The following is a 55,536-nucleotide window of genomic DNA, read 5'->3' on the forward strand; positions in this document are numbered from 1 at the left end:
TAACGAGCTCGCCGACGTAAATCGGTTCTTTAAAAGTAACTTTATCGACCGAAAGGGTTACGCAATAGTGGCCGCTATAACGGCTGGCGCAGGCGTAGGCAACTTGATCAAGCAGTTTGAGCAGGTCGCCACCGTGAACGTTGCCGCTGAAATTAGCCATATCGGGCGTCATCAGTACGGTCATTTGCAATTCGGGTTGCGGGGCTTGGGTTCGGGTTTCGGATGTCATGTGTGTGCTTCCTTTTCGGATATTAAGTTTTCAGACAGGCTTTAAGGGCGTGAAGAGCCGCTGCGGCAAAACTGAGGGTTTACGGTGTTAAATCCATTTGCGGCGGCGGAAAAAAATCAGCAGAGAAATCGTGATCAGGATAATCAGACCCCAAACCATGAAATAGCCGTAGCGCCAATGCAATTCGGGCATATTGTCGAAATTCATGCCGTAGATGCCTGTAATCAGGGTAAGAGGCATAAACAGGATGGTGATAACGGTTAAAACGCGCATTTGGATATTGAGGCGGTTTGATTGGAATGATAAATGGATGTCCATCATGCTCTGTATGGAATCGCGGGTGGCGTCGAGCGATTCGGATAGTTGGAGCAGATGATCGTAGGTGTCGAGCAAATAGTAATGGGCTTCGTTTTTAAACAAAGGAAAATCACCGCGTAAAAGCTGGCTCAATACGTCGCGCATCGGCGACAGGGTGCGTCGCAGGCGTACGGTATCGCGCTTAAGACGGTGAATTTTCGGTAATAAATCGTTGGTGTTGCCGCCGTTGTCGGCAAACAGGGTTTTGTCTAGGGATTCGACGCGGTGGTTGAATTGATCGAAAGTAATAAAATAATCGTCAACCAAACGATCGATAAAGGTATAGGCGAGAAAAGCGGGCGATTGGTCGCGCAGGCCGGTATGGTTGCCTATCAATTGTTTACGGATGCTGTCCATCAGGCCGAGCGGCCGGCGTTGGAAGGTCAGCACGAAATTTTTGCCCAAAATCAGGTAAACGGGATCGGAAACCAGTTTGTTGCTGTTGTATTGGAACACGCGCGATACGATAAACAGATAGGTGCCGTAATCTTCGGCTTTCGGGCGTTGGTTGCGGTTGAGCAGGTCTTCGATAACCAGATCATGAATGCCGTAAGGTGCAAGCAGGGTTTTAAGCGAGGCATCGTCGTTGATGCCTACGAAATGCAGCCAGTTGGTATCGTTTGAATCAAGATTATGGGGCGCGAGTTCTTCTGAATGTATGACGCCATCAACCGGTATCAGAGTGTGGCAGATACATTCGTCATGATTGTAGCGCATCTGATAAACGGCCTGTTTAGGGACGTTTTCAGTATTGTTGCGCTGCGGGGCGTCTTGGTTCATGGCAGATGCGCGTGATGAAAGGGAAAGTAAGGAAGTATAATGGAAATGCTTGCCTGAAACCAATTGATTGCCATTATGATGAGGATTACGCATTTCACTTGCCTGATTGCCGACGAACACAGCGCCGGCCGATACCAGCCGGATGGCTTGGACGAGCACGACCGCCGGCGTTTGCTCGATCACCCCGATTTGGCTCGTCGTGCGGATTGGCAAGTCAGCCGTTATTTGAAACAACAGGCACCGGCGCAGGTTAAATCATTGTCGCACAGCAAGGGCGCGGCCGCCGTGTTGTGCGGCGCAACGCCCATGCCGGCGGGAGTGGATATAGAAACCATTCGGGAGCGGGATTTTCAGGCTCTGGCAGAGTGGGTAGCAACGGAAGAAGAGCGGCAGGCATTGGCGCAGCGCGGCTGGCAAGCCGAAGATTTTTACGAACTGTGGACGTTGAAAGAAGCTTTGCTTAAAGCGGCTAATCTCAGTTTTCCCGATGATATGCAGCAGGTGGGCTGGCAAAAAAGTTTGGGCAACATGCGACAGCTGCATGTTAAAGGGCAGGTCGGTTGGAATGGTTTAACGGTAAAAATCGGCGAAAAACTGATGCTGGCTTGTGTGTGGCAGGGCGAGGCGTCGGTTGAGCTGTTGGGGGCGGACGCGCTAGGCGGACTGAGCGAGATGAAAAAATGGTAAGGTGGCTCTCGGAGCTTGCATCTTTTATTGTATTGCTATGGCAACAGAGAAAAAGCCTGTCTGAAAACTTCAGACAGGCTTTATAACAATCATTGGGGAAATCGACTTCTCAAATCAATAAACGTCTCGTTGATAACGTTTTTCTTCTCGCATTTCGTTCAGAAAATCTTCGGCGTCGTCGCGGCTCATTTTGCCTTCGGCGGCAATGATATCCAGCAGGGTGTTTTCCACATCGCGCGCCATGCGCAAGGCGTCGCCGCATACATAAATATGGGCGCCTTGTTGCAGCCATGCCCAAACTTCAGCCGAGGCGGCAGCGAGTTTGTGCTGTACGTAAACCTTTTCCTGCCCTTGTCTGCTCCAAGCCAGATCGGCGCGTGCCAGCAAGCCCGACTTGCGGTATTGCAGCCATTCGGCTTGATAGAGGAAATCATCGGTGAATTTCTGATTGCCGAAGACCAGCCAGTTTTTACCCGTATCGCCGTTGGCTTCCCGCTGCTGCATAAAGGCGCGGAAGGGGGCGATGCCTGTGCCGGCGCCGATCATGATGATGGGAGTTTCGCTGTTTTCAGGCAAACGGAAAAGCTTGTTCGGTTCGATGAATATGCGCAAACGCTCGCCTTCTTCCAAGCGGTTGCCCAGCCAGCCGGAAGCGGCTCCGGTGTAATGATTGCCGTGATGCTCGAAGCGCACCACACCTACGGTCAGATGCACTTCTTCGCCCACTTCTTCTTGAGACGACGCAATGGAATAGAGGCGCGGGGTTTGTGCACGGAACAGCCCGAATAGGGTTTGCGCATCGAATTTGTGCGGATGCGCTGCCAATACGCCGACCGGCGGCGTCAGTGCCAGATAGGCATTTAAGGCTTCGGCGTCTTCCACCGTGCGTTGAAGCTCTTCCGCTTTGCTCAGCGCGGCATATTGTTGTACGAATTGGGGGGTGTTTTGGGTGATGTCGAGATCTTGCGTGAGTGCGGTGCGGATGTCTGTTTCGCTGCCGTCGGCTTTTTGCACCGTTTCGCTGCCGTTCAAACCGGCATGTTGCAAAATTTCGGCCACGAGGTTGTCGTCGTTAATCGGCCAAACGCCCAGAGCGTCGCCCGCTTGATAATGGATGCCGGAGCCGGCAAGGTCGATTTCGATATGCTCAACATCTTTTTCAGCTTCACGGGCGGTAATTTTCTGCCGAACGGATAAAACGGCGGTAAACGGTTGCTCTTTAGAGTAGTGTTTGCCGCCTTCAGCCGGCAAATTGCTTGAAGCAGCCGTAGGCGGAGCGGCAGGACCTGCGGCCAGCCCGGCAACAACGGTCACTGCGGCTTCCACCCACGCATCGGCAGCGGCTTGATAATCAAGATCGCAAATGCCCAAATCGGCGATGCGCTTGCCGCCGAGTTTTTCCAAGGCGGCATCGAAGTCTTTGCCCGCTTGGCAGAAATCGGGATAGCTGCTGTCGCCCAAACCTAAAACGGCAAAACTGAGTTTGCCTAAATCCGGTGCTTTTTTGCCGGTCAGAAGTTTATAAAGCGGAACGGCTTCTTCCGGCGGCTCGCCTTCGCCTTGGGTTGAGGCGACAATCAGCAGGATATCTTCGCCGGAAATTTGCTTGGTTTTGTAATCTGCCGCGGCAACGAGTTTGGCTTGCACGCCCGCTCCGGCCAGTTTGGCCGACAGTCTTTCGGCCACTTTGCGGGCGTTGCCGGTTTGTGAGGCGGAAATGACGGTTACGCTGCGTGCAACGACAGGCTCTGCAGCGGGCAAACCTGTTGCCGCCGCAGCGCCGCTTTCCGCGCCTCCGCTTTTCGCCCATGCGTAGCCTGCCAGAAAAGCCAATTGCTGGGGAGTGAGCTGAGCCAGTTGGGCAAGCAGTTCGGGTGGTATTGGGTTCATGGTTGGTCCTTATTAATAGTATTTTTTGGCTTTTCCGCCCGTCTGATTTTTTCAGACAGGCATGGTGTGTCGGCTTTTAAATATCAAAGGCATCTTTCGTATCTTTTCCGCGTATCATGCCGGCGGCCACGGTATGGTTGGTGGCTTCGTCAATCAAAATGAATGCGCCGAGTGCGGCATTGTCGGCATAGTTGGCGGCGGCGAGGGCTTGCTGGCTTTTCAGGCTGACGCTGCCGATGTCGTTTAATTTCAACGCGTCGGCCGATTGAACGCGGCTGAGTGTGTGCACATCCCATATATAGGCGATTTCGCTGATTTTGACTGCGGTGGTGCGGGTACTGTGCTTGAGCAGATATTTCCGACGCAGGTTGAGCGGGGTTTCGTCAAACCAACACAGGGCGGCTTGGAATTCCTGCTGCGGCTCTATGGGGTTGTTGATGGCGACGATGCTGTCGCCGCGGGAAATGTCGATGTCGGTATCCAGCGTCACGGTCAGCACTTCGCCCGCCTCGGCTTGGTTGACTTTGCCTTTGGGGCTGTAGATTTCGGCGATTTTGGCAGTTTTGCCGCCGGGTAATACTTTGACTTCATCGCCGATTTTCAACCTCCCGGCTTCCAATCGGCCTTGATAGCCGCGGAAGTCGTCGCTGCTACTGCCGTCTTGACGTGCAACGCGTTGAACGGGAAAGTGGGCGGGCGAATCGGCGGCGTTTTTGCGGTCGACGGGCAGTTGCTCCAGTAAGCGAAGCAGTGGTAAATCTTGATACCACGGGGTGTTTTCGCTCGGGTTGACGATGTTGTCGCCGTTCAGGGCGCTAATCGGCAGGAAATAAATTTGCGCGTTAAGGCCGATTTGTTCGGCCAGTCGGCGATAGGCTTGGGTAATCGCTTGGTATCGGGTTTCGTCGAAACCGAGCAGGTCGAGCTTGTTAACCGCCACAATGACGTTGGGACAACCTAATAATTTGAGAATGGCACTGTGGCGCTTGGTTTGCGGCAATAATACGGGCTCGCTGCCGGAAAAATCGACACGCGTCGCGTCTATCAATACGATGGCCGCATCCGCGGTGGAGGCGCCGGTTACCATGTTGCGGGTGTATTGCTCGTGGCCGGGCGTGTCGGCAATGATGAATTTGCGCGCGGGCGTGGCAAAATAGCGGTAGGCCACGTCAATCGTGATGCCTTGCTCGCGCTCGGCGGCCAGGCCGTCGGTAAGGCTGGCGAAATCAGGTGTTTGGCCGTTTTGCGCGGCTTGGTCGAGCTTGGATAATTGGTCGGTAAGCAGGGTTTTGCTGTCGTACAGCAGGCGGCCGATGAGGGTGGATTTACCATCGTCAACGCTGCCGGCGGTAATGAATCTTAAAACGGGAGCAGAGGTTTGGGTCATACTGGGCATCCTTAGTTTGCTGGGCCGAAGGGCCGTTTTTATGGCGCATACTGTAAACAGGGCGCTTGAAAAAGGGAAAGAATGGTTTGTTTTAATTTAAGATGATTTCGTTATATCGGTTTGCTTGATAAGCAATGCCTGTCTGAAAGGTTTTTCAGACAGGCATTGTGTTTTGTAAAAAGCTCACTAGAAATAACCGGCTTTTTTACGCTCTTCCATAGCGGCTTCGGAAACGCGGTCGTCCATGCGGGTAGCGCTGCGTTCCGAAATGGTGGCGGCGGCGGTTTCCGCAATGATGTCTTCGGCGGTTGCGGCGGTGCTGGCTACGGGGCAGGTGCAGGAAATATCGCCTACCGTACGGAAGCGGACGCTGCGGATTTCGGAAACGTCGCCTTCGCGTTTGGGCGTGAGCGGGGTAACGGGTACGAGCAGGCCGCTGCGTTCCACTACTTCGCGTTGGTGGGCATAATAAATCGGCGGCAGGGCGAGGTTTTCGCGGGCAATGTATTGCCAGATGTCGAGCTCGGTCCAATTGGAAATGGGGAATACGCGCATATTCTCGCCCTGAAACAGGCGGGTGTTATACAGGCTCCATAGCTCCGGTCGCTGATTTTTCGGATCCCACTGGCCGAATTCGTCGCGGAAAGAAAAGATGCGCTCTTTGGCGCGGGCTTTTTCTTCGTCACGCCGCGCACCGCCCATTAGAGCGTCAAAGCCTTGTTCTTCGATGGTTTCCACCAAGGTAACGGCTTGTGCGGCATTGCGTGAATCGGTTTCTCTGCGCAAAACAACGCTGCCGCGCTTGATGGAATCTTCAACATGGCCGACAACCAATTGCACGCCTGTGCGCGCCACTGTTTGGTCGCGAAACTCAATCACTTCGGGATAATTGTGGCCGGTGTCGACGTGCAGCAGTTTGAACGGCAGTTTCAGCGGTCGGCCTTCAATTTGGAAGGCTTTAACGGCCAGCGCCAGCAAAACGACGGAATCTTTGCCGCCGGAAAACAGCAGCGCGGGATTTTTAGCTTCGGCGATAACCTCGCGGATGATGTAGATCGATTCGGCTTCAAGCCAATCGAGATGGTGGTTTTGGATAGAAGTTTGCATGATGGTGCCTTTTATTGATAATGCCTGTCTGAAAACGGTTGATATCGGGTTATTTGTGCAAACCGCATTCTTTGCTGTCTTTGCTTTCCCACCACCAGCGGCCGGCGCGGATTTCTTCGCCTGCGCGGATGGGACGGGTGCAGGGTTCGCAGCCGATGCTGGGATAGCCTTGCTCGTATAATGAATTGTAAGGAACGCTATGGCATCGGATATAAGCCCAAACGTCTTCTTCGCTCCAATCGTAAATCGGATTGTATTTGGCGATACCGCGCGCCGTATCTTGCTCGGCAAAGGCCAATTCGGTGCGGGTTACCGATTGCTCGCGCCGCTGGCCGGTAAGCCATGCGCCGGCATCGGCCAATGCGCGGTTCAACGGTTCGACTTTGCGGATGCGGCAGCATTCTTTGCGTAAATCAACGCTTTCGTAGAATGCGTTTAAACCTTTGTTAGATGTATATGCTTCTACGGCCTTTGCATCTGGTTTGTAGAGTTTGAATTTGAGCATCGGATAATGTTCGGCCAATATGTCGATTAACGACAAGGTCTCGGGATTGAGCCTGCCGGTTTCCAGCGTAAACACTTCGGCATCGGCCGCAATGTTTACCAACATATCAGTGATGACCATGTCTTCTACGGCCAAGCTGCTGGCCAGCTTAACTTTTTGATGCTGCGACAGAATAAAGCGTAAGCGTTTTTCTAATGCGGCGCTTTTTTCAGACAGGCTCCGGTTGGTCGCATCGGATATATTCGGAATCTGCCACAATTTCGGCTTGCTGAAAGAAACAACGGTTTCCATGCTTTTCCTTAACTTACCCGTTCCAACACTGGCGCCTCCGGCGTGCGCCACAAAGCATTGCGCGTATCGACGAATTGTTGCGGTGTTTTGCCGAACCAAGCCAAATCTTCGCGTAGCGCGGCGGTTTCACCGATAACCAGCAAAGCGGGAGAAGGCGCTTGCGCCGCCAGCCCGGCCAATTCTTTTAAGCTGCCTGAAAAAACTTGTTGCTCGGGCAAAGTGCCTTTGCTGATTACGGCCACCGGCGTATCAGGGTTTCTGCCGTGGCTGATCAGATTGTGCTGTAACTCGGCCGCTTTGATGGCACCCATATAAACCACTAGCGTCTGATTGCCTTGAGCCAACGTTTGCCACGACAGCTCGTTGCCTTCGCGACAATGGCCGGTAATAAACATGGCGCTTTGGGCATGGTTGCGATGGGTAAGCGGAATGCCGGCATAAGCGGTAGCGCCCAATGCAGCGGTGATTCCGGGCACCACTTCAAATGCGATTCCGGCCTCTTTCAAAGTTTCCAGCTCTTCGCCGCCGCGCCCGAACACAAAAGGATCGCCGCCTTTAAGCCGTACGACACGTTTGCCTTGGCCGGCATATTTCACCAAAAGCTGGTTGATTTCTTCCTGAATCAGATTATGTTTGCCCGCACGTTTGCCGACAAACACTTTCTCGGCATCACGCCTGACCAGTTCCAGCACTTGTTCTGAAACCAAAGCGTCATACAACACCACATCCGCCTGTTGGATGCGTTGCAAGCCTTTTAAAGTCAAAAGCCCCGCATCGCCCGGCCCCGCGCCGACCAAAGCCACTTCGCCTTTGCCTGTCTGCATGTTTTCGAGCTGTTGGCCGACCAAAATTTCAGCTTGCTCGGTTTGGCGGCTTTCGGTTAAACGTTGGAAAGAGGGATGGGTAAACAAGGTTTCCCAAAAATGGCGGCGTTGTGCGATGAAAGGAATTTTGGCTTTGACGCGATTACGCCAACGCGCGGCAATCGATGCCATGGCACCGAGGTTTTGCGGCAGCATCGCTTCCAGTTTTTCGCGCAACAAGCGTGCCAGCACAGGCGCGGTGCCGCCGCTGGAAATGGCAATCTGAATCGGACTTCGGTCGATGATGGAAGGAAAAATGAAAGAGCAGGCATCACGTTCGTCCACCACGTTGGCCCAACGTTGACGCTCTTCGGCTGCTTTGAATATGCGACTGTTGAGCTCGTGATCGTCGGTAGCGGCGATAACCAGCCAAACAGTGTCGAGTTGGTGCTCTGCGAAGACTTTGCCTAACCATTCGATGCGTTTTTGTTCGACCAAGTTTTGCAAAGCCGCATTGAGTTTGTCGGCAACCAGATTGACTTTGGCGCCCGTTTTCAACAGCGTTTCGACTTTTCGAGCTGCAACAGCTCCGCCGCCGACAATCAAAACGGCGCGGTTTTTCAAATCTGCAAATAGGGGGAGATAATCCATTTTTCTTTCCACTCTGAAACCGAGGCTTATCATAAGCGAGAGCTCGGGCGCAAAGGAAAGATTTATTTCTGCCTTAGATAGAATGAAAAATTATATGGAGGAAAAAGCGAAATGCCTGTCTGAAAACTTCGGTTTGGTTTTCAGACAGGCATTTGGGTTTAATGATGAAGACGGTTTATTTCCAATAACGCCACCAAGGGATATTATCGGCTTTCCAGTCTTGCTTCAAATAAGGACTTTGCGGGAAATTGGCTTGCAGCACGCGGGTGGCGTCTTCAGCCGATTGTTGTTGGTTCAGCCTCTTATAAGAAGTAATCATAATGGCCAGCGCTTCTTCTACGAAACGGGTGTTTTGATATTGAGAGATGACTTTTTGCGAGCGATTGATAGCGGCCAGATAGGCGCCGCGATTGATGTAATAGCGCGCAATGGCCATTTCGTTGCCCGCCAATGCGTCTACCAGTTTGGTCATGCGCTCGGTTGCATCCGCCGTATATTGGCTGTCGGGATAGCGCTTAACCAAGTCTGCGAATGCCTGATAGGCTTCGCGGTTGGCTTTGGGATCGCGGTCAGACCAGTCTTGCGAGGCCAGTTTGTTCAAAAACGATTGGTCTTCATGAAAAAGCACCAAGCCTTTTAGGTAAAGCGCGTAATCCATGTTGGGATGGTTGGGATAGAGACGCTGGAAACGCTGAATGGCAGCCAGTGCTTTTTCCGGCTCTTCGTCTTTATAGTAAGCATAAGCGGTATCCAGTTGCGCCTGTTGGGCGTAAGTGCCGTTTGGAAAACGCGATTGCAGCAGTTCATATAACTTGATGGCTCGCGTATAATTATGGCTGTTCAACTCGTCGTGCGCTTCGGCATAAAGCTTGTTGACAGTCCAATCTTGGGTAATCTGGGCATCTTTGTCTGCGGCGCCTGTTGCGGCGCAACCGGATAACGCCAAGCCTAACGAAACAATTAAAAGAATTTTTTTCATGCAAAATATTTCCGTGGATAACGACGCCGATTATAACGATGATTTGACGTTTTCGGCAGCCCCCAATGTAGAAAGTTTCATAAATTTAATGATTCCGGTTGATTTGGCGGGGATGCGCCTTGATGCCGCACTGGCAAAATTGCTGCCTGATTATTCCCGCAGCCGCTTGAGCGGGTGGATTAAAGAAGGCGGCGTTTTGGTTGACGGAAAGCCCGCCCAGCCTAAAGATAAGCTGATTGGCGGCGAGGCTTTAAGGGTTTGCGTGCGGCAAAGCGATGAGAATGTGGCGTTTACACCGGAAGAGATGCCGTTGGAGATTATTTACGAAGACGATGCGGTAATCGTGTTGAATAAACCGGCGGGATTAGTGGTGCATCCGGCGGCAGGCAATTGGTCTGGTACGCTGCTGAACGGCCTGTTGGCGCACTGCCCCGCATTGGCGCAAGTGCCGCGGGCGGGCATTGTTCATCGGTTGGATAAGGATACCAGCGGCCTGATGGTGGTGGCGAAAACCTTGCCGGCGCAAAACCATCTGGTCAAACAGCTTCAGGAGCGCAGCGTAAAGCGGATTTATCGTGCGGTGGCTAATGGCGTGGTGCCGTTTGACGGTAAGATTGAAACTTTAATCGGGCGCGATCCGCATAATCGTTTGAAAATGGCGGTGGTGAAGTTCGGCGGCAAGGAGGCGGTAACGCATGTTAAAGTTTTAGAGCGCTACGGGGCGCACAGCTATGTGGAGTGCTCGCTTGAAACGGGGCGTACCCATCAAATCCGCGTGCACATGCGCGAGGCCAACCATCCGCTCGCAGGTGATCCGGTGTACGGCAACCCCCGCCACGCATGTTCGCCCTCGGTGAAAGACGCTGTTAAGGCTTTGGGCAGACAAGCATTGCACGCGTACAGCCTGAGTTTCATTCACCCTGAAACAAATGAAACTGTATCGTTTCAAGCACCTTTGCCGGAGGATATTTATCATTTGTTATCCGTTTTACGTTTGGAGAGCGGTTTGGATTCATCTTTAGGGCACGAACCCGGTTGGCAGAATGATGCCAATGCGTCGGATGACGACGATTGGGATGAAGACGATTATGATGTGGAAGTGATTTATGTGAAAGAATGAAAAAAGCCTGTCTGAAATTTTCAGACAGGCTTTTTAATAAAGTTCTAAAGAAATCAGCGGTAAAATTCATCGCGCTTGATAGTGCGCAAAACTTTTGCCGGCACGCCTACCGCCAAAGAAGACGGCGGTATGTCTTTTACCACAACGGCATTGGCGCCGATAACGGAATCTGAGCCTACCTTCACGTCGCCTATCAATTTCACGCCGGTAGCCAGCATCACATTATCGCCGACGGTAGGATAAGTGTGATTGAAGGTACCGTCATCTCCTAAGGTAACCCCATTGAAAATCTTACAATTTTCACCCACTACCGCGTTATAGCCGATGGTAATATTATAATGGTGGGCAAAATGAGATCCTTTACCGATTTTAGCTGCCGGATGAATATCGCTCGAAAATATCATGCGGCCAAGCATATAAACCAAATAGCCCAAAGGTCGGGTCAATTTATTGCTATAAAGCTTGTGTGAAATACGGTAGGTCAACATCAAATGTGTTGCGGGCAGGAGTAAGCTTTTCATATGGGGGTCTCTAAAGTTGTATTTGAAAATTATGTAAATTCAAGCGGATAAAATTAACACTACTTTATTTTTATAAGCATTTGTTGAAACCTGGCAAAAAATTTACTCGGAAACACAAAATGGAAAATTTTAATTTTAAACAAGTAGCTAATATGAATTATATACCAAAAGCATTTTTTACCGCTACATGGCCTGCACCTAAAAATGTAAAGGTTTTTATGACTACGCGAAAGGGCGGTAAAAGCAACGGTTGTTTTAGTAGCCTGAACGTAGGTATGCATGTCGGAGATGACCCCGAAGCAGTAAAGCAAAATCGCGCTTTGGTACAAGAAAAGGTCGGGCTGCCCTTGGCCTTTCTTAATCAGACTCATAGTGCCACAGTAATACGGGCCGAAGATGCTGTTGAAAAATTGTGGGATGCAGATGCGAGTGTTGACGATACTGGGCGTGCGGCGTGCGTTGTCATGACTGCGGATTGTTTGCCCGTTTTATTCTGCGATAACGCCGGCACGGTTGTGGCGGCCGCTCATGCAGGTTGGCGCGGTTTGGCAAATGGTGTTTTGGAAAACACTGTGGCCGCGATGAAGGTAAACCCGATAGAAATTATGGCTTATTTCGGCCCGGCCATCGGCCCGGATGCGTTTGAAGTGGGTAATGAGGTGCGCGAAGCGTTTTGCCGTAAAATGCCAAAGGCTGAAAGCGCATTCCAAAGCATTTCCGATGATAAATATTTAGCGGATATCTATCAGCTTGCCCGTCTGGTTTTACAACAACAAGGCGTTACTCAGATTTATGGCGGAGAACATTGTACGGTATTGGAGCGAGACAATTTCTTTTCTTATCGTCGCGATGGGCAAACCGGCAGAATGGCCAGTATTATTTGGTTGGATAATGAGTAATTTTTTAGAATAAGTAACGTTTATTTGTTCAAGAATACGGTTTTTCAGACAGGCATATGCCTGTCTGAAAAGCTAATCTGTAAACCGAGAGAAAACGAATTTCAGCTATAATACGGCTTTCCGTTTTGCGTTCGATAAAGAAACAATATGAATGATTACAGCTATATAACTGCTTCTGACGATGAAGTAAGCGCCTTATCGTTACCTCCGCATTCGGTTGAGGCCGAGCAATCGGTATTGGGCGGCCTGATGCTGGAGAACCAAGCTTGGGATCGGATTGCCGATGTGGTAACGGGCGAAGACTTTTACCGTCACGAACACCGTCTGATTTTCCGTGCCATCGCATCTTTGGTCAACGAAAATAGGCCTGCCGATGTCATTACCGTGCAAGAAGTATTGGAACGCAGCGAAGAATTGGAACATGCGGGCGGGTTCAACTATCTGGTTACTTTGGCGCAGAATACACCTTCCGCAGCCAACATTCGCCGCTATGCCGAAATTGTGCGCGAGCGCTCGGTTATGCGCCAGCTTGCCGAAGTGGGCACCGAAATCGCCCGCAGCGCATACAATCCTCAGGGTAGAGATGCGGATAAATTGCTGGACGAAGCGGAAAACAAAGTCTTCCAGATTGCCGAAAGCACTGCCAAAGCTAAGCAAGGCTTTTTAAATATGCCGGACTTGCTCAAAGAAGTAGTAGAGCGGATTGATATGCTTTATTCACGGGATAACCCAGACGAAGTAACCGGAGTTGCAACCGGCTTTATCGATTTGGATAAGAAAACATCAGGCTTGCAGGGCGGCGACTTGATTATTGTAGCGGGCAGGCCTTCTATGGGAAAAACCGCATTTTCCATCAATATTGCAGAACATGTTGCCGTTGAAAACAAGCTGCCGGTTGCCGTTTTTTCCATGGAGATGGGCGGCGCTCAACTGGTAATGCGGATGTTGGGTTCCATCGGCCGGCTTGACCAAAGCGTGCTTAAAACCGGTGCCTTGAAAGACGAACATTGGGGGCGTTTAAATGACGCGGTGGTTAAACTTTCCGATGCACCTATGTTTATCGATGAAACACCGGGTTTAACCGCTTTGGAATTACGCGCGAGAGCAAGGCGGCTGGCCCGGCAGTTCGGCGGTAAACTAGGCTTGATTGTGATTGATTACCTGCAATTAATGTCCGGCTCGGGGCGCGGCGACAACCGTGCATCCGAATTGGGCGAAATTTCCCGTTCGCTCAAATCACTGGCTAAAGAATTGCAAGTTCCAGTCATTGCACTTTCCCAATTAAGCCGTACAGTCGAACAGCGTACGGACAAACGCCCTATGATGTCAGATTTGCGAGAGTCAGGTGCGATTGAGCAAGATGCTGATTTGATTATGTTTATGTATCGTGACGAATATTATAACGCCGAATCGCAGTTCAAAGGCCTGGCCGAATGTATTATCGGTAAAAATCGTAACGGGCCGGTCGGCAAAGTAGTATTGACTTGGACCGGCCAATTTACCAAATTCGACAATGCAGCATTTGTGCCGGAATTAGCCGCAATGGAAGATTAAAAAGCCTGATTTGTTGCAAAATTTCGGGCAGGCCGGATGAAAAAGGCCGATTTCAACATAAATCATTAGGCGGGTAGGCGGACTATCGTTTAAAATGGGGTAAATTTTTAACAACGATTACGCACATTACCAATAATAAACGTTAGGTGTTACTCATGCGTTCACAACAAAAAGGTTTTACCTTAGTCGAATTGATGGTGGTGGTTGCCATATTCGCCATCATATCCCTTATTGCCTATCCCAATATGACCGAATGGATTGCCGAGCGACGCATTGCCAATAAAGCGGAGCAAATGGCGAATATGTTCCGCCTCGCAAGAGGAGAAGCGGTACGGATTGGCGTGCCAGTTTATATCTGTCCCGTAAATCTTTCTGATGCCGGCAGCCCTAATTTTTATTGCCAAACTTCATCTCCTGAAGGTTATGCAGCGTTTGCAGATGTCAACAAGGATAATAAATTTACCAAAGATGTTGATCTTCCTTTAAGAACAGTAGTATTGAATACGCCTTCACGAGCAACTATGCGTTATCTATTTGATAATTTAAGCGCCAATTACAGTATTATCAGAAGCGGTAGTGAACAAGCACGTGCAGCAGGATATTTGCCTAACGGATCATTTCTAAGAGCTAACTATGCTACTGACGGTACGATTACTACAAATCCCGCAAACAGTATCATCAAAATTGTTTTGACAGATATAGAACCAAAGGACAAGGAAAAGAGCAGAGCACAAGTGATGTTGTTGGATAGTAGTGGCAGGGTTCAGTTTTGCAAAAAATCAGAAATTGCGGATGCTGCTAATAAAAAATGCACTTTCCAATAAATATAGAATTGAAAATTTAATCTATTATTCATAATTTGAATGAGAGAGTTTAAACAATGAAAAGAAAAATCAATCAATTAAAAACATATACGGGCAGATTCACCTTGATTCGCAAACAGCAAGGCTCAACTTTAATTGAGGTTCTGGTTTCCATGCTGATGTTGGGTCTCGGCGTGTTGGTTTTACTAGCAACTCAATTGAAAACTGTGGCAGGCGTAAGAGAAGCGGAAAATCAGACAATTGTTGCTCAGGCCACGCAAAATCTGATTGAAGGTATGTTGGCCAACCCTAAACTCAAGTTAACCAAATTGAACACAGCTAATATTAGTGGTGGAATTGAATGGAATAGTAAGAATTATGATATTTATAGCGGAAATATCAATAGCGTAAATCCTGATTCCTGCACTGGATTGACAAGTAAAAACGATCTTAATAAAACCAATTTGGCACTGGAGCAAATGTGTGACTTCAGAAAAGCTCTAAAGACAAATTTACCGGATGCAACCTTCCATATTAATATCTGCCGGGATAGTAGTAATCAAAAACCAACGGTCTCCTCAGGAGGAAATGTTGATTGGCATTGTGTGGCAACGACAAAAGATACACCCTATACTGTGGTAAAAATTTTATGGCAAATGGACACTGAAAACGAAGAAAATGCTAAAGGGGTTACGGTTGTCGATGGTAAAGCGGTTTACACTTATCAGGCGCGAGTTACGGATTAATGAGATGAAAAATAAAAAAATATATTTTAACCAATATACGGGAAAACCGAAGGGCTTCTCTATCATAGAATTTATGATTGCAAGCTTGCTTAGTGTCATCGTATTGATTGCCGTAGGTTCAGGTTATTTCGCAGCCAGAAAAGTTAACGATGTTGCGATTGCTCGTTTAAATGCACAACAAGACATCCGTAATCTATCCAATATGATTGTCCATGATGCCCGTATGGCCGGTGATTTTGGTTGTTTCAATTTAAGTAACTTAGGCGGGGCAAATATCGCTGTTGAAAACGAATTGGGGCAGGGGAATAGTATTCTTAATTTAAAAGATTTTTTATTTTCCGGTACCGCTGGCAATACCAATGCGATCAAGCTTTCCGAAGGTGTGAAAAGTATCGCCCAAAGTAAATTTTCACAAATAGTTACGGTAAATAATTTTACAGCACAATCCGATGCATTGGTGTTTCAATATGGAGATGGCTCGCCTGCTATTACGGGTCTGACCTCAAATAAAATTGAAATTGAGCCGGCGCAGGATTCTATCGCTCCAACATTAACGGCAAATGCTCCGATTGCAGTTAGTACCTGTAATACATTGAGTTTGCATAAAGTATCAGGTAGAAGTGGCAATTCCATCACATTAAACGGAGCCTTGCCTACTTCCATTTCAGCAAAAACAGCATTACCTGAAGTTTCTTTAACCAGATATATTGTAAATGTTTATGTAGTAGGAACATTAAACGGGCAACAAGGGCTTTATCGTATCCAATATGGCAATGGTTCTTGGGAAACGCCTCAATTATTGCTGCCTAACATTACAGGTATGACGATTTTATACGGTTATGTTAAGGGTTGTCCAAGCATAGATCCCGCAGCGGCGAGCTCAGCGGATGAGAACTTCAATTTTACTAACCAGCAACTGACCACCGATGCTATTCGCCCTCTGGCAAGCGTTCGTTTGGTATTGAATGGGAATAATTTGGCAGCAAGGGGAGAGCTTATGGCCAATTCGGCTTCGAAAGAAAGCGCGGGCGATGTCTATATCTATAATATTGATGCAAATATCCGCGGAGGCAACCGATGCGCAAACCGTTGATTATGGCTCTACCGAAAAAGCAGCAAGGATTCTCCCTTTTCATGGTGCTGGTAATGATGCTGGTTATTGCATTTTTAGTTATAGCAGCCACTCAATCCTATAATACCGAAATGCGGATTAGTAGTAATGACGCCGATAGAAAAAGTGCTTTTTCACTTGCCGAAGCAGCATTAAGGCAAGGGGAGTCTGAAATTGGTAAATTTTCAAATGAAACATTTAGCGCCAATTGCACCGACGGATTATGCGTTCAATCTGAACAGGAAACTAAAAGTGAAATCACTGCTGCAGGTAATTCTTTGAATCTTCAATTAGAAGCTTGCGGTGCAGGATGCAAGGGAATTAATGCATGGGAACGCTCCGGTGTTTTCCAAACTGTCGGTAAAGAATATAAAGTTCCAGATAATCTGTCTGCTAAACCTGCGCGTTATATTATCGAAGCTCTTGGCTCCAATACTGAATCAGATGGAACGATAAGGGTAATCTACCGTGTTACGGCTCGTGCATGGGGTGAAAATCCGAATACTACGGTAACCCTACAATCGTATGTTGAAGGCGTATATAACCAGTAAGCAGCTATAGGATTAAAAGAATATGAATATGAAAACAAAATCCCGTGGCTTTACCTTGATAGAGGTGCTTATTGCCGTTGCGATCTTGGGAATATTAGTTACTATTGCGTTACCTTCGTATACACGCTATGTCGAACGAGGGAACGTTACGAACGCAAAAGCTGCTTTAATTCAAATTCAGCATTATGTTAAGCAACAAACTATTACTCAGCCTACATTAAGTAAGGATTCTACTAAAATTGCAGAATGGGTAACGACTGCTCAAAAAAGTGTGGATAAAACTGTAAGCGATAAGTACGACATATCATATGATAATGTGAATAACTATATTATTGCAGTTCCCAAAGCTACCACTGGATATACTTTTGCCGCTCGAGTTGATAACTATGCCAACGCTGTTTTCTGTAAAAATGCAGAAGCTGCAAAAAGTAAAGATGGGAACTGCAAGCCAAATTTAAGCGATTTATAGTAGTTCGGATTCTTGAGAGGAAGTTGGCAAAACTTTAAAGCCTGTCTGAATTTTCAGACAGGCTTTCTGTATTTAATTTGTTTTGAATTCAATGGAAAAGCAAGCTATTTTCATAGCTTTTATATTGAATTACATGCTTTCTGATAATAAAGCCAGTACGATTTTATTCAAAGCGGCTTGCCAATCCGATACTTTCAAACCGTAAGATTTGATTTTATCGCAGCTCATCACGCTGTAAGGCGGGCGGGCGGCGGGAGTGGGGTATTCGCTGGTAGCGATGCCGTTGGTCGTGGGGGAACGAAAATCGTGTCCGCTTTGTGCAGCGGTTTGAAAGATAGCACGGGCGAAATCGCACCAGCTAACGGATTTGTCGCCACAATAATGGTAAAGACCGATCGGAAAGTTAGGCAGCTTTAAGGCATCGATGATGGCTTGTGCCAAATCGCCGGCATAAGTAGGGTTGCCGATTTGATCGTCGACAACGTTGAGTGTGTCGCGGTCTTTGGCCAGACGAAGCATAGTTTTGACGAAATTGTTACCGTATTCCGAGAATACCCATGCGGTTCGGATAACCATGCTGTTGGGATTGGCGGCCAGGGCCAGTAATTCGCCGGCGAGTTTTGATTTACCGTAAACGCCGGTGGGTTCGGGGGCATCGGTTTCCATGTATGGAGTTTTGGCATGGCCTGCAAAAACATAGTCGGTTGACACATGTACGAATTTAGCGCCTACAGCTTGGGCGGCCGCAGCCAGATTGTGGGTGCCGATTGCGTTGATTTGAAAGGCTTTGTCATGTTCGCTTTCGGCTTTGTCTACTGCGGTATAGGCGGCGGCGTTCACAACGGCATCAGGTTGAAAGTTTTTTACCATATTCATGACGCCTGCTGCATCGGTGATGTTTAAGGTTTGCGAATCGGTAGCGATTAATTCCCAGTTTTCCGGCAGCCTGTCTTTAAAACAGCGGCCCAGTTGTCCTTGTGCGCCGGTTAATAGAATTCTCATTGTGGTATCCTTTATGTATTGATTTATGTTTGGGCGATGATGCAGGCTTGGTAAGCAAGCCTAAATGGGTCAATCATACCTTAACTGTTTGGTTTTGTGTTCAATAAGCGGATAAAATCATACTTTTTATTGACAATGTGAAAAAGCGGTTCGGGCTGATAATGCCTGTCTGAAAGGATGATGATGGCGGTTGTGAAGATGCTGGCACTTTTCTGCATAACGGCGTTAATGGAAATTTTAGGCTGCTGGCTGCCTTATTATTGGTTGAGAAAGCAAGGCTCTGTTTGGCTGTTGCTGCCGGCTGTTTTGTGTTTGGCCGCGTTTTCTTGGCTGTTAACGCTTCATCCTGAAGCAAGCGGGCGAGTTTATGCGGCTTACGGCGGGGTATATGTGAGCGTGGCGCTGATCTGGCTTTGGCTTGTTGATGGCATTCGGCCGCAGTGGAGCGATTGGCTGGGCGTATTGCTTTGCTTATGTGGCATGTTGGTAATTATGCTTGGCTCAATCAAACAGAATTTGAATTAATGGCTGCTTATTTTTTAATCATTGTTTGAATTGCGATTCGTTTCAAATGGTAAGACAACTTATCCACATGCTTTGCACATGGCTGCCAACATTTATTGTGTGCTGAATAATGCTTGTCTGAACACTTATATCTGCTGTATTTATCATAACAAAATGGCTGTAAATTACACCAAGGAACCATTATGCAAACTTTATCTGCCCAAGTGCGCGCTGAAAGCGCCCGGGAGCGTTTGCGCCGAAGCAGGATACTGGCTACCGGATTGCTGTTGGCAGCCTGTATATTATTCGTTGCTTCGGTTTTATACATGGAGCGTTTTCCCGTTTTAGCTTATCTGAAGGCTTTTTCTGAAGCGGCTATGGTGGGGGCGTTGGCCGATTGGTTTGCCGTTACGGCGTTGTTTCGACAGCCTCTCGGATTGCCGATTCCGCACACGGCGATTCTGCCGCGCAATCAGCATCGTATAGCGGAGGAGCTGGGGCGCTTTATCGAACATAATTTCCTACAGGGCAAACCGATTGCGCTGCGGGTTTATCAGGCTGAGCCGAGTGAAAAGCTGTTGAATTGGCTGAATCTGAACCGCAGCCAATGGTTGCCACAGCTGGCTGCTCAACTCCCAGCTTTGCTGAAAACCGCCAAACCGGAACAAGTGGCGCGTTTCGGCAGCCAAATGTTGGCGCAGCAATACAATGGAGACAAAATCGGCAAAACGCTGGCGGATATTCTGGCTGTGTTCAAACGGCAAGGCTTGGATGATCTGTTGTTGTGTGCTTTGATAAAACAAATACGCCGCTGGCTGAAGCACCCTGAAACGCGCGCTTTGCTTGAGCAAAGCCTGAACGAATGGGCCGTAAAAATCGAGCACGAAGCACCGAGCGCGTGGGAGAAAATCAAAGCTTCGTTAAAAGGCAGTTTGTTGGAACGGGTTGACGGATGGGTATCGGAAAAGGCGCTTGATTGGGCCGACGGATATTTGGCCGCGGCGCTTGCCGACCCGCAGCACAGGTTGCGCCGTTCGGCTGCCGCACAGATCGACCGAATCGGCCGCGCTTTGGCTTATTCGCGCTTATGGCATAAGCGTCTGGAAGCGGGCAAACAAGAATTGGCTGCTTCTCCTGCGTTGCAGGAAGCCTTGGCCAGTTTGTGGCTGGGCTTGCAGCAATGGGCGCAAGAAGATGTGGAGCAGGCAGATTCTGTGGTGCGATTACAGCTGGAAAAATTGCTCGACCATATGCTGCGGCAGGCGGAAGAGTATCCTCAGTTTATGCGGCGGGCCAATGTGCGCATTTCTCTGATGGTGCGCGATTTTGTGCAACGCTACAAAGATCGTGCGGCGGCTTTTGTGGCCGATAAGGTAAAAAGCTGGAATAGCGACCAAATGGTGGAAAAACTGGAGCTGAGCGTGGGTAGGGATTTGCAATTTATCCGTATTAACGGCACGTTGGTCGGCGGTTTGGTGGGTTTGCTGATTTATTGCATATCGGAATGGCTGCTGAAATGAGGCAGCGGATTAACAAGCGAATGCCTGTCTGAAACTTTCAGACAGGCTTTTGTTTTGCCGGCACGGCTAATATAACCAATCCGTATTTAGATACAATTTAATATTCTTTCTCAAGCGACAGGCTTCTATTTAAGATGCGCCTCATCAGATTGGAATGGTGCCTGTTTGTCTTCGGTTTTCAGACAGGCATTCGAATTTTTAAGGTGAATAACTTATGCTGTTGCTGAAAACGCAAACCGTGCTGCCCGGTTTCAAGCTGACGCTGGGGCTGAGCGTGCTGACGCTCTCGCTTCTCGTGCTGCTGCCGTTTGCCATGCTGGCGCAAACCGTATCCGACATGGGGTGGGGCGGTTTTGCGCAAACCATCTCCGAACCGCGGACTTTGGCGGCGGTATGGTTGACCTTGAAAACGTCTTTTTTCGCCATGCTGGCCAATGTGATTTTCGGCACCTTGGTGGCTTGGGTTTTGGTGCGATATTCGTTTTGGGGCAAGGGATTGGTTAATGCTCTGGTTGATTTGCCTTTTGCTCTGCCTACAGCGGTAACCGGCGTCGCCTTAGCCACGCTTTACGCGCCTAACGGCTGGCTTGGCCGTTGGTTTGCACCTTTAGGTATTAAAATCGCTTTTACGCCATTGGGTATTTGGGTGGCTTTGGTGGTGGTCAGTTTGCCTTTTATCGTGCGGGCGGTGCAGCCGGTTTTGGAAGAATTATCCCCTGAATATGAAGAAGCGGCGGCTACATTGGGCGCCAACCGTTTGACCGTATTGTGCCGCGTATTATTGCCGGAAATTATGCCTGCTTTGGTTACTGGCGCGGGCATGGCATTTGCTCGTGCCACGGGGGAGTACGGCTCGGTTATTTTTATTGCCGGCAACATTCCGCTGGAATCGGAAATTTTGCCGCTGATTATCGCGGGCAAATTCGAAATGTTCGATATTCAGGGTGCTTCGGCCGTAGCGCTGTTTATGCTGATGATTTCATTTGCCATTTTGTTTATGCTGAACTTGTGGCAGTGGCACCTTAACCGCCGCATAAAAAGGAGAAGCTGATGAGTTCCGCCAAAACGAATCCTTTGCTAACCGAATCTAGATGGGTGCGTTGCCTGTTGATTACGCTGGCATTGGGCTTTTTATTGCTGATGCTGGTTATTCCTTTGGTATCCGTGTTCTGGCATGCGCTGAACAAAGGTTTGGCATTGTATGCCGAAGCCTTGGTTAATCCGGATGCGCTTTCCGCCATCAAGCTGACATTGTTGATCGCCGCTATTGTCGTGCCGTTGAATGCCGTGTTGGGTATCGCCATCGCTTGGCTGCTGACCCGTTTTGATTTCCGCGGCAAACAGCTTTTTACCACGTTGCTCGACCTTCCTTTTTCCGTATCGCCGGTGGTGGCGGGGCTGATGTTTGTTTTGCTGTTCGGCACCAACAGTCTGATGGGCGGCTGGCTCGAAGCACACGGCATTCAGATTATTTTTGCTTTGCCGGGTATGGTGCTCGCCACCTTATTTGTTACTTTTCCGTTTGTTGCCCGCGAATTGATTCCTCTGATGCAGGCGCAGGGCGACAGTGAAGAGCAGGCGGCGCTGATTCTAGGCGCCAGCGGTTGGCAGATGTTTCGCCGGATTACGCTGCCCAATATCAAATGGGCGCTGCTATACGGCATTATTTTGACCAATGCCCGGTCAATGGGCGAGTTCGGCGCCGTGAGCATGGTATCCGGCCATATACGCGGCGAAACCAACACTTTGCCTTTGCAGGTGGAAATTCTATACAACGAATATAACTTTACCGCGGCTTTCGCGCTTTCAAGCCTGCTGGCGGTGCTGGCATTGATGACCTTATTGCTGCAAAACCTTCTGACATGGTGGCAGCGCAAACAATTGGCGGCAGCCAAACGCCCAGATTGATATGGTTAAAATGCCTGTCTGAAAAAAGAAACTACCGGAAAAAACCATGACCATCCGTATTGAAAATCTTAATAAGCATTTTGGCAATTTTCATGCCTTGCAAAACATCAATCTCACGGTGCCTACGGGCAGCCTGACCGCTTTGCTCGGCCCTTCCGGCTGTGGCAAAACCACGTTGCTGCGCATTATTGCCGGCTTGGAACATGCCGATAGCGGCGCGATTTTTTTTGATGATGAAAACGTTACCGCCAAACATGTGCGCGAGCGCAAAGTGGGCTTTATGTTTCAGCATTACGCCTTGTTTCGGCATATGAATGTGTTTGACAATATCGCTTTCGGCTTGCAGATTTTACCACGTCGCGAGCGCCCGTCTAAAGCCGAGATTGAAGAAAAAGTTTTAACACTGCTCAAACTGGTGCAGCTCGAACAGCTTGCCAAAGCCTACCCTGATCAGCTCTCGGGTGGACAGCGGCAGCGTATCGCTTTGGCACGCGCATTGGCAACCGAGCCGAAATTGTTGCTTTTAGACGAACCTTTCGGTGCGTTGGATGCGAAGGTGCGCAAGGAATTACGACATTGGCTGCGCCAGATTCATCACGAGCTGGGCATTACCAGCATTCTGGTTACCCACGATCAGGAAGAAGCGTTGGAAATGGCAGATGAAATCGTAGTTATGAATCATGGCGTGATAGAGCAGGTCGGCAGTGGCGATAATCTTTACCATACGCCCGCTAATGTATTTGTTACCGAGTTTCTCGGCGAAGTAAACGCGTTTGACGATGCCCGCATCGAGCAAAATCATCTCTATATCGGCGGCTATCAGGAGCCTTTGTCGGGGCCGAGCAACGAGCGACAAAACGTAACCGCTTATGTGCGCCCTCATGAATTGGCCGTTTTTACCCGCCCTAAGGAAAACAGCATTGGCGAAGCAGAAATCGAAGCCATTCAAACCACCGGCCCGATGGTAAGGCTAACTTTACGGCAAGCCGACAGCCGCAAAACCTTACAAGCGCTGATGCCGCAATCACAATATCGCGCCGAACCGCTGGAGGTTTCTCAAACCGTATGGCTTTATCCGCAAGCGCGTACGGTATTCAAGCTGCCGCAAATGGTGGAATATGTGATTTAGCTGCTTGGTCTTGAAAAAAGCCTGTCTGAAAATGTTTTCAGACAGGCTTTGTTTTTGCTGGAAAGAGTTGAATGGATGCTCGGGCTAATATCGCCACGCGAAACGCAGAATAGTTTGAAAGCGGATTTTAAGGCCATACTTGAGTTCCCACTCCTTTAAACTTTATCGCCGTGTTGCTTTTCTTTGGCTTCCACTTCATCGCGTAACACGCGGCGCAAGATTTTTCCGACATTCGATTTTGGCAATTCTTCGCGGAATTCAATATCGCGCGGCACCTTATAGGCGGTAAGCTGAGTGCGGCAATAGGCGATTAAGTCTTCCTTCGTTAGCGAGTCGTCTTTCCTGACTACGAAAAGCTTGAGCGCTTCGCCGGTCTTTTCACTGTTCACGCCGATGCAGGCGGCTTCGCTGGCTTTCGGGTGACCAACCACCACGTCTTCCACTTCATTCGGGTAAACATTAAAGCCCGATACCACAATCAAATCTTTTTTGCGGTCAACCAATTTGAAGCGCCCTTCGTTATCCATCACGGCAATATCACCGGTTTCCAGAAAGCCACGCGCGTCGAGCACTTTGGCGGTTTCTTCCGGCCTATTCCAATAACCTTTCATCACTTGCGGCCCGCGTACCCACAATTCGCCCGCTTCGCCTTGTGCAACTTCGCTGCCATCGGCATTGCGCAATTCAATCTCTGTACTCGGTAAAGGAAAGCCGATGGTGCCGGTATATTCTTGGATGTTTAAAGGGTTGCAACACACGCCCGGGCTGGTTTCGGTCAGGCCGTAGGCATCGACGATGGCTTGGCCGGTAAGCGCTTTCCAGCGTTCGGCCACTGCTTTTTGCGTTGCCATGCCGCCGCCTAAGCATAAGTGCCACGTACTGAAATCCACCTCTTTCAATTCGGGTTTGTTTAAGAGGCCGTTATAAAGCGTATTGACGCCGATAAAAACGGAAACACGTTCTTTTTTAAGGGTTTTTATCATGCCTGTCAAATCGCGCGGATTGGCAATCAAAATGTTTTTCGAGCCGGCCTGGGTGAAAATCATCAGATTAACGGTAAAGGAAAAAATATGATAAAGCGGCAAAACGGTAACCACCGTTTCCTTACCGGCTTGCAGCTTGGGCTTAATCCACTCGGCTGCCTGCATCATGTTGGCACAAATATTGCCGTGCGTGAGCATTGCACCTTTGGCCACGCCGGTGGTGCCGCCGGTGTATTGCAATAAGGCTAAATCTTCGCGATTAAGCTCGACCGGTTGCAACGTATGCCGGCTGCCTTGTTGCAATGCCTGCTTGAAAGAAACGGTATTCGCAATATGGAAGGGCGGCACGATTTTTTTGATTTTGCGCGCGATGAAGTTGGCCACGGCGCCTTTGACTGTGCCCAGCATATCGCCAATGCTGGTAAGCATTACATGCTTGATATCTGTATGCGGCAAAACTTCGGCTAGCGTGTGGGCGAAATTTTCCAGCACGACGATGGTATTCGCGCCACTGTCGTTTAGCTGATGCGCCAATTCGCGAGGCGTGTACAACGGGTTAACATTAACCACGACCATACCCGCTTTGAGCGCTCCAAAAATAGCAACGGGATATTGCAACACATTCGGCATCATTACGGCAATCCGTTCGCCGCGCGGCAATTTCAAAACATTTTGCAGATACGAAGCGAATTGTTTTACCCGTTCCGACATTTCTCCGTAGCTGATGCCGCTGCCGAAACTAGTAAAAGCAATCTGGTCGCGAAATTTTTCAACGCTTTGTTCGAATACATCGAGAATGGATTGATAGCGCTGAACGTCGATTTCAGCGTCGATGCCGGGTTCGTAGTTTTTGAGCCAGATTTTTTCCATTTGTTATCCTTATTGGTGTCGTCTCATAATGCGGCTTCATCCATGAGGCTCGAGAAACCGGAAAGATTCGTTTTTTGTGGTTTAAATACAGAAAATGCCTGTCTGAACCTTTCAGACAGGCATTTTGATGCTTACGTTACGATAACCGGTTTATCCGTCGCAACAATAATCCCGCCGCCCAAACATATTTCGCCATCATACAATACGGCAGATTGTCCGGGGGTAACCGCCCATTGCGGTTCGTCAAACTGTAATTCGGCCGAGCCGTTGTCAAGATAATTCAACGTGCACGGTGCGTCGGTCATACGGTAACGGGTTTTGCAGGTATAACGGCCGGCTTGCGGGCGCTCGGGCAGGGTGAAGCTCAAATCGTTCATGATCAGGCTGCGGGTGTAGAGCAGGGGATGATCGTGGCCTTGCACAACCAATAGCTCATTTTTCGTTAGATCTTTGCCGACCACAAACCAAGGCTCGCCCGCGCCACCGATGCCCAAGCCTTTGCGCTGGCCTATGGTATAAAACATCAGCCCGAGATGTTCGCCCACGATTTTTCCTTCGGGCGTGACCATGTTGCCATTGTTGGTAGGCAGATATTTCTGCAAAAAATCACGAAACGGGCGTTCGCCGATAAAGCAAATGCCGGTGCTGTCTTTTTTTGCCGCGGTCGGCAATTCTGCCGCTGTGGCCAAGCGGCGGACTTCCGGTTTTTCCAAATGACCGAGCGGAAAAATAGATCGCTCGAGTTGATGCGGTTGCAGTCGATAAAGGAAATAGCTTTGGTCTTTGTTGGCATCAAGGCCTTTGAGCAGATAATGAATGTTATCGCGTACTTCTTTACGCGCGTAATGGCCGGTGGCGATAACATCGGCACCTTGTTCCATTGCATAATCCAGAAAGCATTTGAACTTGATTTCAGCGTTACAGAGCACATCGGGATTCGGTGTGCGGCCTGCTTGGTATTCCGTTAAAAAATAAGCGAATACTTTGTCTTTATATTGCGAAGCAAAGTTCACAATGTCGATATCAATGCCGAGAATATCGGCTACGGCAATCGCGTCAAATGAATCTTGCTTGATGCTGCAATATTCGTCGTTATCATCATCTTCCCAGTTTTGCATAAATACCCCGCGCACCCGATGGCCTTGCTGCTTGAGCAAGGCTGCAGTCACGGAAGAATCCACGCCGCCCGAAAGGCCGACGATAATATTTTGCGGGTGGTTGGAAAGGGTATTCATTTGAGAAATCAGAATAATACGGATAGAAAGGGCGGCATTCTAACATATTTTAAAACGGGCATCCGCAGGGTTTTTTTGACAATGCCTGTCTGAAAGTCTGTTTCAGACAGGCATTTCGCCCTATTTTTTGCCATTGCTTTTTTTTCGTTTGGCGCCCGACGGTTTGGCCGTTTTAGATTTGGTTTTGCTCGCTACCAGTGCGATTTTTCCATTCACCATTTTTAGCGAATTGGTGGTTTTTGCGGAACGTGCGGACGTTTTCGCTTTCGAAGTCTGAGCTTGCTTTTCTGTATTAACGGTTTTGCCGGCCGCTCTTTTCGGTTTTTCCGATGTTTTCGGCGCTGTTTGTTTACGGCGTTTTTTACCTTGAACGCCGCCCGCAATCAAAGTCAGGTCGATTTTGCTGGTATCCAAATCGGCACGTGCCACTTTAACGACAACTTTATCGCCCATCGAAAAACGCAAACCGCTGCGTTCGCCTTCGATGGCCATGATTTCAGGACGGTAATTGAAATAATCTTCGCCCAAATCGCTGATGTGTACCAAACCTTCAATATGGATATTATCCAGCGTAACAAATATGCCGAAATTGGTTATTCCGGAAATTTTGCCTTCAAACACTTCGCCGACTTTATCCTGCATATAATATGTTTTCAGCCAGTTTTCCACATCTCGGCTGGCCTCGTCTGCACGCCGTTCAGCAAAGGAAGTATGCACGCCGGCCGCTTCCCATGATTTGGGTTGATATCCCTCTTTTTGCAAAACCGCTTTAATGGCGCGGTGCACCATCAAATCGGGATAACGGCGGATGGGTGAGGTAAAGTGGGCATAATGCTCGTAGGCAAGGCCGAAGTGGCCTTCATTATGCGATTCGTATACTGCCTGCTGCATAGAACGCAGCAGCATAACTTGCAATAATTCCCGGTCGGGCCTGTCTGAAAACTGTTCGGCCAATTTTGCATAGTCGATGGGAGAAGGTTTTTCGCCTCCGCCTAGGCTTAACCCGAGCAAGCCGAGCTGCTCGCGCAGAGCGGTCAGTTTTTCCGGCGTAGGGCCCGAATGGTTGCGAAATAAAGCGGGATGTTTGTTTTCCAACAGAAAATCGGCCGCACAAACATTGGCCGCCAGCATACATTCTTCAATCAGTTTATGCGCATCATTACGGATAACGGGAACAATACGCTTGATTTTACCGTTATCGTCAAACAGCATTTGCGTTTCGGTGCTTTCAAACTCCACCGCGCCGCGCTGGCGGCGTTTTTTTTGCAGAATGCCGAAAAGCTTATATAGCGTGTCCAACTCTTTCTTATGAGGGTTGTCTTCACCGCTTTCCAACCATTGCCAGACTTGGTTGTAAGTCAGGCGGGCGTGCGACCGCATGACCGCAGGGTAAAAGGTGTAGGATTTAACATTGCCCATATAAGAAATCTGCATATCGCACACCATACACAGACGTTCGACATCAGGATTCAACGAACAGATACCGTTGGATAAATTTTCCGGCAGCATTGGAATCACACGGCGCGGGAAATAAACGCTGGTGCTCCGTTCGTAGGCATCTTTATCCAGTGCATCATCGGGGCGAACATAATGGCTTACATCGGCAATCGCCACCACCAACCGATAATTGCGGCCTTGTTTCTCCGCATACACGGCATCATCGAAATCACGCGCCGTTTCACCGTCGATGGTAACTAGCGGCAAGTCGCGTAAATCCACACGGTTTTTCAAATCTTTCTTTAAAACAGCCGTCGGAATCTTAGCTGCTGCTTTCAGACAGGCATCACTGAATTGGTGCGGCAAATGGTGTTTGCGCACGGCAATTTCGATTTCCATGCCGCTATCGGCATAGTCGCCCAACACTTCGATTAATTTTGCAACCGCCGGATGATGCCCTTCGGGATAGCTTTCGATTTTTGCCATCACCACCTGGCCGTCGGCCGGTTTAAGCGAAGCCACAGATTCCGGCTCCAGCAAAATAGGTTGGCTTAAACGTTTGTCTTCCGGCTCCAGCACGGCAACACCGCGTTCCAAATAAAAACGGCCGACCACGTCAATATTGGCTCGCTCCAAAATTTCCAGCACTTGGCCTTCGCGCCGCCCGCGCCTATCCACGCTACCCGGACGCACCATCACAATATCACCGTGCATCAAGCCGCGCATTTGGCGCTCATACAAAACAAAATCATTTTGCCCGCCGCTCAATGGCACGGCAAAGCCGAAACCGTCTTTATGCGCATCCACCCGGCATTTCACCAATGCCAGCTTATCCGCCGCACATACTGCACCGCGACGGTTGATCAATACTTGCCCGTCGCGCGCCATCGCTCTGATTCTGCGCTCGAAAAACTCATATTCTTCGGGCTGAATAGAAAGTTTTTCAGCCAAGTCATTAATTTTTAAGGGTACGCCTTCTTTATCAAGTAAATCGATAATCCATTCGCGGCTGGGTAAAGGGTGCTCGTAACGCTGTTTCTCGCGCTCCAGATAAGGGTCTTTTTCTCTTAGATTAAGTTTAACTTTTTTCTTCATTTTCTGATTGACATTTTTTTGTAAGGTTTTATAATGGCGAACTTCATTTTGGAAGCACTTTAACGTAAATTACAGATTAAAGCAAAGCCCAGATGGCGGAATTGGTAGACGCGCTAGCTTCAGGTGCTAGTGTCCTCACGGGCGTGGAAGTTCGAGTCTTCTTCTGGGCACCATTCGATTTCTTTAATTTGTAGCGTTATGCCCAGATGGCGGAATTGGTAGACGCGCTAGCTTCAGGTGCTAGTATCCTCACGGGTGTGGAAGTTCGAGTCTTCTTCTGGGCACCATAGATATAAACCCGGCTTATGAAACTGAAGTTGGGTTTTATCGCTTTCAGACAGGCATTCTTGCTAGGATGCTTTAAAGGCAGTATAATTTATTTCCCTCACAGAGAGGTGGATGAGTGGTTGAAGTCGCACGCCTGGAAAGCGTGTATACGTTTATAGCGTATCGAGGGTTCGAATCCCTTCCTCTCTGCCAGAATTCTTAAAGTAAGCAATTTAAAACGCTCCGCAATCATAATGATGCGGAGCGTTTTGTTTAATGACAACTCAACTAACTGGATTACGTATCCTATCTCAATATCAATCAAATGGGTTTTCATCATGCCGGTCTGAAACTTAAAGCATGGTTTTCAATGCCTGCCATGCTTGCGGCAACTCGGTAAAACCATTTTCAGCCAGAAAATGCCCGCCTTTCGGTATCCTGATAATGGCACTGCCAAGCTGCTTGGCCAGCTTGAGGCTTTCAGATGGCTCTACGATTGGATCGTCGGTGCTGATGATGCTGTAGATTTTGGGGCTCATAACACGAATGGCTGCAAAATCAATATGAGCATGCTCTACATAAGCATCAATATCGTAGCCGTTTATCATAGGAAGGGCTGGCAGTTTGGCGCCAAATCCCGCCACTAATATTAAGCCGCCGATGCGTGCAGGGTGAGTAGCTGAAAGATAATGTAACAGACTGATGGTGCCGAGGCTGTGGGCAATAAAAATATCATTTTCCTGCGGTTGACCTATATGCTCGGTCAAAACTGCTTGCCAGTGGTTGAAGTCCGGATTATGGCTATCGGGTAGTGCGATATTGTCTACCATTAAGCCTTCAGCTGCCAATCGAGCCGCTAGCCATGGAAACCAATGATCGTTCGGGGAGGCGCTGAAGCCATGAATGATATATGCTTTTTTAACGCTTGGTTTGGTTTTGTTTGCCGCATAAGCGGATGAAACGGCATGGGTGCCAACGGCAAGCATAGCCGTGGTTAGTAAGCAAAATTGCCGGCGATTCATCATCTTATTCCTCGGTGTCGTTTATAATGCGATAAGCTTAAAATATGACATAGTGTGAGGGTCAACCATGAAAATCAGTGAGGTTGCTAAAAAGTGTGAAACCAGCGTTCGGATGATTCGCTTTTATGAAACTTTAAATTTGATCCAACCTGTGCGCAACAACAGCGGCTACCGCGTTTATACCGAAAATGATGTCGAAATTATCAGAAAAATCATTCTGCTCAATCGAACAGGATTGCCATTGAAAGACATTGCGCTGATGCGCGATTGCATAAATGATGAACCGCAGGATTTTTGTAACGATTTACGGGCCAAATTAATGGCGAAGCAAAGCGATATAGACCGTCAGATTGCCTGTCTGAAAGCGTCGAAAGCCTTACTTGACGATTTATTGGCCCGTTGAGGGTTAAACATTCAATTGTTCGAACAGCAAACGTTTCAGCTCCAATTGTTGCTTAGGATTGGCCAAAGATGGGCTGTATAACGAAAAACTGTCTTCCACGCGCTCGTCCAGCGTATTGATTTTGGCGTAACGCAGGCTGATGTCGAGTGCAGCGAAGGCCTCCGTAATATTGGCCAAGAGGTAAGGACGGTTGGCCGTAACGATTTCCAATATAAACCAGCCGGGATAATCTTCTTCTTCGGTAAGCTGGATGGTCGGGGCGATGGGTTGATGACGGACGCGGCGGCTGCTGATGCCGCAGGTTTCGTCTCCTTCATCAAATTTTCCTTGGAGAAAATCGTTGAGCTCTGCTCCAAGTGCGCTTTGAATGAGGGGATAGTCTTCCGCCGTATAAATGGCGGGAAACTGCACCACAAAAGTATCCAAAATGTAATTGGTTTCGGTAATGAAGGCTCGTGCGGCGACAATATCCAGCCCTTGGTGGCTGAAGATGCGACATAAGCGGGTAAACAAACGAGGCGCATTGGGCATGTAGATCATCACTTGCAACGTTCCGCCTTCGTTTAATTGGCGGACGGCAATTTTTGATTCTTCCAGATGGTCGATTAATAAAGGCAGATGCCATAGGATTTCTTGCTCTTCATGGCGAACAAAATAAGCCGCGCCTAATGCCTGCCATAAACGACGCTGTTGTTTGGCATCAAATCCCTGTTGCGTAAGGGCTTCGGCCGCACTATTCTGACGATGACCGGTAATGGCGCTGCGGTTGTTTTCGCCTCCGGCAAGATGCCGGGAAGCGGCGTGAAACAGGCTTTCAAGAAGCCCGGCTTTCCAAGAGTTCCAGATTTTCGGATTGGTTCCCCTTATATCGGCTACGGTCAATAAATAAAGTGCGGTCAGCCGCTCCTGCGTTTGTACGCGTGCGCAAAAGCGCGAGATTACATCGGTATCGTAGATATCTTCTTTTTGAGCAACCATTGACATCAGCAGATGGTCTTCCACCAGCCAAGCCAGAAAATCATTTTCTTCTTGATTAAGAAAATGATCGGCCGCGAATTTACGGGCATCGGCAATGCCTTCCGTAGCATGATCTCCGCCTCTCCCTTTCGCAATATCGTGAAACATAGCCGCCAGATACAGAATGTATTTTTTCTCAAAGGAATGCATCAGGCTCGAAGCGAAGGGCAGTTCGTGCACGTGCGTATCCATGGCAAGACGACGCATATTGCGCAATACCATCAAGATATGGTCGTCCACCGGATAAATATGAAATAAATCATGCTGCAACAGGCCGGTAATTTTTTTCCAAGCGGGAAGGTATTGACCGAGTACGCCATATAGGTTGAGTAAGCGCATGGTATGGGTTAAGCCGTTGCCGGCCTTGAAAAAACCGACAAACCGTTCTCGGTTGACCGGATTTTTATAAAACTTTTTATTGATTCTCCGGGTAGCAGCCCACCAAGCACGCAGGGTTTGCGGAGCTATGGTTTTGATGTCGTTGCGCTTTTGTATGATTTCAATGATTTTGAAAATATGGGTAGGGCTTTTGTGGAAGATATTTTTATCTTTCACAGCAATCTGGTTGCCGATTTGATAATAATCATGGTCTATTTGGTGTACATGCCGCGGTAATAGCGAATAAACCCGACCGCGCAGCATGGGGATGATAATGCCGTTGAGCTGCTTAACGGTTTTGGTGGCTCGGTACAGCATATGCATCAGTTTTTCGCTTTTAATCCGCTTCTCATCATCTTGCAAGCCCATATTGGCAGCAACTTTACTTTGCAAATCGAACACCAAACGGTCTTCTTCCCGGCCTGCAGCAAGATGCAAATCAATGCGGATTCGTGCGAGCTGCTTATGGCTGTTGGTTAGCAGGCCGGCCTCTACGCGGGTTAAAACGCGGTTGTGCACCAAGGAATAGGCGGAAGTGGAAAGCCCTTGCGCTTTGCCCAGCCACATCATGGTATGGATGTCGCGCAAGCCGCCCGGACAGGTTTTGATATTGGGTTCGAGCAAAGCGCCGGAACCTTGCTGCTTGTCATGCCGCTGTTTCATTTCGACGAGCTTCTCTTCTATGAACAAAGCGGTTTTGCGCTCCAGACTTAATCTTTGCAGTATGGCGTTACCGATAATGTGGCTGCCGCAGATGAAGCGTGCTTCGAGAAAGGCGGTTTCGCCGGTTAAATCTTGGGCGATGCTGAGGCATAATTCTTCGATGCTACCGATTTTCACGGCGGGGGTAAGCTGCATGTCCCACAAGGTTTGCACGAACAGGGCGGCCGCTTCTTGTTGCGCCTCGGTAAGCGGCTCGGCGCAGACAAGAGCCAAGTCCAAATCGGAGTGGGGATACATTTCCCGCCGGCCAAAGCCGCCGACGGCCAAAAGGCACATCGGCATGCCGATAAACATTTCCTGCCACAACGCAGCCAGCATGTTATCCAATGCCTGCGTGTATTGCTCGAAAAACAATTGAGGCTGCCGTTTAGCCAGATAAATATCAACAGCTTGTTGTTTTTTTAAGGAGAGTTCTCGTTCTGCGGCTTGTTTAAAATTCTGCATGACAGGTTCCTGCAATAGTTTTCAGACAGGCATTAATGCTTGCGGTTTGGTTTGATGCGGCGATTATGCTCTTGATAACATGGGTTTACAATAGACGGATTTTTGTAAATTCGTTATAGTGCGCAACTGTTTCTTCCATATTTGTTAGGCAAAGAGTCAAAATGAGCGATTCACAATTAAGAAATAACCCTTATAAGGTGGCGATAGCCTCGATGATAGGCACCGCCATCGAATTTTATGATTATTATATTTATGCGGCAGCGGCGGTGCTGGTGTTTAACACGCAGTTTTTCGATAAAAGCGATCCTACCGTGGCGATTTTGCTTTCTCTTTCCACTTTGGCACTCGCTTTTTTTGCCCGTCCGATCGGCTCGGTTATCTTCGGCCATTTCGGCGATAAAATCGGCCGCAAGAAAACGCTGGTGGCTTCCTTGTTAACTATGGGGCTTTCTACCGTTCTCATCGGCCTTTTGCCAACTTATGAAAGCATCGGTTTATGGGCACCTTTGCTTTTATGCCTGTGCCGTATCGGGCAGGGTTTGGGCTTGGGCGGCGAATGGGGCGGAGCGGCTTTAGTGGCTACGGAAAATGCGCCGGAAGGCAAGCGCGCATGGTTCGGTACGTTTCCGCAATTGGGCGCCCCCATCGGTTTGTTTCTGGCTAACGGCGTGTTTTTCGTGATTAGCTCGCAAATCGGTCATGACGCATTGGTGGAATGGGGCTGGCGCATACCGTTTATCCTTTCGTTGGCTCTGGTGGCAGTGGGCTTGTGGATGCGGCTATCGTTGCATGAAAGCCATGTATACCGTGAGGCGGAAGCGGAAGGTAAAACGGTGAAAGCGCCGGTGAAAGCCGTTATCCGTGATTATTGGCGGCCGATTGTGCAGGGTACGTTCATCATGGTGGCGACTTATGTGCTGTTTTATATCATGACAGCGTTTGTGCAGGTTTATTCGAAAGGTAGCACCAATCTTTCTCCTGCGGGCCATCCGATGGGCTTGGGCATTCCGGCGAACACCTTTACCGGTTTCTTGCTGGTCGGCGCCGTTATTTTCGGAATTTTTACCAGCATTTCCGGTGTACTGGCCGATAGAATCGGACGCCGCCGCTTTTTAATCGGCACCACCTCCGCCATTATTTTGTTCGGCTTGAGCATGCATGCTTTTCTGTATCAGGGTTCGCCGGCCAACGTGATGGGCTTTCTTGCCGTCGGGTTTATCTTGATGGGCTTTACTTTCGGGCCGATGGCGGCTTTGTTGCCGGAATTGTTTCCCACGCATGTCCGTTATTCCGGTGCGTCGCTGGCTTACAATCTTTCCGCTATCGTTGGCGCTTCTCTGGCTACCATGCTCGCTATTGAATTGAATCTGCGATACGGTTTATACGGCGTAGGTATTTACTTGGCAATAAACGGTATTTTGACTTTGATTGCGCTCTTCAGCACCAAAGAAACCAAAGATATCGATTTAACAGAAGAGTGATATTTCATTCATAAACACAATGTCTGTCTGAATATGTTTTCAGACAGGCATTATTTTGTTTGAACTCAGAATGCAATAGCTTAATAACCTAAGCGCTGGCAAATCGTAGACACCAAACCGGCTTGGTTCAAAGTATAAAAATGGAGGCCGGGAGCGCCTTCGCGCAATAAACGGCCGCACATTTCCGTTACTACGTCGAGCGCAAGGGCTTTGATGGAGGCGGTGTCATCGGCATAAGACTGCAACCGCAAACGCAGCCAACGCGGGATTTCCGCTCCGCAAGTATCGGAAAAACGGGTCAGCTTGGAAAAGCTGGCAATCGGCATGATGCCGGGAATAATCGGAATATCTACGCCGCGGCCTTGTACGTCGTCGACAAAGCGAAAATAAGCGTCGGCATTATAAAAATATTGCGTGATGGCGGAATCGGCACCAGCATTGGCTTTGCGCACGAAATTGTTCAAGTCGTCTTCCGCGCTGCGCGCTTGCGGGTGGTATTCGGGATAAGCCGCTACTTCAACGTGGAAATGGTTGCTAAATTCGTTTTTAATCAATGAAACCAATTCGTTGGCATAAAACATGCCGTCCGTGCCGGCACCCATGCCGGAGGGAATATCGCCTCGAAGTGCCACAATATGGCGAACGCCGATGTTTTTGTATTCATTAAGCAAGGCTACTACTTCTTGCGGCTGCATGCCGATGCAGGGTAGGTGCGGTGCGGCCGCGGTGCCTTCGCTGATGATGTCTTTGATGGTTTGCATGGTGCCTTCGCGAGTGGAACCGCCGGCACCGGAGGTGCAGGAAAAAAAATCCGGCGAATATTGGCTGAGCTGCTTGCGGGTAAAGACTTGTTTGGCACGGCCTTCCGGCGTGCGGGTCGGGAAAAATTCAAAACTCAATTTGGGGAGGTTCATGGGGCAGCTTCCGTAAAATCTTTGTTGTTTTGTAACGAGTTGGGTTGCGAATGCCTGTCTGAAAGACAAACAGGCATCGGTTAAACTTTCAGACAGGCATTAAGTATAAAGATATAAAGAATGGTTGAAACCTTCAATCATCGCGCTGTTGCAGATGATAAATCTGCGCCACTGCATCTAATAAATCGTTATTATGGCCGCCTGCTTTGGAGAGGGTTTGGGTAGGAGAGTGCAGCAGTTTGTTGGTTAGCTGCACCGACAATCTTTCCAATACTTCTTCCGGCGATGCGCCCTTGGCAAGCTGTTTCATCGCGTTTTCCAATACATGACGCCGTGCCCGCTCACCTTCGTCGCGCAAGGCGCGAATAAGAGGCACATTCTGCCGGCTACGCTGCCAATCAATAAATTCGACTACTTTCTGCTCTACCATCGATTCCGCTTCTTCAGCGGCTTTCTGCCGCGATTCTTTGCCGCTTTCAATGATGCCGGTCATGTCGTCGACGGTGTAGAGGTAAATATCGTCCAGCTCGCTGACCTGAGCTTCAATATCGCGCGGCACGGCCAAATCCAGCATGAAGACGGGCATATGCTGCCGCTGCTTCAGCGCGGTTTCCACCATGCCTTTGCCGATTATGGGCAACTGACTGGCCGTGGAAGAAACCACCACATCATAATCTGACAGCACAGCAGGCAAATCGCTCAAGAGACAAGGATCGGCATTGACCCCGAGTTTATCGCACAATTCCTGCGCACGAGGCAATGTGCGGTTGGCAACCGTAATCAGATTCGGCTGTTTGGCGGCAAAATAAGTCGCCACCAATTCAATCATCTCGCCTGCGCCGACAAACAATACGTTTAAATCGCTTACAGAGGGAAAAATCTGCTCTGCCATCTTGACCGAAGCGGCCGCCATCGAAACCGAGCTTTCGCCTACAGCAGTAGAGGAACGAATGTCTTTCGCTACGGAAAAGGTTTTCTGAAACAAAGCGTTTAATGCCGTGCCAACCGTTTCTTCTTCCTGCGCCACCCGAACAGCGTCTTTAAGCTGGCCGAGGATTTGCGGCTCGCCCAAAACCATGCTGTCCAAACCGCAGGCAACCCGAAAAGCATGGCGAACGGCATCTCCGGTACAAAAAGCATATAAATAAGGGCGGATTTCTTCGATTTTGAGGCTTTGATAATCGGCCAACCACTGCATCACTGCTTCCGTATCGCCGACACAATACAATTCGGTTCGATTGCAGGTGGAAAGGATAACGGCTTCTTTTGCCGCTTGGCTTTGAACCAGCGCAGACACTGCTTTCGGCAACAATTCAGCCGCAAACGCAAGTTTTTCACGTATGCTTAGCGGGGCTGTTTGGTGATTTAGGCCGACGGCAGTCAGTTGCATGATGTTATTTTGAACGGGTAGTGTGTTTGGATGGGTGTGGGCGCTTTTGCAGGCGCGTTATTGTATCAAAAAATCGCTTCTTCAGTATGCTTGTTTAGGCTATCGGGCAGATTTAGCGGCAGAGTGTTGTGCGTTTGGAGATTTTTTATCTGCATCAGAATTATGAAACGAAGCCGTGTGCGGGCTTTTTAAACGGTGCAATTTTGCCCGCCTGCCTGATAAATCAGCCTGCCCAAATTTTTTATGATATAAATATAAAAAATTTTATTACACCGTCTTTAGGATAATGAATATGGGCAGATATACCCCCATTGTTTTAGCGCTATTGGTTGGGTGTGTGTTCGGTTTTATCGGCACCCAAATGCTTTTTTCCGCTTCTTCCGCCCAAGAGCCGCTGTTTGATGCGCCCGATGCCCCCAAGGTGAATTTCAAAATCTGGCATAATGGCAACTGGCAATTCAAACTTTCGGGCGACAATCCGGAAACTTCAGCCGAAATCGCTGTGTTGGAAAATAAAGTGCTGCCGTTTAAAATCATGACCAGCGGCTCCACCGAACCGAAATTCTTCCAAGTGGATGTGAGCAGCGTGCCGCATCAGCCTTTCAGCACGGTTACGTTGGTGGGCAATGAAAAAGAAGGGTTTATCAAAGAGGTGGAGCTTTGGTCGGATCACAAAATCTACCATATGAAGCGTAGCGAAGTAGGCGGTGCTTGGAGATTAGATGAAACCAATCTGAAAAAATAAACGGGCAGGAAAGCCTGTCTGAAAAAGGAGACGTCATGGATTTACATCATATAAGAGAAGACTATAGCAAGCGGGAATTATCTGAAAAAGAATGCGACACCAGCCCGATTGTGCAGTTTGAAAAATGGTTGGGCGAAGCGATGTCTGCGGCGGTTCACGAGCCGACTGCAGTCAACGTGGCCACCGTTAGGGAAGATGGCCGGCCGAGCAACAGGGTTGTTTTGCTAAAAGAAGTGAACCCGCAAGGTTTTGTATTTTTTACCAATTATCTAAGCCAAAAAGGGCGTGCAATCGCAGCGCACCCATTTGCCGCATTGACTTTTTTCTGGCCGGAACTGGAGCGGCAGGTAAGAGTGGAAGGACGTGTGGAAAAGCTGGCGGACAAAGATTCCGACGACTATTTCAATTCCCGCCCGTATACCAGCCGAATCGGCGCGTGGGCTAGCGAGCAAAGCAGCGTATTAGAAAGCAAGGCGATGCTGGTTGCCAAGGCGGCGGCGGTCGGCGCGCGGCATCCGCTGCATGTGCCGCGGCCACCGCATTGGGGCGGCTATCTGGTTATTCCCGATTCGGTTGAATTCTGGCAAGGCCGTCCGAGCCGTTTGCACGACCGTATTCGCTACCGCTTGGTAGACGGTGCATGGATTAAGGAGCGCTTGTCGCCTTAATCAAACAGATGCCTGTCTGAAAACCAGTTTTCAGACAGGCATTGTGCTATGTTTCTGTACTATTTTTATCGTTTCCGTTTTCGCCTAACAATTTTGAAAGCCGCAAGTTTATGCAAACATGGAAAGACGCCATAGGCGCCGAAAAAGAGCAGCCTTATTTCCAGAAAATTTTGAACACAGTCAAAGCCGAGCGCGCTACCGGACAAATTATTTATCCGCCCGCTGCCGATGTGTTCAATGCATTTAAAGCAACCGAATTCAAGCAAGTGAAAGTGGTGATTTTGGGGCAAGACCCTTATCACGGGGCAGGGCAGGCGCACGGTTTGGCTTTTTCCGTGAGGTCTGAAATACCAGTACCGCCTTCATTGATTAATATCTATAAAGAGCTGGCCGACGATATCGAAGGCTTCCGCATACCACAACACGGCTATCTGCAACACTGGGCGGAGCAGGGCGTGTTATTGCTGAATACCGTGCTGACCGTACGCGCCGGCCAAGCGCATTCTCATGCGACGCTAGGCTGGGAACGCTTTACCGATTGCGTTGTCAACCGGCTGAACGAACAACGTGAACATCTGGTATTTATGCTTTGGGGCAGCCATGCGCAGAAAAAAGGCAGTTTTATCGACCGCCATCGCCATTTGGTGCTGACAGCGCCGCATCCTTCGCCCCTTTCCGCCCATCGCGGTTTTTTCGGTTGTCGCCATTTCTCACAGGCCAACACCTATCTCCAAGCACACGGCCTTTCGCCCATTGATTGGCAGATTTAAGGTACAATAAGCAGCTTTCCATACAGATTGTTTTTTCAGACAGGCTTTATTCCTCACATGCCTGTCTGAAAAGAGAAAAAGGCCATAAACGAATGCTGAATAAAGACCAATTCGCCGATAACCATTTTATCCGAACCATCATCGAAGAAGACCTCAAAAACGGCAAACACACCGCCATCCATACCCGTTTCCCTCCCGAACCCAACGGCTACCTGCATATCGGTCATGCCAAATCGATTTGTTTGAATTTCGGCCTTGCCTATGTTTACGACGGCTCGTGCAACCTGCGTTTCGACGACACCAATCCCGAAAAAGAAAATCAAGAATATGTTGATTCCATTAAAGCCGACGTCGAATGGCTTGGCTTTCATTGGGCAGGCGAGCCGCATTACGCATCCGATTATTTCGACCGGCTGTTCGATTATGCCGTCGGCCTGATAAAAGACGGCAAAGCCTACGTTGACGATTTAACGCCCGAAGAAATGCGCGAATACCGCGGTACGTTAACCGAGCCGGGTAAAAACAGCCCTTATCGCGAACGCAGCCCGGAAGAGAATCTTGACTTGTTCATGCGCATGAAAAACGGCGAGTTTCCGGACGGCAGTAAAACTTTGCGCCTAAAAATCGATATGACTTCCGGCAACGTAAACATGCGCGATCCGGTGATTTACCGCATCCGCCGCGCCCATCATCACAATACCGGCGACAAATGGTGCATCTACCCGATGTACGACTACACCCATGCCATTTCCGATGCCATTGAAGGCATCACCCATTCGCTGTGCACCTTGGAATTCGAAGCGCACCGCCCGTTGTATGACTGGGTGCTCGACAACATTCCCGCGCCGCACCCAACTCGCCCGCGGCAGTACGAATTTTCACGGTTGGAGCTGCTTTATTCGATAACATCCAAGCGTAAATTGAACCAGTTGGTTACCGAAGGCCGCGTCAGCGGTTGGAACGATCCGCGCATGCCTACCATCTCGGGCATGCGCCGTCGGGGTTACACGCCCGAAGGTTTACGCTTGTTCGCCAAGCGTGTCGGCATTTCCAAATCGGAAAACGTCGTTGACATGAGCGTATTGGAAGGCGCCATCCGCGAAGAATTGGAAAACTCAGCCCCTCGCTTGATGGCCGTATTAAACCCGCTGAAAGTAACCTTAACCAATTTTGAAGCGGGTAAAACCCAAAGCCGCCGTGCGCCTTATCATCCGAATCATGAAGAGATGGGCGAACGGGAAATTCCTATCAGCCAAACCATTTATATCGAGGCCGATGATTTTGCCGAAGTGCCGCCCAAAGGCTGGAAGCGTTTAACGCCCGGCGGAGAAGTACGCCTGCGTCACGGCTATGTGGTGAAATGCGACGAAGTGGTTAAAAACGCAGAAGGGCATATCATCGAGCTGAAATGTTCGATAGACCATGATACGCTGGGTAAAAATCCGGAAGGCCGAAAAGTGAAAGGCGTCATCCACTGGGTGTCGGCAGAACATGCGGTGCCGGCAACCGTACGCTTGTACGACCGCCTGTTTACCGAAGCACGCCCCGATGCCGTACGCGGGGCAGACGGCGAATATCTGCCTTTTACCGACTTTCTCAACCCGAATTCAATAACCGAAGTAACCGCCTACATTGAACCGGCCGCAAGCGCATTACCTCCGGAAAGCCGCTGGCAGTTTGAGCGTTTGGGCTATTTTGTAACCGATCGTTACGACCACACGCCAAACAAACCGGTATTCAACCGCACGGTGGCCCTGAAAGATACTTGGCAGAAAGAAAGCTGAATAAATCGTTTGCTAATATAAAAAAGCCTGTCTGAAAATTTCAGACAGGCTTTTATTTCACAAAAATCATCAAATGCAATGAATTAAATTATTCTGCTAGATGAATCGCGTTATACTTATATTAATATTCAACAAACACAGAGGGTTAAACAATGAAACAGGCTAAATCCATTGGCAATCGGCTTCCTGAGCAATGGTTTCGGCGCGGTTTGTGGCTGATTGCTTTTATTTTCGCCTCGTTCCTTATCGGTTTGGGCGGGAAAATCATCGGCGATCTACCCACCGTTAGCGAGCCTTTAGATATTGAATACTATATGAGCGGCAAGGGAGCCGATCCTTTATTGAAAGAGCGCGACCGCCTTGAAAATGAAGAAAACCGCTTATCCGAAGCGCTGGAGCAAGCCTCTCTCGCTTTGGGGAAACAGAAAAATCAGACAGAAACCGAGCAAACAGGCCTGAACAATTGGCTGGCGGCCCGTTCGGCTACTGAGCAATCCGAGCAAAACCCCGAAGTTATCGCCCGCACACGTAAAATAGATGGTCTCAAAGCCAAAGAGCAGGAATTGCAACGGCGTTTAGACGCGCTTAAGCAGAATCAGTTGGACAACACGCAAAAAATCAATCAGAACAACCTCAAAATCGAAGCCATTCGATCTGAAGCGGAAAAGGTTAAAGAAGCTGACGATCGCCGCATCGAATTGAAGGTTTTCAGTTATCGGCTGGCTATAACCCTTCCTTTGCTATTGATAGGAGCTTATCTATTTGCCAAAAAACGCCACTCAAAATGGTGGCCGTTTGTTTGGGGATTCATTTATTTCGCTTTATTTGCCTTTTTCGTCGAACTCGTACCATATTTGCCGAGCTACGGCGGTTATGTGCGCTATGCAGTAGGCATTGTGGTGACGGCTTTGGTTGGCCGCTATGCTATTGGTGCAATGAACCGTTATTTGGAGCGCAAACAAAACGAAGAAACCTTGCCTGTTGATGAGCGCCAACATCAATTGGATTACGACCGTGCTCAACAGTGCTTGGCGAAAGGCATCTGCCCCGGCTGCGAAAGGCCTTTGGATTTTCAACAGCCCGATCTGGATTACTGCCCCCATTGCAGCATCAACCTGTTTAACCGTTGCGGTTGTTGCGAAACTCGCAAAAGTGCATTTAACCGTTATTGTTTCCATTGCGGTGCAGCAGCAAGCAGCAGCAAATAGTTTTTAACACATAATAAACAGGCTATCCGAGAACATTTGTTTTTCGAATAGCCTGTTTTAACGGCTTTTATTCAAGGGTAGGTTGCTACACACGGTTCAGATTACCCACGCTTTACTATTCATCGATATTCTCCCGTTACCACCCAAGAGCGGGCTAATGCCACTTCATCGCAATTATTGCCCGCTCCTATGCGGTCTACCACGATAAAATCCCCGCTATTGCCTATTTCGCTATGGGTGAGCAAAGGGTGGTGCCAAGTTCCGGCGTGATAATTCACGCCTTGGCCGTGTTCCGCATAAAATGCCCGCATCTGAGTTTCGTCCGGCTTGTCGTTTGCTCCATTAGGCGCAACTACCAATCGATTAAAACCTATCGTTTTTTCAATAACATTCCGCTTTCGATATGATTGGTAAATGGAAATTGGTCGAATAAAGCGAAGCGGGCAATTTGATGAGTTTTTTGTAATTTTAGAAGATTTTGGTGCAGGGTTGCAGGGTTGCAAGATATGTAGATGATATTGTCGAAGCTTGCCACCAAATCAAGCGTTTTGTTGTCAACGCCTGCACGCGGCGGATCGATAAAAATGGTGGAAAAGCGATAGTTTTTCAGTTCAATGCTTTGCTCTTTCAAGCGGCGGAATTCGCGGCTGCCTCGATAGGCTTCGGTAAATTCTTCGGCGGATAAACGGATGATGTCTATATTGTTGCGTTGATTGGCCTGAATATTCCATTGGGCGGCATTTACAGAGGTTTTGGAAACTTCGGTAGCGAGTACGCGATGAAAATGATGGGATAAGGGCAGGGTGAAGTTGCCGTTGCCGCAATAAAGTTCCAGTAAATCGCCGTCCAAACCTTGCGCGGCGCTGCACGCCCATTCCAGCATTTTGCCGCATACAACGGCATTGGGCTGGGTAAAACTGCCTTCAATCTGCCGATAGACAAAGGTTTGCTGGCCGATAATGAGCCTTTCGGTAACGAAGTCTTGAGTTAACACGATTTTCTGACCACGGCTGCGGCCAATGATGAAAATGCCTAATTTTTGCTGCAAGGATTCGGCGGCCGAGCGCCATGATTCGTCCAGTTTTTTATGATAAATCAAGCTGACCAGCATATCTCCGCTTAGCGTGTTGAGGAATTCGCATTGGTAGAGCCGGTTTTTCAATACCGGCTCGGCTTGAATTTGCTGCAGCAGGAGCGGCATCAAGTCGTTTATCGGCCGGGCAGCCGGCGGGAAATTTTCAAGCTTGATTAAAGAGGCCGTACCGGCTTTTTTCCCCGGTTCGAACATGGCATAGCAAAGCTGCTCACCTTCATGCCATATGCGAAATTCGGCGCGCATTCTGTAATGTTTTTCCGGAGAAGGCAGTATTTCCAGCTCGGGCGGGTTTAAATCGGCAAAGAGATTTTTCAGATAGGCAACTTTTTCAGCCAGTTGGGCGGAATAGTTGGGTGAAGGCATGACGGATTCCTTAGTTTATGTATAGGAAATAAAGTTATTCTCGAATGGGCGTGGAGGTGCTGTATTTACAGTCTCTCCATTTTACTCGATTCCCAAGGCTTTGATGCCTGTCTGAAATTTCAGGCAGGCATATTTTATTGTTTATTTTTTGTGCTGTCGGCATTCATCTGCATATTGGACACCCCAGCTGTGCATCGCTTCGATAACCGGTATCAGCGTACGGCCAAATTCGGTAAGCGAATATTCTACTTTGGGCGGCACTTGCGGATAAACTTCGCGGTGCACGATGCCGTCACTTTCCAGCTCGCGCAGTTGCAAGGTCAGCATGCGCTGGGTAACGGCAGGCATCAATCGTTGCAATTCATTAAAGCGGCAGGTATGGCCGTTTAAATGATAAAGAATCAAGACCTTCCATTTACCACCGATGATGCCTAGCGTGGTGCTGACGGGGCAACAGGCACTGTATTCGTTGCTCGAAATTTCCATACCAATGTTCTCACGGTTACAGTATAAAAAATGTGCGTACTTGTATAAAGATTTGTACTGCGTATAATACACCTAAACGAATCAAAAGCCCATTGAAAATTCCAAAAAGTTAATCATTTAGGCGGTTTGGAATCATTCAGACAGGCATTAGGCAAGAAAGGAGCGCATTATGCGTATCGCAGAATTAGACCGAATCAACGAGCTGGCCCGAAAAGCAAAAAACGAGGCTTTAAGCGAGGAGGAGCAAACAGAACGCGCCGCCCTGCGCCGGGCTTATTTGAGCCAAATACGCGGGCAGTTGGAGCATATGTTATCAGCCGTTACAGTTATTGATAGCGAGGGTAACGATGTTACTCCCGCCAAACTCAGGGCTGCTCAAGCATCGGGTATGAAAAAACATTAATGATTATTGGAAACACAACATATCGAAAGGATTTGAAAATGAGAAAAATACGCCAAATTTATCGTGCCAACAGCCAACATTGGGTAGGCGACGGCTTTCTGGTGCAACCTTTGTTTTCCCACATGGGAGAAGACCGCGGCACCGACCCTTTCCTGATGCTGGATTATGCGGCTCCTCGCGAATTCGAGCCGGGCAGAACGACCAGCCCGCGCGGCGTCGGCCAACATCCGCATAAAGGTTTTGAAACCGTTACCATCGCCTATCAAGGCGAGGTGGCACATCGCGATTCCAGCGGCGGCGGCGGTGTTATCCGCGAAGGCGATGTGCAATGGATGACGGCCGGCTCCGGCATCATTCATGAAGAGTTTCATTCCGAAGCATTCGGATTGCGCGGCGGCGTGTTTGAAATGGTGCAACTTTGGGTTAATCTGCCTGCAAAAGATAAAAATGCCTCGCCGCGTTACCAGCATTTGGCTCAAGAAAATATTCCTGTGGTGTCGTTGCCAGATAATGCCGGTCATGCGCGCTTGATTGCAGGAGAATATGAAGGCGTGAAAGGGGCGGCGGAAACCTTTACCGAGATGAATGTATGGGATATGGTGATTGAAGCGGGAAAAGAAGCGCGTATCCGCGTGCCGGAAAGCCATAATCTTTCGATGGTGGTATTGCGCGGCAATGCAACCTTCAACGGTAGCGATAAAGCCGCAGCGGGTCAGTTGGTGAGCTTTGAAAATGCCGGTGGGGAAGTGCGGATTGAAGCAGGAGAAGAAACGCTTAAAATCCTGCTGCTATCAGGCGTACCCATTGATGAGCCGATAGCGGGGTATGGCCCGTTTGTGATGAATACCACTGAAGAAATCCGCCAAGCCGTACAGGATTTCAATAGCGGTAAATTCGGCCGCATTAACTAGCCTTATAAAAAGCAACCGATAATCAGCGCTCTTCTGGCTGATTATCGGCTTTATTCATTTGCCTGTCTGAAAATAAGATTTTTATTTTTTCAGACAGGCATTGATTATCTGAAAGGTTGTTATTGAGGTGCCTAAATCAATTAAACAAGCTGATGATCCACATCACCGCCAAAGTAATCACAATCGCCGCCGCGCAGCCCACTTTGGCAACCACACCGAGGATAAAGCCAATAAAAGTGCCTATGCTGACCTTGCCCGCGGAGCGTATGTTTTTGCGGGCAATGATTTCCCCAGTCGCCGCACCGACTACTGGACCAAGCAACAAACCCGGAATGCTGAAAAAAGCACCGACGATACCGCCGATAAACGAGCCCCATATGGCTTCTTTACTCGCTCCAGTAAATTTGGCGCCGAGCATGCCAGCGATATAATCGGTAGCCGTGCCGGCAGCGGCAAAAATGCCGAGCGTGATTAATGTGCCGCTGCCGATAATCTGATAATCACCGGCATAAGCCAGCAGCCACGCGCCGCCGAACATTAAACCAAGCCCCGGAATGGCGGGATAAATGGTACCGAGTAAACCGATAACCAAGCAGATTAAACCGGCAAGAATAAGGATGATGGTCATATTTTTCCTAATGATGAGGGAGAAATGCCTGTCTAAAAACAATTTTCAGGCAGGCATTGAAGGTTAATCCGGAAGTTTGATTACCACGGTATCGGCCAGATAATCTTGTAAAGTCCGGCGATCACGTTTAATGCTGAAAAGCATAATAAAACAAATCAGGTAAGGTAGATTGCTAATGAGATTATTGAGTAACTCTTTTAACGGTTCTGGTGAATCGGGCATCGCCATATTGATGATGAATCCAATTAATGCAGTAACCAGCCCGACCAGAAAGCTAAAGGCAATTTCACGCATCAAGACTGTGCCGACAAAGCCCGCTTCTTCGCCATTGGTCTTAATCACTTTAATTTTAAGCAAGCGCTTACCTAGCGATTGGCCTCGTTTACTCATCATCACAATTTGCCAAATGCCGAAAGCCAAAAAGATGGCAACGCATAGTAAAAACGCCGGATGGGAGAAAACGCCACTCGGCATAGCAGTAGTAGATAATGCCGTTTCAAGATTGCTTGCATCACCGTTTTGACGATGAGGCATTTTATAAATAACCAACACAATCAAGGAGATTATCATTGGCACCATAGCTAAGATGAGAAATAAAATATTTAAGATATAAGCAGCAACCCGAGCACCGACGGAAGCGATTTTAACTTCAACCTGTTTGTCGGCAGGGAAAGCAGCATTTGGGAATTCATTCATAACATTTTCCTTTTATAATAGACTATTAACATTTAGGTTTGCTGGCCAGTATATTGATTACCGTTTTAGGCATGCTTATCTTGATTTCATCAGAATCCTCACTATGCCTGTCTGAAAAACTGTGTGGCATGGTTTCGCGGTCGAAAGCCAAATCACCACCATGTTTCAAGACTTGGCCGCGTTCTAAACCGGCAAAGTCGAATAAGCCGGTATCCGCCAGATGCGAGGGAACCACGTTTTGCAGCGCCGAAAACATCGATTCAATGCGGCCGGGAAAGCGTTTGTCCCAATCTTGCAGCATTTCTTTGATGACTTGGCGTTGCAAATTAGGCTGCGAGCCGCACAGATTACACGGAATAATCGGAAACTGCTTCAAATCAGCATAACGCTCCAAATCTTTTTCTTTTACATAAGCCAAAGGGCGGATAACAATGTGTTCGCCATTGTCGCTTACCAGTTTCGGCGGCATCGCTTTCAGCTTGCCGCCGTAAAACATATTAAGGAAGAGCGTTTGCAGAATATCGTCGCGGTGATGGCCGAGCGCGATTTTGGTGCAGCCCAATTCTTTGGCCACGCGATAAAGCACGCCACGGCGCAAACGGCTGCATAACGAGCAGGTGGTTTTGCCTTCTTCAATCACCCGTTTCACCACTGAATAGGTGTCTTCCTCAATGATTTTATAAGGCACGCCGATGCTTTCCAAATATTCGGGCAACACATGCCCGGGAAAACCGGGCTGCTTCTGATCAAGGTTGACCGCTATCAATTCAAACGAAACCGGTGCGCTGGCCTGCAGCTGGCGCAAGATGTCGAGCAGGGCATAGCTGTCTTTGCCTCCAGAGAGGCAGACCATGATTTTATCGCCGTTTTCAATCATATTGAAATCGTTGATGGCATCGCCCACGGCATGGCGCAGTCGTTTGTTTAATTTGTTGTTTTCGAGTTCGTGCTTGGTTTTTTTAGACATTTTTAGACGGATGTGGCAATGGCTGCTTCGGAAAATATGATTATACCCGAATCAAGTCTAGCGCACGGCTTTTTAGATTTTCAGACAGGCATTTATTGCGCAGAACGAACAAACCGATGCCTGCCTGAAACACCCAGCAGATGCCGTTTTAAATGTTCCAATGATATGATAAATAAATTTACAAACTAAATTCTCAAAAATATAAAAATTTGAACAAAATAAGGAGCGAGATGATGCAAAAAGATGAGGCACAAAAATTGAAACAAATTTCAAACAGCTGTAAAGGTTGCTTTTATAAAAAAATGATGACAACAAAAGTATTGTTGGCTTTTTGCTGCGCATGTTTATTCAGTGCATGCAATTACCATACAGAGGACTTGACAATCAACCCTTATGCTACTGGGTCTGCCGGCAAACAGGTTGATCCAAATTGTACGGACAATTATGAGAGACCAGAGGGCGGCGGTTATCTTTCCAGCCAGAGCATCGGATGGAGACACCATGTAGACGATTGCAAGTCAAGAGGCCAAGGGCAAAAATTATCGTATTAGTTGCTTTACTATAAAACATTAACGGGCATATCAACTATGCCCGTTAATTAGGTGAGTTTGGTTTAACTTGCTCCGTTTTGCTTGCTTTCCAACATTTCCCAGCGCTCCAGTTTTTCCAACAGCAACGTTTCGATGGTTTCTGCGCGTGCTTGCAAAGCGCCGGCTTTTTCATAATCTTTGAAAATTTCAGGTTCGGCAAGCTGCGCGTTCAAGCTACTTTGTTCTGCTTCCAATGCTGCGATTTCATCGGGTAGGGCATCTAGCTCGCGTTGCTCTTTATAGGAAAGCTTAACCGTACGGTTGGCTTTGGGTTTGCCTGTTTTATCCGATTCTGCGTCAATCGTTGTGGCTTTCACGGCGGTTGGCGTTTGCGCCGCTGTTTCGCGTGCTTTTGCATCCAAATAATCCTGATAGCCGCCGATGTACTCTTTCAATTTTCCTTCACCTTCAAAAACGATGCTTTGGGTGATAACGTTATCTAAAAACATACGGTCGTGGCTGACCAGAAATACCGTGCCGCTATAATCGCGCAGCAATTCTTCCAGCAATTCCTGCGTCTCGATATCCAAATCGTTGGTCGGTTCGTCCAGCACCAAAATATTGGCGGGGCGTGTAAATAATTTAGCCAACAACAGGCGGTTGCGCTCGCCACCAGAAAGTGAGGAAACAGGGCTTTGCGCACGAGCGGGGTGAAACAGGAAATCTTCCAGATAACCCATCACATGCCGTTTTTTACCGCCGATTTCCACATAATCGTTGCCTTGGCCCAGCGTGTAAAACACCGTGTCATTTTCGTTGAGCGCGCTGCGGAATTGGTCGAAATAGGCCACTTCCTGCTTGCTGCCGATACGGATGCGGCCGTAGGTGGGCTGTAATTCGCCCAGAATCAATTTGAGGAAAGTGGTTTTGCCGATGCCGTTCGGGCCGATAAGACCGATTTTATCGCCGCGTTGAATAACGGTGGAAAAAGGGTGCATGATTACTTTATCGCCGTAGCTAAAACCGGCATGTTCCAATTCCGCTACGATTTTGCCGCTTTTCTCGCCGCTGTCGAGCTTAAAATTGACCTGCCCTTGTCTTTCCCGACGCTCTGATCGAGCGCGCCTTAATGCTTCCAAGCGGCGTACTCGTCCTTCGTTTCGAGTACGTCGCGCTTCAATGCCTTTGCGTATCCACGCTTCTTCTTGTGCGTGAAATTTGTCGAATAAGCGGTTATGCTCCGCCTCCACCATCAGCTCTTGCGCTTTTTTCTCGCTGTATTTGCTGAAACTGCCTTCGTAAGAGCGCAATACGCCGCGATCCAATTCCACGATTCTGCCGGCGATATTATCTAAGAAACGGCGGTCGTGCGTAATAACGACCATACTGCCGCTAAATTGCTGCAATAGGTTTTCCAGCCAGATAATCGCGTCGATATCAAGGTGGTTAGTGGGCTCGTCGAGCAATAGGATATCGGGCTTTTGCACCCACGCCTGCGCTAAGGCCACCCGTTTTTTTTGCCCACCGGAAAGATTACCGATTTTTTCATTTTCAGGCAGGCCAAGTTCGCCGATAGCCTGCCGGATAGCTGCATCAAACTGCCAACCGTCAAGAGCTTCCAACTCGGTTTGCAGGACATTCAACGTTTTGAGCAATTCGTCTGACGATTCGCTCTCCAGGCGCAAGCTGGTTTGATGATAACGCCCGAGCAGTTCGCGCAAAGCACCCAAACCTTCGGCAACCGTATCAAATACGGTTGCCTCGTTATCAAAAAAATGCTCCTGAGGCACATAAACGGTTTTTAAGCCGTTTTGCACAATCAAACGGCCATCGTCAGGCTTTTGCACGCCGGCCAAAATTTTCAATAGAGAAGACTTACCCGCGCCGTTGCGTCCGATCAAACCGATTTTTTCTCCTGCATCAAGCTGGAAAGACGCATCGGCCAACAGAGCGACATGGCCGACAGCGAAAGAACAATTTTCTAATTGCAGGATATTCATGATGTTTATGCTATAAGATTGAGGGAGGGCGCTATTTTAACTGATTTTAGACGGCATCTACGAATAAGCCGCAGCAACGCTTCATCAAACCAAAAAAAGCTTTCAGACAGGCATAGCTGATTTTCGGGTATCATTAAGGCCTGAATCCGAACCGACATACACATTATGCTGCAAACCGATAACCTTACCGCCGCTCGCAACGAGCGCGTGATCACTCCGAAACCGCTTTCTGCTCAGGAAGAGCAGCTTGAGCGCGCACTGCGCCCGAAAGCATTGGCCGATTACATCGGGCAGGCCAAAGCGAAAGAACAATTGGAAATTTTTATTCAAGCCGCCAAAAAACGGGGCGAGGCGCTTGACCATACTTTATTGTTCGGCCCGCCGGGGCTGGGCAAAACCACATTGGCCCACATCATTGCGCGGGAATTAGGCGTGAATCTGCGGCAAACCAGCGGCCCTGTTTTAGAGCGGGCCGGCGATTTGGCCGCATTGCTGACCAATCTTGAGCCGCACGATGTTTTGTTTATCGATGAAATTCATCGTCTTAGTCCGGTAGTGGAAGAAATTCTTTATCCTGCGCTCGAAGACTATCAACTTGACATTATGATTGGTGAAGGGCCGGCAGCCCGTTCCGTAAAAATCGATTTGCCGCCGTTTACACTTGTTGGCGCCACCACTCGCGCCGGTATGTTGACCAACCCGCTGCGCGATCGTTTCGGCATTGTTTCACGCTTGGAGTTTTACCGTAATGAGGATTTAGCAATCATTGTCGGTCGCTCCGCCGCATTGCTGCAACTGGATATCGATGATACCGGCTCAATGGAAATCGCACGCCGCAGCCGCGGCACGCCCCGCATCGCCAACCGATTATTGCGCCGCGTACGCGATTACGCCGAAGTCAAAAGCAGCGGTAAAATTACTGCCGATATCGCCGACGCTGCGTTGAGTATGCTTGATGTGGATGCGGAAGGGCTGGATGTGATGGACCGGAAATTTCTCGACGCCATTCTGCACAAATTCAGCGGCGGCCCGGTCGGCTTGGAAAACGTGGCTGCTGCCATCGGAGAAAGTACGGATACTATTGAAGATGTGATTGAACCTTACTTAATCCAGCAAGGTTTTCTGCAGCGCACCCCGCGCGGCCGCATGGCTACCGAACGAAGTTATCAACATTTCGGTTTGAAATTTGAAAGAGGGTAGAGGGCTGAGAAATATAAGATGCCTGTCTGAAAATATTCAGGCAGGCACTTTTATGTTAACAATAATAAAATAATAGGTATGATTTTGATAGTGCCCAATAAAGTTTCGAGAAAACATTGATTTCAGGCAATCTGATAATCCAGTTCAAACCGCGCGCCTTCGTCTTGTTGCAAAAGGGATTTTAAAGTTGGCAAGCTGGCGGCAAGCTGCTGAGTAAGCAGATAGGGCGGATTGATGATAAACATACCGCTGCCGTGCATGCCAAAACCATCGGCACGCGGATGGTGCACGTGTAATTCCGCACATAGGTAATTTTCAGGTGAAAGCTTTTTCAGAGCAACGGGAAGCTTGCGACTTTCTTCTCGTGATAGGCAGGGATACCAAACTAAATAACAACCTTCGGCAAAGCGTTTTTTCGCATTTTTCAAGGTTTCTACCACACGTTCATAATCCTGCTTTTCTTCATAGGGCGGGTCAATCAATACCACAGCACGTCGGGTAGGGGGTGGCAGCAGGGCAATCAGGCCTTGATAACCGTTTTCTTGCTTAGCAATACAACGTTTGCTGATTTTCCATTCGGCAACATGGTTCTGTAAAAATGCGAAATCCGCCGGATGCAGCTCGAATAAACGCATTTTATCTTCCGATCGTAAAACTTGAGCAGCCAGAAAAGGGGAACCGCAATAGCTGTTTTCATCAGGTAAGATTTTTTTCAGACAGGCTTTGAATGAAGTTAATGCCTCCGGTAAAGCTTCCGCTTTACGCAGCAGCGCAATCCCTTGTTTATATTCCCCCACTTTCTGAGCTTGTTCCGAATCCAGCTTATACAAACCGGCGCCGCTATGAGTGTCGATATACCAATAAGGTTTATCTTTGCGGTTAAAATATTCCAAAACCAGCCAAAGCGTAAAGTGTTTGAGCAAATCGGCATGGTTGCCGGCATGAAAGGCATGGCGATAACTGAGCATGTAGAAAACACCAGAAGATGATTAATGCCTGTCTGAAAACGGCAAAGTGCATTAGCTAAGGCGTTTTCAGACAGGCATGACAGATTGAAATTAATTATGAAAGCTTATTTGGCAAAATATTTGCTTTCGATTTTTTCATATTCTCCGTTTTCACGTACTTTTTTCAATGCCGCATTTAACATGTCTAATGTAGCATTGTCGCCTTGGCGTACGGCAAAACCATAATTTTCCACAGTAAAATCAGGCGCTTCAACTACGGTAAAACCTTTACCCGGATTGTTTTTCAAGTAATTGCCGACGACGGCACTGTCGGTTACCACCGCATCCAAGCCGCCGCTTTCCATTTCTTTGATAACCAAGGGCAGAGTATCGAAACGGGCAATTTTACTGCTGCCGTTGCCCAACATTTTGGTAATGGCAAAATCACCGGTTTGTCCGGTAACCACGCCCACTTTGTTGGCATTTTTCAGATCCGCCACATTTTTAATGTTTTTGCCGCTCGGTACCAGAATCACTTGGGTAATCTTGTAATAAGGATCGGTAAACGACATGGTTTGTTTGCGTTCGTCGGTAATGGTGATGGCAGAAGCAAGAATATCAACATCACCGTTGCCTAAAGCAGCAAACAAGCTATCCCAAGGCTGATGTTTGTATTCGACTTTAAAATTACCTGCAGCAGCCATTGCATTCATCAGATCTACGTCGAAACCTTCCACATGATTATTGTTATCCAATGATTCGAACGGAGCAAATTCAGCATTCATGGCCACACGATAAACCTTATCGCTGCCGGCAGCAGAAGCTTGGCCGCCATGTTCTTTATCTTGCCCGCCGCAACCGCTCAATACCAGTGCCGAACAAACGCAAACTGCACCCAGCCATTTTCTCATACTCATAATGGTAATCCTGTTTCAATAGATAAATTATTTTATCATGACTTTACACAATACGGCATTATTTCAGATAGGCATTGTCTTTGAAATAAGCTCACATCTCTTTTTCTCTGAAAAAAGCATAAGTTACATCGTGAAACAAATCAATATGCGGGCTATTTTCATAGCTCAATTCCGCTAACACATCTTCAAACGCCAATTGAATAGATTCAACCGCATCCTGCGCCATATCAGCGGGCAGGGCGCGGATAAGGCCTTTTAATGCAGTGGCCAGCACTCGATTTTGCATGCGCAACACCTCACCGGCTTCTTCCAAAAACTCAACCCTCTGATCCAAGCTACTCATCATCTTCCTTCGGATAATCTGATAAAATGAAGCCCTGATTATAAGTCTTCAAACGCCAACAAAGAAAGCAAAAAGAATGACCAACAAACGATTCAGCTCGACACATCATAACTTGCCGCAAAACCAGCAAGAAGAATGGGAACGCAAACTCGAACAATTGCGACGCCGCAATAATGCGCCCGCATCTGCCGGCACCAATCAAATCAGCAACGCCATCCGCCCGCAGGCAGCCATACGTAACATCGCACAAACCGAAGCCCGTGAACGTGCCTTGGATCAATATTTGCGCGAATGGCAAGAAGAAATCAACGCAGACTTTACCGCCGACAAACCGGTTGAAGACACTTCCGTTTTATTGCAAGAAGACTGGATTGCCGCCCAAGCTGCTTTACAAGGGGAAGTGGAAGAGGATGCCGTCGAAAGCACGCATACGGTTTGGCTGAACCCCAAGCGTTCAAATAAAACAGAACCTGTTGTCGAACAAAAAGAATTTTTCGACAAAGACACACCGCCGATTCCCAATGAAAACATACCCGTCAGCATCAACGTTATTAATCCAAAAATCGCCCCGAATCAGCCGGTTACCTGCCTGTCTGAAAAAGAGTTGCTGGATCGCCTGACCGCTAAACTACTACCGCACTTAACCGATGCCGTTTCCGGAATGATACGAACTGCCGTACAAAAACAAACTGCCGTATTAACTTACCAAATTCAAGAAACACTAGCCAAAGAAGCGCCCGGTTTGGTCAAAGAAGTACTTGAACACAATTTAGTTAGTGTCATGAAAGACATTCGCTACGATTTAAAATACAAACGTTAATGCCTGCCTGAAAAGCAAAATACATGAATAAAAATAAACTGATCATTCTTATAGTAGCCATCATCACCGCATTCGGCTGGCAATACTCGGATAAATTAATCAAACAATCCAAAAATCATGAAACCATTACCGCGTCTTCTGATGCCACCGACAATTCACAGATAGATGATGATACAAAAACAGCCGCTTTCGAACAAAAATTAAAGGAGGCTCATCAAAACAATCAGAGCAATCTGCAAATCGAAGGCAAAGGCATAGTGAGTAAAGTTCTGCTGGATGATAACAAAGGCTCTCGCCACCAGCGTTTTATCATTAGGTTAAATAATGGCCAAACCATCTTAATTGCGCACAATATCGATTTGGCACAAAAAATTAAAAACTTGCGAAAAGGCGACACAGTTAAGTTTTACGGCGAGTATGAATGGAGCAAACAAGGTGGTGTCATTCATTGGACTCATAAAGACCCGTCACAAAAGCACACAGACGGCTGGCTAGAGCATCAAGGGCAAATTTATCAATAAAGTATTATAAGGATAAAAATTGGTTGATGTATATTTAACTTGCAAATTATTTAACATAATAGTGATTATGCGAAATTAAAATGATTACTATTGTAGTAAAAAAGGCGGTATCAGTAAAACATCTAACACTGCCAACCTAGGCGCCCGCCTCGCCAATATGGGTTATGTTGTATTGTTAGTGGAGCTAATGTCACATAATCCTTTATTATATTTAATAAAACAATGATATTTTAAGACTTTGTTGGCAGTCATTTTAGTTTTATTACTTGCATTTTCTATTTTTTTTAACTAAACTGGATATATGTCCAATATATAAATTATATAAATCATTATGTTATGTCTCAAACTACTCACAACCAATTTATTGAAGC

At 48.3% G+C, this 55,536-nt stretch carries 55 protein-coding genes and 3 tRNA genes (2 of these 58 running past the window's edge); 31 read left to right on the top strand and 27 right to left on the bottom strand.

The features are described 5' to 3' along the window. On the bottom strand, positions 1 to 229 hold the beginning of the coding sequence (locus Q4A84_RS00540) for an acyl-CoA thioesterase (RefSeq protein WP_303086977.1). 266 nt of this gene lie to the left of the window's left edge; only the first 229 of its 495 coding nucleotides appear in the window; the start codon lies at positions 227 to 229; its stop codon lies beyond the left edge, outside the window. 87 nt (positions 230 to 316) lie between these two features. After that, positions 317 to 1,366, bottom strand: coding sequence for a magnesium/cobalt transporter CorA (gene corA, locus Q4A84_RS00545; protein ID WP_303087065.1), 1,050 nt, complete (start codon positions 1,364 to 1,366; stop codon positions 317 to 319). A gap of 75 nt (positions 1,367 to 1,441) precedes the next feature. On the opposite strand from corA, the gene Q4A84_RS00550 reads away from it, so the two are divergent. Beyond that, positions 1,442 to 2,053, top strand: coding sequence for a 4'-phosphopantetheinyl transferase superfamily protein (locus tag Q4A84_RS00550; RefSeq protein WP_303086978.1), 612 nt, complete (start codon positions 1,442 to 1,444; stop codon positions 2,051 to 2,053). 114 nt (positions 2,054 to 2,167) lie between these two features. Here Q4A84_RS00550 and Q4A84_RS00555 read toward each other — a convergent pair whose 3' ends face one another. The 6 genes from Q4A84_RS00555 to Q4A84_RS00580 form a co-directional block, all read right to left on the bottom strand. Next, entirely contained in the window at positions 2,168 to 3,943 is a 1,776-nt protein-coding gene (locus Q4A84_RS00555; protein WP_303086979.1) for an assimilatory sulfite reductase (NADPH) flavoprotein subunit, read from the bottom strand. A 76-nt stretch (positions 3,944 to 4,019) separates the two neighbouring features. Continuing rightward, entirely contained in the window at positions 4,020 to 5,330 is a 1,311-nt protein-coding gene (locus Q4A84_RS00560) for a sulfate adenylyltransferase subunit 1 (protein ID WP_303086980.1), read from the bottom strand. A gap of 186 nt (positions 5,331 to 5,516) precedes the next feature. Next, positions 5,517 to 6,452, bottom strand: coding sequence for a sulfate adenylyltransferase subunit CysD (cysD, locus tag Q4A84_RS00565; protein WP_303087066.1), 936 nt, complete (start codon positions 6,450 to 6,452; stop codon positions 5,517 to 5,519). A 34-nt stretch (positions 6,453 to 6,486) separates the two neighbouring features. Continuing rightward, positions 6,487 to 7,233, bottom strand: a complete 747-nt coding sequence (locus tag Q4A84_RS00570) for a phosphoadenylyl-sulfate reductase (protein ID WP_303086981.1) — start codon at positions 7,231 to 7,233, stop codon at positions 6,487 to 6,489. Between the two features lie 8 nt (positions 7,234 to 7,241). After that, positions 7,242 to 8,687: a siroheme synthase CysG gene (gene cysG / locus Q4A84_RS00575; RefSeq protein WP_303086982.1), complete on the bottom strand. Its 1,446-nt coding sequence runs from the start codon at positions 8,685 to 8,687 to the stop codon at positions 7,242 to 7,244. Between the two features lie 175 nt (positions 8,688 to 8,862). Further along, complete coding sequence (locus Q4A84_RS00580; protein WP_303086983.1) at positions 8,863 to 9,666, bottom strand: outer membrane protein assembly factor BamD; 804 nt, start codon at positions 9,664 to 9,666, stop codon at positions 8,863 to 8,865. On the opposite strand from Q4A84_RS00580, the gene rluD reads away from it, so the two are divergent. Then, entirely contained in the window at positions 9,665 to 10,786 is a 1,122-nt protein-coding gene (gene rluD, locus Q4A84_RS00585) for a 23S rRNA pseudouridine(1911/1915/1917) synthase RluD (RefSeq protein WP_303086984.1), read from the top strand. The genes Q4A84_RS00580 and rluD overlap by 2 nt on opposite strands. Positions 10,787 to 10,839: 53 nt before the next feature. On the opposite strand, the gene Q4A84_RS00590 is transcribed toward rluD, so the two are convergent. Further along, positions 10,840 to 11,307 carry a serine O-acetyltransferase gene (locus Q4A84_RS00590; protein WP_303086985.1) on the bottom strand — a complete coding sequence of 156 codons (468 nt, stop codon included), beginning with the start codon at positions 11,305 to 11,307 and terminating at the stop codon, positions 10,840 to 10,842. Positions 11,308 to 11,459: 152 nt separating this feature from the next. Between Q4A84_RS00590 and pgeF the strand changes: the two genes are divergently transcribed. The 7 genes from pgeF to Q4A84_RS00625 all read left to right on the top strand — a co-directional run bounded on the left by pgeF (position 11,460) and on the right by Q4A84_RS00625 (position 17,440). Beyond that, complete coding sequence (gene pgeF, locus Q4A84_RS00595; protein ID WP_303086986.1) at positions 11,460 to 12,206, top strand: peptidoglycan editing factor PgeF; 747 nt, start codon at positions 11,460 to 11,462, stop codon at positions 12,204 to 12,206. Between the two features lie 147 nt (positions 12,207 to 12,353). After that, positions 12,354 to 13,760, top strand: coding sequence for a replicative DNA helicase (gene dnaB, locus Q4A84_RS00600; protein ID WP_303086987.1), 1,407 nt, complete (start codon positions 12,354 to 12,356; stop codon positions 13,758 to 13,760). Between the two features lie 155 nt (positions 13,761 to 13,915). After that, on the top strand, positions 13,916 to 14,584 hold the full coding sequence (locus tag Q4A84_RS00605) for a GspH/FimT family pseudopilin (RefSeq protein WP_303086988.1): 669 nt from the start codon (positions 13,916 to 13,918) through the stop codon (positions 14,582 to 14,584). Positions 14,585 to 14,640: 56 nt separating this feature from the next. Then, the gene (gene pilV, locus Q4A84_RS00610; protein WP_303086989.1) at positions 14,641 to 15,309 is read left to right on the top strand and encodes a type IV pilus modification protein PilV; all 669 of its coding nucleotides are present in this window, start codon (positions 14,641 to 14,643) and stop codon (positions 15,307 to 15,309) included. A gap of 4 nt (positions 15,310 to 15,313) precedes the next feature. Continuing rightward, positions 15,314 to 16,402 carry a PilW family protein gene (locus tag Q4A84_RS00615; protein WP_303086990.1) on the top strand — a complete coding sequence of 363 codons (1,089 nt, stop codon included), beginning with the start codon at positions 15,314 to 15,316 and terminating at the stop codon, positions 16,400 to 16,402. Continuing rightward, positions 16,387 to 16,971, top strand: coding sequence for a pilus assembly protein (locus Q4A84_RS00620; protein WP_303086991.1), 585 nt, complete (start codon positions 16,387 to 16,389; stop codon positions 16,969 to 16,971). The genes Q4A84_RS00615 and Q4A84_RS00620 overlap by 16 nt, the downstream gene beginning before the upstream one ends. 28 nt (positions 16,972 to 16,999) lie before the next feature. After that, on the top strand, positions 17,000 to 17,440 hold the full coding sequence (locus tag Q4A84_RS00625) for a type IV pilin protein (RefSeq protein ID WP_303086992.1): 441 nt from the start codon (positions 17,000 to 17,002) through the stop codon (positions 17,438 to 17,440). A gap of 129 nt (positions 17,441 to 17,569) precedes the next feature. On the opposite strand, the gene rfbD is transcribed toward Q4A84_RS00625, so the two are convergent. After that, the gene (gene rfbD, locus Q4A84_RS00630) at positions 17,570 to 18,442 is read right to left on the bottom strand and encodes a dTDP-4-dehydrorhamnose reductase (protein WP_303086993.1); all 873 of its coding nucleotides are present in this window, start codon (positions 18,440 to 18,442) and stop codon (positions 17,570 to 17,572) included. Between the two features lie 183 nt (positions 18,443 to 18,625). Here rfbD and Q4A84_RS00635 point away from each other — a divergent pair, with 183 nt between their 5' ends. The 5 genes from Q4A84_RS00635 (at position 18,626) to Q4A84_RS00655 (ending at position 23,503) form a co-directional block, all read left to right on the top strand. Beyond that, positions 18,626 to 18,967 (top strand): YnfA family protein, encoded by a 342-nt coding sequence (locus Q4A84_RS00635; protein WP_303086994.1) that lies wholly within the window; start codon positions 18,626 to 18,628, stop codon positions 18,965 to 18,967. A 182-nt stretch (positions 18,968 to 19,149) separates the two neighbouring features. After that, the gene (locus Q4A84_RS00640; protein WP_303086995.1) at positions 19,150 to 20,466 is read left to right on the top strand and encodes a DUF445 domain-containing protein; all 1,317 of its coding nucleotides are present in this window, start codon (positions 19,150 to 19,152) and stop codon (positions 20,464 to 20,466) included. 214 nt (positions 20,467 to 20,680) lie between these two features. Next, on the top strand, positions 20,681 to 21,517 hold the full coding sequence (gene cysT / locus Q4A84_RS00645; RefSeq protein ID WP_303086996.1) for a sulfate ABC transporter permease subunit CysT: 837 nt from the start codon (positions 20,681 to 20,683) through the stop codon (positions 21,515 to 21,517). Then, a complete protein-coding gene (cysW, locus tag Q4A84_RS00650) occupies positions 21,517 to 22,374 on the top strand; it encodes a sulfate ABC transporter permease subunit CysW (protein ID WP_303086997.1) in 858 nt (285 codons plus the stop codon). The genes cysT and cysW overlap by 1 nt, the downstream gene beginning before the upstream one ends. 46 nt (positions 22,375 to 22,420) lie before the next feature. After that, positions 22,421 to 23,503: a sulfate/molybdate ABC transporter ATP-binding protein gene (locus Q4A84_RS00655; protein WP_303086998.1), complete on the top strand. Its 1,083-nt coding sequence runs from the start codon at positions 22,421 to 22,423 to the stop codon at positions 23,501 to 23,503. Positions 23,504 to 23,658: 155 nt separating this feature from the next. Here Q4A84_RS00655 and Q4A84_RS00660 read toward each other — a convergent pair whose 3' ends face one another. From Q4A84_RS00660 to rnr, 3 genes are all read right to left on the bottom strand, one after another. Beyond that, positions 23,659 to 25,356, bottom strand: a complete 1,698-nt coding sequence (locus Q4A84_RS00660) for an AMP-binding protein (protein WP_303086999.1) — start codon at positions 25,354 to 25,356, stop codon at positions 23,659 to 23,661. 131 nt (positions 25,357 to 25,487) lie between these two features. Then, positions 25,488 to 26,591 carry a tRNA 2-thiouridine(34) synthase MnmA gene (mnmA, locus tag Q4A84_RS00665; protein ID WP_303087000.1) on the bottom strand — a complete coding sequence of 368 codons (1,104 nt, stop codon included), beginning with the start codon at positions 26,589 to 26,591 and terminating at the stop codon, positions 25,488 to 25,490. A 120-nt stretch (positions 26,592 to 26,711) separates the two neighbouring features. After that, on the bottom strand, positions 26,712 to 29,123 hold the full coding sequence (gene rnr, locus Q4A84_RS00670; protein ID WP_303087001.1) for a ribonuclease R: 2,412 nt from the start codon (positions 29,121 to 29,123) through the stop codon (positions 26,712 to 26,714). Between the two features lie 86 nt (positions 29,124 to 29,209). Between rnr and Q4A84_RS00675 the strand changes: the two genes are divergently transcribed. The 3 genes from Q4A84_RS00675 to Q4A84_RS00685 all read left to right on the top strand — a co-directional run bounded on the left by Q4A84_RS00675 (position 29,210) and on the right by Q4A84_RS00685 (position 29,603). Next, a tRNA-Leu gene (locus Q4A84_RS00675) sits at positions 29,210 to 29,296 on the top strand. A 27-nt stretch (positions 29,297 to 29,323) separates the two neighbouring features. Beyond that, positions 29,324 to 29,410, top strand: a tRNA-Leu gene (locus Q4A84_RS00680). 102 nt (positions 29,411 to 29,512) lie between these two features. After that, a tRNA-Ser gene (locus Q4A84_RS00685) sits at positions 29,513 to 29,603 on the top strand. A 140-nt stretch (positions 29,604 to 29,743) separates the two neighbouring features. Here Q4A84_RS00685 and Q4A84_RS00690 read toward each other — a convergent pair. Then, entirely contained in the window at positions 29,744 to 30,415 is a 672-nt protein-coding gene (locus Q4A84_RS00690) for an alpha/beta hydrolase (RefSeq protein WP_303087002.1), read from the bottom strand. 64 nt (positions 30,416 to 30,479) lie between these two features. Between Q4A84_RS00690 and Q4A84_RS00695 the strand changes: the two genes are divergently transcribed. Beyond that, on the top strand, positions 30,480 to 30,815 hold the full coding sequence (locus tag Q4A84_RS00695) for a MerR family transcriptional regulator (protein ID WP_303087003.1): 336 nt from the start codon (positions 30,480 to 30,482) through the stop codon (positions 30,813 to 30,815). A 3-nt stretch (positions 30,816 to 30,818) separates the two neighbouring features. On the opposite strand, the gene glnD is transcribed toward Q4A84_RS00695, so the two are convergent. Continuing rightward, positions 30,819 to 33,377 (bottom strand): [protein-PII] uridylyltransferase, encoded by a 2,559-nt coding sequence (glnD, locus tag Q4A84_RS00700; RefSeq protein WP_303087004.1) that lies wholly within the window; start codon positions 33,375 to 33,377, stop codon positions 30,819 to 30,821. Positions 33,378 to 33,538: 161 nt separating this feature from the next. On the opposite strand from glnD, the gene Q4A84_RS00705 reads away from it, so the two are divergent. Next, on the top strand, positions 33,539 to 34,858 hold the full coding sequence (locus Q4A84_RS00705) for an MFS transporter (protein ID WP_303087005.1): 1,320 nt from the start codon (positions 33,539 to 33,541) through the stop codon (positions 34,856 to 34,858). 80 nt (positions 34,859 to 34,938) lie between these two features. On the opposite strand, the gene metF is transcribed toward Q4A84_RS00705, so the two are convergent. Together metF and hemA are read right to left on the bottom strand one after the other, a co-directional pair. Then, positions 34,939 to 35,772 carry a methylenetetrahydrofolate reductase [NAD(P)H] gene (gene metF / locus Q4A84_RS00710; RefSeq protein ID WP_303087006.1) on the bottom strand — a complete coding sequence of 278 codons (834 nt, stop codon included), beginning with the start codon at positions 35,770 to 35,772 and terminating at the stop codon, positions 34,939 to 34,941. 133 nt (positions 35,773 to 35,905) lie between these two features. Further along, positions 35,906 to 37,162, bottom strand: coding sequence for a glutamyl-tRNA reductase (hemA, locus tag Q4A84_RS00715; protein ID WP_303087007.1), 1,257 nt, complete (start codon positions 37,160 to 37,162; stop codon positions 35,906 to 35,908). A 292-nt stretch (positions 37,163 to 37,454) separates the two neighbouring features. Here hemA and Q4A84_RS00720 point away from each other — a divergent pair, with 292 nt between their 5' ends. The 5 genes from Q4A84_RS00720 to Q4A84_RS00740 all read left to right on the top strand — a co-directional run bounded on the left by Q4A84_RS00720 (position 37,455) and on the right by Q4A84_RS00740 (position 42,337). Next, entirely contained in the window at positions 37,455 to 37,907 is a 453-nt protein-coding gene (locus Q4A84_RS00720) for a hypothetical protein (protein WP_303087008.1), read from the top strand. Positions 37,908 to 37,942: 35 nt separating this feature from the next. After that, positions 37,943 to 38,575, top strand: a complete 633-nt coding sequence (pdxH, locus tag Q4A84_RS00725; RefSeq protein ID WP_303087009.1) for a pyridoxamine 5'-phosphate oxidase — start codon at positions 37,943 to 37,945, stop codon at positions 38,573 to 38,575. 110 nt (positions 38,576 to 38,685) lie between these two features. Then, positions 38,686 to 39,345: a uracil-DNA glycosylase gene (gene ung / locus Q4A84_RS00730; protein WP_303087010.1), complete on the top strand. Its 660-nt coding sequence runs from the start codon at positions 38,686 to 38,688 to the stop codon at positions 39,343 to 39,345. Between the two features lie 92 nt (positions 39,346 to 39,437). Beyond that, positions 39,438 to 41,129, top strand: a complete 1,692-nt coding sequence (locus Q4A84_RS00735; RefSeq protein ID WP_303087011.1) for a glutamine--tRNA ligase/YqeY domain fusion protein — start codon at positions 39,438 to 39,440, stop codon at positions 41,127 to 41,129. Between the two features lie 152 nt (positions 41,130 to 41,281). Further along, complete coding sequence (locus tag Q4A84_RS00740) at positions 41,282 to 42,337, top strand: serine endopeptidase (protein WP_303087012.1); 1,056 nt, start codon at positions 41,282 to 41,284, stop codon at positions 42,335 to 42,337. Positions 42,338 to 42,456: 119 nt separating this feature from the next. On the opposite strand, the gene Q4A84_RS00745 is transcribed toward Q4A84_RS00740, so the two are convergent. From Q4A84_RS00745 to Q4A84_RS00755, 3 genes are all read right to left on the bottom strand, one after another. Beyond that, positions 42,457 to 42,696 carry an ureidoglycolate lyase gene (locus tag Q4A84_RS00745; protein WP_303087013.1) on the bottom strand — a complete coding sequence of 80 codons (240 nt, stop codon included), beginning with the start codon at positions 42,694 to 42,696 and terminating at the stop codon, positions 42,457 to 42,459. A gap of 11 nt (positions 42,697 to 42,707) precedes the next feature. Next, a complete protein-coding gene (gene trmA, locus Q4A84_RS00750; RefSeq protein ID WP_303087014.1) occupies positions 42,708 to 43,796 on the bottom strand; it encodes a tRNA (uridine(54)-C5)-methyltransferase TrmA in 1,089 nt (362 codons plus the stop codon). A 141-nt stretch (positions 43,797 to 43,937) separates the two neighbouring features. Beyond that, positions 43,938 to 44,282, bottom strand: coding sequence for a helix-turn-helix domain-containing protein (locus Q4A84_RS00755; protein ID WP_303087015.1), 345 nt, complete (start codon positions 44,280 to 44,282; stop codon positions 43,938 to 43,940). Between the two features lie 169 nt (positions 44,283 to 44,451). Here Q4A84_RS00755 and Q4A84_RS00760 point away from each other — a divergent pair, with 169 nt between their 5' ends. Both Q4A84_RS00760 and Q4A84_RS00765 read left to right on the top strand, forming a co-directional pair. Next, the gene (locus Q4A84_RS00760) at positions 44,452 to 44,685 is read left to right on the top strand and encodes a DUF896 domain-containing protein (RefSeq protein WP_303087016.1); all 234 of its coding nucleotides are present in this window, start codon (positions 44,452 to 44,454) and stop codon (positions 44,683 to 44,685) included. Positions 44,686 to 44,723: 38 nt separating this feature from the next. Beyond that, positions 44,724 to 45,596, top strand: a complete 873-nt coding sequence (locus Q4A84_RS00765) for a pirin family protein (protein WP_303087017.1) — start codon at positions 44,724 to 44,726, stop codon at positions 45,594 to 45,596. Between the two features lie 136 nt (positions 45,597 to 45,732). Here Q4A84_RS00765 and Q4A84_RS00770 read toward each other — a convergent pair whose 3' ends face one another. The 3 genes from Q4A84_RS00770 to ttcA form a co-directional block, all read right to left on the bottom strand. Then, on the bottom strand, positions 45,733 to 46,224 hold the full coding sequence (locus Q4A84_RS00770; RefSeq protein ID WP_303087018.1) for a DUF456 domain-containing protein: 492 nt from the start codon (positions 46,222 to 46,224) through the stop codon (positions 45,733 to 45,735). Between the two features lie 63 nt (positions 46,225 to 46,287). Next, complete coding sequence (locus Q4A84_RS00775; protein WP_303087019.1) at positions 46,288 to 46,920, bottom strand: RDD family protein; 633 nt, start codon at positions 46,918 to 46,920, stop codon at positions 46,288 to 46,290. Between the two features lie 25 nt (positions 46,921 to 46,945). Further along, positions 46,946 to 47,887 carry a tRNA 2-thiocytidine(32) synthetase TtcA gene (ttcA, locus tag Q4A84_RS00780; protein ID WP_303087020.1) on the bottom strand — a complete coding sequence of 314 codons (942 nt, stop codon included), beginning with the start codon at positions 47,885 to 47,887 and terminating at the stop codon, positions 46,946 to 46,948. A 230-nt stretch (positions 47,888 to 48,117) separates the two neighbouring features. On the opposite strand from ttcA, the gene Q4A84_RS00785 reads away from it, so the two are divergent. Next, positions 48,118 to 48,438: a hypothetical protein gene (locus Q4A84_RS00785; RefSeq protein WP_303087021.1), complete on the top strand. Its 321-nt coding sequence runs from the start codon at positions 48,118 to 48,120 to the stop codon at positions 48,436 to 48,438. A gap of 62 nt (positions 48,439 to 48,500) precedes the next feature. On the opposite strand, the gene Q4A84_RS00790 is transcribed toward Q4A84_RS00785, so the two are convergent. Beyond that, positions 48,501 to 50,417: an ATP-binding cassette domain-containing protein gene (locus tag Q4A84_RS00790; protein WP_303087022.1), complete on the bottom strand. Its 1,917-nt coding sequence runs from the start codon at positions 50,415 to 50,417 to the stop codon at positions 48,501 to 48,503. A gap of 165 nt (positions 50,418 to 50,582) precedes the next feature. On the opposite strand from Q4A84_RS00790, the gene ruvB reads away from it, so the two are divergent. After that, positions 50,583 to 51,617 (top strand): Holliday junction branch migration DNA helicase RuvB, encoded by a 1,035-nt coding sequence (ruvB, locus tag Q4A84_RS00795; RefSeq protein ID WP_303087023.1) that lies wholly within the window; start codon positions 50,583 to 50,585, stop codon positions 51,615 to 51,617. Between the two features lie 122 nt (positions 51,618 to 51,739). Here ruvB and Q4A84_RS00800 read toward each other — a convergent pair whose 3' ends face one another. The 3 genes from Q4A84_RS00800 to Q4A84_RS00810 form a co-directional block, all read right to left on the bottom strand. After that, positions 51,740 to 52,585, bottom strand: coding sequence for a 23S rRNA (adenine(2030)-N(6))-methyltransferase RlmJ (locus Q4A84_RS00800; protein ID WP_303087024.1), 846 nt, complete (start codon positions 52,583 to 52,585; stop codon positions 51,740 to 51,742). Positions 52,586 to 52,689: 104 nt separating this feature from the next. Next, a complete protein-coding gene (locus Q4A84_RS00805) occupies positions 52,690 to 53,481 on the bottom strand; it encodes a basic amino acid ABC transporter substrate-binding protein (RefSeq protein WP_303087025.1) in 792 nt (263 codons plus the stop codon). Between the two features lie 91 nt (positions 53,482 to 53,572). Further along, the gene (locus Q4A84_RS00810) at positions 53,573 to 53,824 is read right to left on the bottom strand and encodes a hypothetical protein (protein ID WP_303087026.1); all 252 of its coding nucleotides are present in this window, start codon (positions 53,822 to 53,824) and stop codon (positions 53,573 to 53,575) included. A 76-nt stretch (positions 53,825 to 53,900) separates the two neighbouring features. Here Q4A84_RS00810 and Q4A84_RS00815 point away from each other — a divergent pair, with 76 nt between their 5' ends. The 3 genes from Q4A84_RS00815 to Q4A84_RS00825 form a co-directional block, all read left to right on the top strand. Beyond that, positions 53,901 to 54,644 carry a hypothetical protein gene (locus tag Q4A84_RS00815; RefSeq protein WP_303087027.1) on the top strand — a complete coding sequence of 248 codons (744 nt, stop codon included), beginning with the start codon at positions 53,901 to 53,903 and terminating at the stop codon, positions 54,642 to 54,644. Between the two features lie 23 nt (positions 54,645 to 54,667). Next, on the top strand, positions 54,668 to 55,165 hold the full coding sequence (locus Q4A84_RS00820; RefSeq protein ID WP_303087028.1) for a DUF3465 domain-containing protein: 498 nt from the start codon (positions 54,668 to 54,670) through the stop codon (positions 55,163 to 55,165). 331 nt (positions 55,166 to 55,496) lie between these two features. Then, positions 55,497 to 55,536, top strand: the start of a protein-coding gene (locus Q4A84_RS00825) for a hypothetical protein (RefSeq protein ID WP_303087029.1). Its footprint extends 185 nt past the window's final position; only the first 40 of its 225 coding nucleotides appear in the window; it begins with the start codon at positions 55,497 to 55,499; its stop codon lies beyond the right edge, outside the window.

The organism is Neisseria sp. (genome assembly GCF_030527965.1).
GTDB lineage: Bacteria > Pseudomonadota > Gammaproteobacteria > Burkholderiales > Neisseriaceae > Neisseria.

What these genes read in the sequence shown, in the direction of transcription:
- corA (WP_303087065.1), bottom strand. Translation starts at nt 1,366, where the DNA reads ATGAACCAAGACGCCCCGCAGCGCAACAATACTGAAAACGTCCCTAAA.
- Q4A84_RS00550 (WP_303086978.1), top strand. Translation starts at nt 1,442, where the DNA reads ATGATGAGGATTACGCATTTCACTTGCCTGATTGCCGACGAACACAGC.
- Q4A84_RS00555 (WP_303086979.1), bottom strand. Translation starts at nt 3,943, where the DNA reads ATGAACCCAATACCACCCGAACTGCTTGCCCAACTGGCTCAGCTCACT.
- Q4A84_RS00560 (WP_303086980.1), bottom strand. Translation starts at nt 5,330, where the DNA reads ATGACCCAAACCTCTGCTCCCGTTTTAAGATTCATTACCGCCGGCAGC.
- Q4A84_RS00570 (WP_303086981.1), bottom strand. Translation starts at nt 7,233, where the DNA reads ATGGAAACCGTTGTTTCTTTCAGCAAGCCGAAATTGTGGCAGATTCCG.
- cysG (WP_303086982.1), bottom strand. Translation starts at nt 8,687, where the DNA reads ATGGATTATCTCCCCCTATTTGCAGATTTGAAAAACCGCGCCGTTTTG.
- rluD (WP_303086984.1), top strand. Translation starts at nt 9,665, where the DNA reads ATGCAAAATATTTCCGTGGATAACGACGCCGATTATAACGATGATTTG.
- Q4A84_RS00580 (WP_303086983.1), bottom strand. Translation starts at nt 9,666, where the DNA reads ATGAAAAAAATTCTTTTAATTGTTTCGTTAGGCTTGGCGTTATCCGGT.
- Q4A84_RS00590 (WP_303086985.1), bottom strand. Translation starts at nt 11,307, where the DNA reads ATGAAAAGCTTACTCCTGCCCGCAACACATTTGATGTTGACCTACCGT.
- pgeF (WP_303086986.1), top strand. Translation starts at nt 11,460, where the DNA reads ATGAATTATATACCAAAAGCATTTTTTACCGCTACATGGCCTGCACCT.
- dnaB (WP_303086987.1), top strand. Translation starts at nt 12,354, where the DNA reads ATGAATGATTACAGCTATATAACTGCTTCTGACGATGAAGTAAGCGCC.
- Q4A84_RS00605 (WP_303086988.1), top strand. Translation starts at nt 13,916, where the DNA reads ATGCGTTCACAACAAAAAGGTTTTACCTTAGTCGAATTGATGGTGGTG.
- pilV (WP_303086989.1), top strand. Translation starts at nt 14,641, where the DNA reads ATGAAAAGAAAAATCAATCAATTAAAAACATATACGGGCAGATTCACC.
- Q4A84_RS00615 (WP_303086990.1), top strand. Translation starts at nt 15,314, where the DNA reads ATGAAAAATAAAAAAATATATTTTAACCAATATACGGGAAAACCGAAG.
- Q4A84_RS00620 (WP_303086991.1), top strand. Translation starts at nt 16,387, where the DNA reads ATGCGCAAACCGTTGATTATGGCTCTACCGAAAAAGCAGCAAGGATTC.
- Q4A84_RS00625 (WP_303086992.1), top strand. Translation starts at nt 17,000, where the DNA reads ATGAAAACAAAATCCCGTGGCTTTACCTTGATAGAGGTGCTTATTGCC.
- rfbD (WP_303086993.1), bottom strand. Translation starts at nt 18,442, where the DNA reads ATGAGAATTCTATTAACCGGCGCACAAGGACAACTGGGCCGCTGTTTT.
- Q4A84_RS00635 (WP_303086994.1), top strand. Translation starts at nt 18,626, where the DNA reads ATGGCGGTTGTGAAGATGCTGGCACTTTTCTGCATAACGGCGTTAATG.
- Q4A84_RS00640 (WP_303086995.1), top strand. Translation starts at nt 19,150, where the DNA reads ATGCAAACTTTATCTGCCCAAGTGCGCGCTGAAAGCGCCCGGGAGCGT.
- cysT (WP_303086996.1), top strand. Translation starts at nt 20,681, where the DNA reads ATGCTGTTGCTGAAAACGCAAACCGTGCTGCCCGGTTTCAAGCTGACG.
- cysW (WP_303086997.1), top strand. Translation starts at nt 21,517, where the DNA reads ATGAGTTCCGCCAAAACGAATCCTTTGCTAACCGAATCTAGATGGGTG.
- Q4A84_RS00655 (WP_303086998.1), top strand. Translation starts at nt 22,421, where the DNA reads ATGACCATCCGTATTGAAAATCTTAATAAGCATTTTGGCAATTTTCAT.
- Q4A84_RS00660 (WP_303086999.1), bottom strand. Translation starts at nt 25,356, where the DNA reads ATGGAAAAAATCTGGCTCAAAAACTACGAACCCGGCATCGACGCTGAA.
- mnmA (WP_303087000.1), bottom strand. Translation starts at nt 26,591, where the DNA reads ATGAATACCCTTTCCAACCACCCGCAAAATATTATCGTCGGCCTTTCG.
- rnr (WP_303087001.1), bottom strand. Translation starts at nt 29,123, where the DNA reads ATGAAGAAAAAAGTTAAACTTAATCTAAGAGAAAAAGACCCTTATCTG.
- Q4A84_RS00690 (WP_303087002.1), bottom strand. Translation starts at nt 30,415, where the DNA reads ATGATGAATCGCCGGCAATTTTGCTTACTAACCACGGCTATGCTTGCC.
- Q4A84_RS00695 (WP_303087003.1), top strand. Translation starts at nt 30,480, where the DNA reads ATGAAAATCAGTGAGGTTGCTAAAAAGTGTGAAACCAGCGTTCGGATG.
- glnD (WP_303087004.1), bottom strand. Translation starts at nt 33,377, where the DNA reads ATGCAGAATTTTAAACAAGCCGCAGAACGAGAACTCTCCTTAAAAAAA.
- Q4A84_RS00705 (WP_303087005.1), top strand. Translation starts at nt 33,539, where the DNA reads ATGAGCGATTCACAATTAAGAAATAACCCTTATAAGGTGGCGATAGCC.
- metF (WP_303087006.1), bottom strand. Translation starts at nt 35,772, where the DNA reads ATGAACCTCCCCAAATTGAGTTTTGAATTTTTCCCGACCCGCACGCCG.
- hemA (WP_303087007.1), bottom strand. Translation starts at nt 37,162, where the DNA reads ATGCAACTGACTGCCGTCGGCCTAAATCACCAAACAGCCCCGCTAAGC.
- Q4A84_RS00720 (WP_303087008.1), top strand. Translation starts at nt 37,455, where the DNA reads ATGGGCAGATATACCCCCATTGTTTTAGCGCTATTGGTTGGGTGTGTG.
- pdxH (WP_303087009.1), top strand. Translation starts at nt 37,943, where the DNA reads ATGGATTTACATCATATAAGAGAAGACTATAGCAAGCGGGAATTATCT.
- ung (WP_303087010.1), top strand. Translation starts at nt 38,686, where the DNA reads ATGCAAACATGGAAAGACGCCATAGGCGCCGAAAAAGAGCAGCCTTAT.
- Q4A84_RS00735 (WP_303087011.1), top strand. Translation starts at nt 39,438, where the DNA reads ATGCTGAATAAAGACCAATTCGCCGATAACCATTTTATCCGAACCATC.
- Q4A84_RS00740 (WP_303087012.1), top strand. Translation starts at nt 41,282, where the DNA reads ATGAAACAGGCTAAATCCATTGGCAATCGGCTTCCTGAGCAATGGTTT.
- trmA (WP_303087014.1), bottom strand. Translation starts at nt 43,796, where the DNA reads ATGCCTTCACCCAACTATTCCGCCCAACTGGCTGAAAAAGTTGCCTAT.
- Q4A84_RS00755 (WP_303087015.1), bottom strand. Translation starts at nt 44,282, where the DNA reads ATGGAAATTTCGAGCAACGAATACAGTGCCTGTTGCCCCGTCAGCACC.
- Q4A84_RS00760 (WP_303087016.1), top strand. Translation starts at nt 44,452, where the DNA reads ATGCGTATCGCAGAATTAGACCGAATCAACGAGCTGGCCCGAAAAGCA.
- Q4A84_RS00765 (WP_303087017.1), top strand. Translation starts at nt 44,724, where the DNA reads ATGAGAAAAATACGCCAAATTTATCGTGCCAACAGCCAACATTGGGTA.
- Q4A84_RS00770 (WP_303087018.1), bottom strand. Translation starts at nt 46,224, where the DNA reads ATGACCATCATCCTTATTCTTGCCGGTTTAATCTGCTTGGTTATCGGT.
- Q4A84_RS00775 (WP_303087019.1), bottom strand. Translation starts at nt 46,920, where the DNA reads ATGAATGAATTCCCAAATGCTGCTTTCCCTGCCGACAAACAGGTTGAA.
- ttcA (WP_303087020.1), bottom strand. Translation starts at nt 47,887, where the DNA reads ATGTCTAAAAAAACCAAGCACGAACTCGAAAACAACAAATTAAACAAA.
- Q4A84_RS00785 (WP_303087021.1), top strand. Translation starts at nt 48,118, where the DNA reads ATGATGCAAAAAGATGAGGCACAAAAATTGAAACAAATTTCAAACAGC.
- Q4A84_RS00790 (WP_303087022.1), bottom strand. Translation starts at nt 50,417, where the DNA reads ATGAATATCCTGCAATTAGAAAATTGTTCTTTCGCTGTCGGCCATGTC.
- ruvB (WP_303087023.1), top strand. Translation starts at nt 50,583, where the DNA reads ATGCTGCAAACCGATAACCTTACCGCCGCTCGCAACGAGCGCGTGATC.
- Q4A84_RS00800 (WP_303087024.1), bottom strand. Translation starts at nt 52,585, where the DNA reads ATGCTCAGTTATCGCCATGCCTTTCATGCCGGCAACCATGCCGATTTG.
- Q4A84_RS00805 (WP_303087025.1), bottom strand. Translation starts at nt 53,481, where the DNA reads ATGAGTATGAGAAAATGGCTGGGTGCAGTTTGCGTTTGTTCGGCACTG.
- Q4A84_RS00810 (WP_303087026.1), bottom strand. Translation starts at nt 53,824, where the DNA reads ATGAGTAGCTTGGATCAGAGGGTTGAGTTTTTGGAAGAAGCCGGTGAG.
- Q4A84_RS00815 (WP_303087027.1), top strand. Translation starts at nt 53,901, where the DNA reads ATGACCAACAAACGATTCAGCTCGACACATCATAACTTGCCGCAAAAC.
- Q4A84_RS00820 (WP_303087028.1), top strand. Translation starts at nt 54,668, where the DNA reads ATGAATAAAAATAAACTGATCATTCTTATAGTAGCCATCATCACCGCA.